Consider the following 41321-nt stretch of genomic DNA (forward strand, 5'->3'; position numbering starts at 1 on the left):
CGCTAATTGTTGGCGTTTCACTAATCTCAGGTGATGTGGTGCTAATTGTTGGTGCAATCGCAGTTTGACTAATCTCAGATGGTATGGTGCTAAATTTTGGTGCGATCGCTTGCTGAATAATCTCAGGTGATGTGGTGCTAATTACTGGTTCTTCACTAATCTCAGGTAATGTGGTGCTAGTTGTTGGTGCGATCGCTTGCTGAATAATCTCAGGTGATGTAGTGCTAATTACTGGTGTTTCAGTAATCTCAGATGATGTGGTGCTAATTGTTGGTGCGATCGCTTGCTGAATAATCTCAGGTGATGTAGTGCTAATTACTGGTGTTTCAGTAATCTCAGATGATGTGGTGCTAATTGTTGGTGCGATCGCTTGCTGAATAATCTCAGATGGTATGGTGCTAAATTTTGGTGCGATCGCTTGCTGAATAATCTCAGGTGATGTGGTGCTAATTACTGGTACTTCACTAATCCCAGGTAATGTGGCGCTAATTGTTGGTGCGATCGCTTGCTGAATAATCTCAGATGGTATGGTGCTAAATTTTGGTGCGATCGCTTGCTGAATAATCTCAGGTGATGTGGTGCTAATTACTGGTACTTCACTAATCTCAGGTAATGTGGTGCTAGTTGTTGGTGCGATCGCTTGTTGAATGATCTCAGATGATGTAGTGCTAATTGTTGGTGCGATCGCTTGTTGAATAATCTCAGGTGATACGGCGCTAATTGTTGGTGTTTCACCAATCTCAGATGGTATAGTGCTAAATTTTGGTGCGATCGCAGTTTGACTAATCTCAGATGGTATGGTGCTAATTACTGGTACTTCATTAATTTCAGGTAATGTGGTGCTAGTTGTTGGTGCGATCGCTTGTTGAATAATCTCAGATGATGTAGTGCTAATTGTTGGTGCGATCGCAGTTTGACTAATCTCAGATGGTATGGTGCTAAATTTTGGTGCGATCGCTTGTTGAATAATCTCAGGTGATGTAGTGCTAATTGTTGGTGTTTCACCAATCTCAGATGGTATGGTACTAAATTTTGGTGCGATCGCGGTTTTACTAATCTCAGGTAGTGCTAAGATGGGATGACTTTCTGTAGACTCGCTGGTAGTTTTCTCGACGTTGCTGTAACGTTGCAGGAAAGTCACATTTGCTGAGACATCTGAAACATTAACCACCATTGGAGACTGTGACTCGGAAGTGACTAACTCTTCATTATTATCAGAGTTTCTGAACAGACTAGGTGTGTCTTCAATAATATTGGCTGAGGTCGGTGTTAACTGAACAGGTACACTGGCTGGAGACTCACTCGTAATACTAGAATCAGTTCCTTGTTCTACTGTTATATTATTAGGCAAAGGAAATTCTACAAAGGAAGTTTCTGCTAATCCACTTGTGCTTTCGTCTAATTTATTTTCTTGTTGTAATGGCGAAATTCTTTCTATCCCATACGAGTCTGCACTTGTCAAAATAGATGTTAACTCAGAATTTACTTGCAGTTCATCTTTAGAAGTCTTCCTGAGCAAAGTCGATTTACTTTCAATACTAGGCGAAGTCGATACCGTTAGATTAGTAACAGAATCACGATCGTTTGTAGTATTTTCTGAAGCAATATTCTGTTGTAAAGTAGGACTTTCAGAATGAATCTCTACCTGTTGAGGTTCATCTGACACTAATAAACTATTTTCATTAAAACTAATAGGAATATTACTTTCATCAACCAATTGCTTAATATTTTTAGCTGCTGATGATTTTACTGCTTTTTTAGTTCTATTTTTTGGTTTTGTCTTTGGTGGTTCTTGAGACTTATTTGTTTTTTTTGATTTAGATTTAGTTTTACTATTTGTTTCTGATAGCGGGTCGTTACTCGTATTGTTCTCAATGCTAGTTGGCATAATCTCTGGAATACTTTTTTTTCCAGGATTACTACTATTAATATTACTATTTTCGGGTTGAATTATTGAGTCAAAAGAATCAAACTCAAATAATGGATACTCACTATTTATATCGTGAGTATCCCAACCTATTAATGGTTGAATCGACGATTCATATTTACGAGACAAGAAAAATCTAGAAGATGTGACTAATGGTGATTGATTTCCTATATAACTGAGAAAATTAGACTCTTTCCTCAATCCTATATTGTGAAGATTAGATAAAGATGATCTTACCCCCAGTGGATGAATATTGTTTCCTAGTACAGGTTGAATAATTTGCATAGTTATGGTTAAAAAATAGCCAATTAGCTAGAAGGAAAATATCCGGTTTTTTTAATCCGTTCTACAGCAGAGCCTCCTCCTGTTGTTTGTCCGACTTGTAAACCTTCATAAGCTAAAGTTAATTCTTCAATTGCAACTGCCTTTCCATCTGCTTGGAGTGTAGGTGTTTTCCAGGTTATAGGAATAGCACCAATCAAAGTCCAACTCATCATTGTGTCACCAGCTTGATTGAAAACTAGAATATTGACATTGCGTCGAAGTGTCACGTTTTTTTCATCAAAAACTTTACTCATCCAGTTCCAAAAACCTTGATGATTGGTAACTCCACGTTTAAGAGTTATATCTGCAAATTCCGTATAACCTAAATAAATTCTTTGCTGGTCGTTGACACCACCTTCATTAAAAACATTTTTCTTAATTTGAACACTTAATCCTGAACATTCAGTAAAGGATGCAGCAATAGAACTGTCTATCTCTACATAGAAACGATTATCAGTGACATAATCTAATTCGTGAGTAATGTTGCCATTATTAGCAACTGTACCAAACACGTTTGAGAGCTTTGAGAGTAATGAAGCCATCACAACCACCTCTGAGAACGATAATTACCGAGCCTTTCTCGCTGCGATCGCAGGTCTTCTAGCAAAAGTTTATACACATGTTGGGTAAGCTCGTTTAAAAGTATTGAGTCGTTGAGGTATTTACCCGCCGCAATAGCTGCTTGTTCAGCATCAGATCCCGCCGAAATCCCGACGTATCCAGCAGTACCGCCAACATCTCCATCGAACACGAAAAAACTTTGTTGCTGATTTGAGTCCATAAATAAAAAAGCTCTCCTATAGTCAAGGCTAAAGCTACTGCATCAGAATCAAAAGTAGCCAAAAGTCTAACTTGGACTTTGCCTAAATTTAGACTTTTGATGAATTAATGTTAAAACTGCGATCGCCTGAGCTTATAGCGTGCGTTAACCAAGTGCGATCGCCACTTTTGTAGGGACTGGGTTTCCCGAAAATTTAGACAGGCGGCTCACTGACCATCGGAGACATCGCTTTACATTGAGTGACTAATGACTAATAACGCTTAGGAACATGGATTAAATAAGATGCAAAACTTTATCCTGTCTCTAGCTTCCCTCTCCTTTATAAGGAGAGGGATTGAGGGTGAGGTAAACCAGGGATATAAATTGTATGTTATTTAATTCTCATTCCTTAAGAAGCCGATCGCTGCTGGTCAATTTGCAGTGGAATATTTTCTAGCACGAGTTGCCAAAAGTGCTTAATGGGGGGAATTTGCAGACGGTCTTGAGTTGTCACCATCACTACCCGACGAGTCAAACCGGAACCGTCTGCCAAACCACTAGTGTTATTGCTAGCTAAAGAACGAATCGCCAGGGTAGGGTCAAGACGAGCTTCCAGTAATGCGGATTGAGGTAGCAAAGCTATCAATTGTCCTTGGCGCACGACTCCCCGAAAGGCATCTAGGGTATTTACCTCTAAAGCCGACTGGAGTTTAGCTTCCATCCGCTCAAATCTATCTTGTATTAAGCGTTGCATCCCATAACCATCTTTAAAAACCACTTGGGGATAACGAATTAACTCCGACCAAGGGACGGATTCATATTGGGCTAGGGGATGATTGGCTGCGGTTAAAATTTCTATAGGTTCATCATAAAGTACTTCTACCACCATTTCTCTACTGGTGGTTAAAAAGCGATTATTCATCACAATTGCTAAATCCACCAATCCATCTTTGAGGACTTTCAGGGCGCGATCGCTTCCTAATGAAGTTACCCGCAGTTGCACATCTGGATAATCATGACAAAATTTTTGCAACACTGGCGGTAAGTAAGATCCGCACAGAGAGTGAATCACCGCAATGCAAAGTTCTGGTTGCTTTCCGGCGATTAAATCGGCTAATTCTTCTGTAGCAGTCTGCCACTCTTGGCAAATTTTGCGGACGCGCGGTAGCAAAAGTTCACCTCCTAGCGTTAGCTTGGCATGACTGGTTCTGTGAAACAGTTCTATCCCCAAATCTGCTTCTAATGATTGGATTTGGCGGCTAATCGTCGATTGGGTAATACCACACGTTCGTGCTGCTTGTTGAAAGCTGCCGGTTTGGGCGATCGCTAAAAAGGCTTGCAACTGCTCTAGGCGCATTTTTATGTAGCCTGAATTACATTTATCGGTTTCATTAAGTTAACGGATTTTTAATAATCATATAAAAACCTCACTCCCAAGCTCTCTTTGTAAGTTCAAAAAGGGGTTGGGGGTGAGGTATAGCTTAACCTAAATCTTATTAAGAAAGAATTCAGGAGTCAGAATGCAATTAGTTGGGGATTTAGACCCGCAAGTTTCTTGTTGGTTGGCCACCAATTTTTCAATTTGGTGTGGTGTTTCACCGTTTATTCAGACGCGACGCTCGTGACGCTCGATGACTCGCTAACGCTGCGCTATCGCTCTTAGCGTCTCCCCTTGGGAGAAGACTCGCTAACGCTACGCTATCGAGTACTCGCTAACGCTGCGCTATCTTATCTGCCAGTCGTACAGAATTCATTCTGAATTCTGACTCCTGACTCCTGAATTCTGTTCGATAAGGCAATACAGTTCAGTTAGCGCCAAAAACCTTAAATACTATTTTCTAATGCGAGAACCTGTTACTTCATCAGGATCGCTATAAGCTCGGACTTTTTCACGATTACGCAGTCCTGCTAAACCAGCTAAACCCAACAAACCTAGCCAACCCCAATCAAAACCGCGATCGCTAGTTCTTTCCGAAGTTGTAACGCCTGTATTCCTGTTAGTACCTGTGGCATCAGTACCTGTAGTTCCAGTACCTGTGGAATCAGTACCCGTAGTTCCACTACCCGTGGTTCCATTACCTGTGGAATCAGTACCCATTGTTCCACTACCCGTGGTTCCATTACCTGTGGAATCAGTACCCATTGTGCCTGTTGTACCAGTGCCTGTGGTTCCAGTACCTGTGGTTCCAGTACCTGTTGTGCCAGTGCCTGTGGTTCCAGTACCTGTTGTGCCAGTACCTGTTGTGCCAGTACCTGTGGTTCCACTACCTGTAGTTCCAGTGCCTGTGGTTCCAGTACCTGTTGTGCCAGTACCTGTGGTTCCAGTACCTGTTGTGCCAGTACCTGTGGTTCCAGTACCTGTGGTTCCAGTACCTGTAGTTCCAGTGCCTGTGGTTCCAGTACCTGTTGTGCCAGTACCTGTGGTTCCAGTACCTGTTGTGCCAGTACCTGTGGTTCCAGTGCCTGTGGTTCCAGTGCCACCACTGGAACCTCCACTTTGGGCAAAAACTGAAGGAGGTAAGGACACAGAAGCGAAACTGATGGCAAAGACAGTAGCTAAAGCAGCTTTAGATAAATTGAAAGGCTTCATGTTTATGGTTCCTTTTATGTTCTAGATTTCTATGCTTGATTGATTTCCAAAACCGATATTCTCTCCTCAATCCACTGTTAAATTAGGTAAATTTTGAAAAGATAGATTGAGGAGTCTTTTACCTAGCTTTTGTTGAAAAAGTTGAAAGTATTTGAAGATACCACAACAACTTATTATTCGTCACATCAAGCAAAATAATTCATAATCAGTAATTACTACTTCAGGGTTATGAATTCACGACCAAAGTCGTTTGTTCACAAGAAAAATGAACAATAATATTTATTTTTAGAATAAAATTATATTCACTTTCATCCCATTTTCATTTAATTACTTATTGTGAATTATTTTGTTACTGTTACATAGCATAGCTGCTAGTTTTTCGCTGGGCTTCTACCATAAGAGTCAAACCACTAGTACCGCAAGGCGGAATTCAAAATTCAAAATGAATAAAGCGCAAGGGTTTCATTGATTTAGAATGGGTGGTTTATTTCCGCCGTGCTGTACTAGTGGCTAGAGACTCTATTAAGAATACTTCATAATATTATTTAACCTGCGAACTTATAACTTCATACTCCAGGTGTGTCTTACTTTAGACTTAAGGAATAGTTTTATTGTCAGTTAAGTAGGAGGGCATAAATAACTAAAGGTTTGTAGTAAGGGCTTGAGTCCTCTCTTCTTTACGAAAAGCTGCGCCAACGAAACACTATGCGATTAAAAGTTGACAGTAAAATTTACCATTCGGCTAAAGCGATCGCTATTCTTTGTTTGAAATCTGCTGGGATTGCATCACTATTTGCTAACTGCTGCAATTGTTGATGTGCAGCTTCCCCATCCAGATTTTTTAGTGCGGCGATCGCATGTAGTCTCACCGATGTATTAGAATCGCCTAACAGCAAGATCAATGGTTCAATTGCTTGGATTTTGCCTAACTGTCCTAAAGATAAGGCGATCGCACTTTTGATGTTAGCAATCTTGATGACTGGATAGTGCGACCGCAGTATTTGCAGTAAGATTTCTGCGGCTGGTGTAGTTAAGTGCGGTTTTTGCACTCTTCCCAAAACTGTGACAATTTCTTGGCAAAGTGTCTCAGAAGTGCTTTGATTGAATACTTGTTGCAAATATTCCAAACTTGATAACGTCCCCACCCAACTTAAAGCGCGGATGGTTTCTAATTGTAGCCTTATCGGTGTCTGGGGTAAAATCAGCAAATCAAATAAATATTTGGCAGCATCATCACTACCCATACGAGAAAGGGTAACTGCGGCTGCACAACTAACATCAAGGTTAAAGTCGTAAAGTTTGGGTTGCAGTTTCGTTACTAAATCTAATGGTTGGTATAAGTTGGGGCGAAAACCTAAACCTAGCACTGCTACACGCCTCACCGTTGCGGCTATATCATCCAAAGCTTTTAATAATACTGGTGGTACACGTTCGTCATGAAAACTGCTGAGGGCTTCAATTGCGGCGGCGCGGATTGTTGCTTGCGGATCTTGCACTACACTTAACAGAGGTATGATGGTTTCTGGTTGCCGAATACAAGAAAGCGATCGCACTGCTAACAATCGTGTATTTTCATCTAACAGAAGTTCAGTTAGTGAAGCAATCGCAACAGTACCCATTTGTCCCAGTGCTGTAGCTGCGATCGCTTTGAGTTCTTCATCGTCATCATTTTTCAACAATTCAACTATTGATGCGATCGCTTGTGGGTGTTTAAATTCGCCCAAAGTCCTTGCCGCATACCAGCGCAATTCTTCTTCTGCGTTTTCATCTTCTAATATTTCAATCAGAGGTGGAATGGCAATATTGCCCAACTGAGTCAACACTTTGGTAATTTCCCACCGTTGTTGAAAATCCCCAATTTCTAACACCGAAAGTGTTAATTTCAGGAGATATTCTCGATTTTTAACCATCTCTGGATGTTCCGAGTCTACCCCTAAAATTAACTGTTGCAAATATTGAATTAGTGATGACCAATCAGCTGCATTATATGCTGCCTCGGCTTGCATCAAAAGCTGGTTGATGTTACTCACGACACTCTGTTTTAATTTTTAATTATGCAAAGCAGTACTAATGGTTTTTGACACTCTCAGCACTAAAAGTGACTGAGATTCTTGAAAAGTAATGAGTAATGAGTAATGAGTAATAAGTAAATACCCATTACTTATTACTTATTACTCATTACTTAGTCACAGCAGTTAAATAAAACTGCCGTTTGCTTCTACTCACGGCTGAAGCCTCTGAGCTTGTCAGCAAATCGTGTTATTTCTTGTCAATGTTGGGTTACGCAAAGCCTCCACCCAACCTACAATTTTTTTGCTTGGTCATCCATTACGAATTACGTTAGCGCAGCGTTAGCGAGTATTCGAGGGTCGCGTCATTACGAATTACGAATTATTTTAAGTTGGCTTGACTACAATCGAATTACCCTCAATTTTGGCGGCGTAGGTTTTCAGGGGGTTTGTTGCTGGGCCTTTTTGCACTTTACCATCGGCTCCATATTCCGAACCATGACAGGGACAAGCGAATTTTTTCGCATCAGCTTTCCATGCTACAGTGCAACCTGCGTGAGTACAGGTAGGGTTAACAGCAGTGAGAGTTCCGGCTTTAGATGTGCCGACTACCAGCACAGGCCCAGCAGGTGAGTTTTTTGCCAGCAATTGACCTGTTTTATCTAAATCTGCCGATGTACCGACTGTTTGCCAATCTTTAGATGCTGGAGTTGTTTGAGAAGAACAAGCTGCGATCGCTACAGGTAAAGAACTCGCAATCAAACCCAAACCTACCCAATTGATAAAATCACGACGTTTCATAGCTTCTGAAATAATATCTAAGTTTTAGCTAAAATCTGCCACTTAATTTTGGATTTTAGATTAATCTATGGCGATCCAAAATTGCTGCGGTCATCTCAAACACCGTTGATTAAGGGTTTTGCATCGCTTTCTGACTTTTATGCAAAAAATACATTAAAATATGTAATTTTTGCAACTTTCTCAAAAAAACGTAACAATTTATACGATTTTAACAAAAATCTCATCTTAAGTTATGAGTATCGAAATTGTTACATGAACATTATCTAAACCAGCTTGACAAATTCCCAAGATGTAAATGGCGACAAGTTTTCCTTAACTAACCACGGATTTGAAGTTTCGCGTTGGAATGCTCTTGAGTAAAAATAATCAGCCGTAATTAAATATTAAGTTTTTATTCCCTATGATAGACATCGCAACTACTACTAGTCTCAATAAGTTCGAGAAATTAAAAGCAGAAAAAGATGGACTCACCATCAAGAATGAGATAGATAAATTTGCCTCCTTGGGTTGGGAGGCAATGAACGAAACAGATCGCGATCATCGACTCAAATGGGTAGGCGTGTTTTTTCGCCCAGTTACCCCAGGCAAGTTTATGATGCGGTTGCGGATGCCTAACGGTATTCTTAGCAGCAGTCAGATGCGTGTTTTGGCTGAAGTGGTGCAGCGTTACGGTGATGATGGTTGCGCTGATATTACCACGAGACAGAATATCCAATTACGGGGGATCAGAATTGAAGATTTACCAGATATCTTTAATAGATTTCACGCAGTTGGTTTAACCAGCATTCAGTCAGGAATGGATAACGTTCGCAATATTACAGGCGATCCTGTGGCGGGGTTGGATGCAGATGAGTTGTACGACACGCGAGAGTTGGTACAACAAATTCAAGATATGCTTACCAACAAAGGCGAAGGGAACCCAGAGTTTAGCAACTTACCACGGAAGTTTAATATTGCGATCGCAGGTGGAAGAGACAATTCAGTTCACGCTGAAATTAACGATTTAGCCTTTGTGCCAGCATTTAAAAATAGTGCTGAGTGCCGAGTGCTGAGTGCTGAGTCTTTTTCCCACTCAGCACTAGCTCAACGCCCCGCTACCGCTAACAGCACTCAAGACTCAGCACTCATTTTCGGGTTTAACGTTTTAGTCGGTGGCTTTTTCTCAGCCAAACGTTGTGAAGCGGCGATTCCTCTAAATGCTTGGGTGGCTCCTGAAGATGTGGTAGCTGTATGTAGAGCCATTTTAGAAGTTTATCGTGACCACGGCTTACGCGCTAATCGCCAAAAATCCCGCTTGATGTGGCTAATCGATGAATGGGGTTTCGATAAATTTCGAGCAGAAGTAGAAAGTCGTTTGGGTAAATCATTAATATCCGCAGCCGCAAAAGACGAAATCGACTGGGAAAAACGCGACCACATTGGGGTATATAAACAAAAACAACCAGGATTAAATTACGCAGGTTTGAACATTCCTGTCGGTCGCTTGGATGCCGAAGGTATGTTTGAAATCGCTCGGATGGCAGAAGTTTACGGCACTGGCGAAATCCGGTTTACAGTTGAGCAAAACATTGTTATTCCCAACATTGCTGACTCGCGTTTAGCAACATTTTTAACAGAAACGTTGCTAGAAAGATTTTCCATTAATCCTGGTTTACTGGCGCGATCGCTAGTATCTTGCACAGGTGCAGAATTTTGCAACTTTGCCCTGATTGAAACCAAAAACCGCGCCCTAGCAATGATTAAAGTCTTAGAAGAAGAGTTAACCTTCACTAAACCAGTGCGAATTCACTGGACAGGTTGCCCCAACTCTTGCGGACAACCCCAAGTTGCAGACATCGGCTTGATGGGAACTAAAACTCGCAAAAATGGCAAAACCCTCGAAGGCGTTGACATATATATGGGTGGCAAAGTCGGCAAAGATGCTCATTTGGGAACTTGCATCATCAAAGGCATACCATGCGAAGACTTGCAACCAATATTGCAAGATTTACTCATCCAAAAGTTTGGAGCAAAACTCAATAAAGAAGCCCTATTAGTTGGTAACTGATTGGGCATTGGGCGTTAGGAGTGCTGAGTTAGAAGTAGAGACGCGATTAATCGCGTCTGTACAAGAGTAAGAGTTAGGAGTTTTGTTTATCTCCTTGTCCCCTTGTCTCCCTTGTCTCCCTCGTCTTCCTCATCTCCGTCACTTCATTTAATTACAAAGATTGGAATGCTTAAAAACTTATTTTCATTTAGCGATCGCTACCGCATCTTACATCAAACTTGGTTTGCTTTCTTTCTCACCTTTGTTTGTTGGTTTAACTTTGCACCCTTTGCTACAACCATTGGCAGAGAGCTACATTTAGCGCCAGAGCAAATTAAAACTTTAGGTATCTGTAACCTCGCCCTCACAATTCCTGCACGGCTAATTATTGGGATGCTTCTGGATCGTTTTGGCCCCAGAATCACCTACTCAATATTGCTGATGTTTACGGTTATTCCTTGTTTGGCGACGGCGCTAGCGCAAGATTTTAATCAACTAGTTATCAGTCGTTTGCTGATGGGAATTGTCGGCTCTGGGTTTGTGGTGGGTATCCGCATGGTGGCAGAATGGTTCCAGCCGAAGGAGATGGGAATTGCTCAAGGCATTTACGGCGGTTGGGGAAACTTTGGAGCTTTTGGTGCAGAATTTGCCTTACCGATGATTGCAGTTTCTACCAGCTTTTTCGCTGGTGGTGCTTCTAACTGGCGGTTTGCGATCGCATTTACAGGAATTATTGCAGCTATCTACGGCGTAATTTATTACAACAGCGTCCAAGATACGCCCGCAGGTAAAGTTTACAAGAAACCTAATAAAAATGGTTCTCTAGAAGTGACCAGTATTAAAAGCTTCTGGGCGATGATTGTCTCGAATTTTGGTTTGATTTTCGCCTTGGGTTTATTAGCTTGGCGCTTGGAACAAAAGAAAATTCACTTCTTAACTTTGAGCCAAATGTATCTTACTTGGTTGCTATTAGCGGGATTATTTGCTTACCAAAGTTACAAAGCTTGGGAAGTAAACCGAGAATTGCTAATTGGTAAGAAAACTTATGCTCCATCTGAACGCTTTCAATTTGGTCAAGTAGCTTTACTTGAATTCACTTACATAACTAGCTTTGGCAGCGAACTTGCAGTTGTTTCCATGCTCCCAGCATTCTTTGAAAAAACTTTTGCTTTAGAGCATGTTATCGCTGGGATGATTGCCGCTAGCTATCCCTTTTTAAATTTGGTTTCTCGTCCCAGTGGTGGCTTAATTTCTGATAAATTTAGCTCCCGAAAGTGGACAATGACAATTATCAGTGCTGGCATTGGTGTTAGTTATTTGATGGCACATTTTATTAATAGTAGCTGGCCGATTCCAGCTGCGATCGCAGTTACAATGTTTGCCGCTTACTTTGCCCAAGCTGGCTGCGGTGCGACTTACAGCATTGTCCCCCTAATTAAGAAAGAAGCTACTGGACAAATTGCCGGAAATGTGGGAGCTTACGGTAATTTTGGCGGCGTAGTTTACCTGACAATTTTTAGCTTAACCGACGCTCCAACCCTGTTTTCTACAATGGGTTTAGCTGCTTTAGTCTGCGCCTTTATGTGTGCCTTTTTCCTCAAAGAACCAAAAGGTTCCTTTGCGGCTGCATCTGAAGGTGAATTAGCAGAAACCCCAGCAAACATATTGTTAACTGAAGAATAATCAACTCAAAGATAAATTAGTGAAATTAACTCTAGCCCTTCTCTCTTGAGTGTAATAAGCTAATCGGCATTTAAGTTGCATAAAAGCAGGGCTGAAGCCCTTACTAAAAGCGAATCATTCTGGAAAAATGAATGACGATTAGCTTACAGACCCTAGCATTGGTGAGTAAGATTCAAAGCCTCTCCTAAAAGGAGCTACGGTGTACACACAAGTCAAATTACCCCCCTTATAAAAAGAAATCTAGTTCCCTCCCCTTTGCAAGGGGAGGGTTAGGGTGGGGTAAAACCTTAGTTAATCAGCTATTTCAGACTTGTGTGTACACCGTAGCCTAAAAGGAGAGAGCAATGGAAGTGAGGTCAAAATGTATTGCTTCCATTCGAGAAAGGCTATATCAAAATTCATGAAAATCTCTTTTTCTTCTCTCTGCGCTCTCTGCGTCTCTGCGGTTCGATAAAAAGCTTTTTGCATAACATACAAATTCCTCAAACACTCGCTACATCTGAGGTTGCCCAATCAAAATAACAAAATGCTACAACTGCCATGAGTGAATTTACTAAAACTCTCTGTCCCTACTGTGGTGTTGGCTGTGGTTTAGAAGTTTCACCTCCAGCGCAACTTGGCAAAGCAACTAATCGAGATGGCCAAGGAAATCCCATTTGGCGGGTGCGGGGCGACAAAGCCCATCCATCTAGTAAGGGAATGGTTTGCGTTAAAGGCGCAACGATCGCAGAATCTTTAGATAAAAATAGATTACATTACCCAATGGTGCGCGACTCATTAGATCAAGAGTTTCGCCGCGTTAGTTGGGATGAAGCTTTCGATTTGATCGCCAAACGCATTCAAACCGTGCTACTCACCCAAGGGTCAGAAGCTTTATGTATGTACGGTTCCGGTCAGTTTCAAACCGAGGATTATTACATAGCCCAGAAACTCATGAAAGGCTGTTTGGGTACTAATAATTTTGATGCCAACTCACGTTTATGTATGTCTAGTGCTGTGTCTGGGTACATTCAAAGCTTTGGCTCAGATGGGCCGCCCTGCTGTTACGATGACCTAGAATTAACTGACTGTGCATTTTTAATTGGTACTAATACGGCTGAATGTCACCCCATCGTTTTCAATCGGCTGGAGAAATATCACAAAAAGAATCGCAAAGTCAAAATGATTGTGGTCGATCCCCGTCGCACACCAACCGCAGAAGCTGCTGATTTGCATTTAGCCATTCGTCCCGGTACAGATATCGACTTATTGAACGGCATCGCCCACTTGTTGATGCGCTGGCACTACATTGATGCGATATTCATAGATGAGTGTACCAGCAACTTTCCGGCTTATGCTGAAATAATTCGCCACTCTCCGCCCGAAGTAGTGGCTCGTCAATGTGGAATCAGTATTGAAGATTTAGAAACAGCAGCACATTACTGGGGTAAATCTGAGCGGGTACTGTCTTTGTGGTCAATGGGTGTAAATCAATCCTCAGAAGGGACGGCTAAGGTTAGAACTATCATTAACCTCCACCTGATGACTGGACAGATTGGCAAACCTGGGGCTGGCCCTTTTTCCCTCACTGGTCAACCCAACGCGATGGGAGGACGGGAAGTTGGAGGTTTGGCCAATTTATTACCAGGTTATCGGACGGTGAAAGATCCCCAGCACCGTGCAGAAATTGAGCAGTTTTGGGGACTCCAACCGGGACAAATTTCGCCCAATCCCGGTTTGACTGCTTGGGATATGATTACTGAGTTAGAAAATGACGCTGTAGAGTTACTGTGGATTGCAGCTACTAATCCAGCTGTGAGTATGCCAGATTTAGAGCGGACTAAAAAGGCGTTGTTGCGATCGCCTTTCACTATTTACCAAGACGCTTATTATCCCACAGAAACCTCTGCCTACGCTCACGTTTTGCTACCAGCAGCCCAGTGGGGTGAAAAAACTGGTGTGATGACAAATTCCGAACGGGTGGTAACTCTGTGTTCAGCCTTCCGCCAACCGCCAAGAGAAGCGAAAGCAGATTGGGAAATTTTTGCAGAAGTTGGACGCAGATTAGGTTTTGAGAAAGAATTCGCCTTTGCTAACTCTGCTGAAGTTTATGCTGAGTTTGTCCAACTAACTAAAAACCGCCCCTGCGAGATGACAGGTATCAGTCACGCGCAATTACAAGCAGAAGGCCCGACTCAATGGCCTCATCCAGAAGAGAGCAGGGGGAGCAGAGGAGCAGGGGAAGCAGGGGGAGAAGCATCTGCAAATTGCTCTGGGAAACGATTATACACCAATCTCCGCTTTCACACTCCTGACGGACGCGCTCGATTTGGGGCATATTATTCCAAGGGATTGGCAGAACCACCAGACCCCGATTATCCGTTTGTGCTAACTAATGGACGACTTTACGGACACTGGCATACGCAGACACGCACCGGTCGAGTTGAAAAAATTTGCAAAATGCATCCCCAACCATTTATCGAAATTCATCCCCGTGATGCTGCTAAGTTAGGTATTGTAGATAACCAGTGTGTAGAAGTGCGATCGCGTCGCGGTCAAGCAAAGTTTCCTGCTAAAGTAACAAAAGCGATCGCACCTGGTACAGTTTTTGTCCCCATGCACTGGGGTTCCCTGTGGGCAGACAATGCCGAAGCTAACGCCCTCACCCATCCAGAATCGTGCCCCGATTCGTTGCAACCAGAATTAAAAGCCTGTGCGGTGCAGTTGATACCAATTTTGGTGGAAGTTCCCATCAAAAATCATCAACTCCAATCCTTACAATGGTAAGCTGCAAAGTGTCGCTCCAAAGCGATAATTTATAACCAGCAATAGGTAATTTCGTCAATAATCAATAGTCAATAGTTATTATCAGTTTTTATGACTCTCTAATTTTGACTGTTGCCAATTACTATATCTAAAGAAGTAAATTGTTAGTAACAAAGAGATTTACTAGACTTAATTTTAGCAATGGATAAATAATAAAAAATAGTTAGAAAACTTACAAAGCATAGCAAGGAATGGCACTAAGTTAAGACACAGCCCTTGCCCTGACTGGTTCCCAGCCTGGAGGCTGGGAGGCTCTGCCTCCAGTGGCTTAATGCTACGGTGTACACAAAAATCGAATTACCCCCCTTAATCCCCCGGATGCATTGGGGGAAGACTGGAAATCTAGTTCCCTCCCCTTTGCAAGGGGAGGGTTAGGGTGGGGTAAAACCTTGGTTAATCAGCTATTTCAGACTTGTGTGTACACCGTAGGTGACTTAATGAGAGGCAGCAGCCCTCTCGTAATACGTTCCCATCCTCCAGGCTGGGAACGAGGTAACACAAGACTTTGGGCTTTTAACAAGCGTGCCATTCGCATCAGCAAGTAATCTTTTTCCAATCCTCTAGATTTATCTATGGGATTTTATTTTAAAATCGGGTGCAGCATTATGAAAAAGTTACTCAGGGAAATTTTAAGAGCTACCAAAGACGAGAACTTCATGCACATCATTGAAAACATAGAAGTGCTAGTTTCTAAAGTTCTATCTATTTTCATGGTAATTGTAATTTTGGTAGCAATTACAGATTTAGGAATATTTATTTTCAAAGAATTATTTACAATCCCTTATGGGAAGTTTAACACAACACTGTATAAGGTTTTTGGTTTATTTTTAAATATTTTAATTGCCTTAGAAATCTTAGAGAATATTACAGCCTATTTACGAAGACACGTTTTTCAAGTTGAATTAGTTATTGTCACTTCTTTAATTGCTGTTGCCAGAAAAATTATTATTCTTGACCTAGAAAAAATTGGAGGTCTTGATATAATCGGTCTAGGTGTAGCTATTCTTTCCTTATCGATTAGTTATTTGATAATTCGTTCCAGTAATTCCAAAGATGCAAGTTAAGATAATTTGTAATTCGTAATTCGTAATGGGGATCTATACCCCGCCACAAAACTTGCCGCTACTCCCGATTGCCCATTCCTCATCCTCACCCATCAACTTTGGGTTTGTCCAACAATGACAGATTTCTTTCAATTTGAAGCAGAATTTGTTGATTCTTTGCGTTGCATCCCTATGCAGGTGCGTTGTAAATTAGATACCTGTGGCATCAAACTAAAATTGTCTGATTGGAATCAAATGGCTACAGATCAGCGTCAAGTTTTAGTCGAATTACCTTGCACTACAGAAACGGAAATTCAGTCTTACCGCGAGTATATCCAGCAATTAATCATACAACGTACAGGTATACCAGCTACAAAATTATCCATCGAACCTCATCCTGCATGGCTAGACTCTGCCATAGTGCCAGCTAGCCTTCAGGAAAAAGCTCAAGAAATAGGTGTAACCCTGACACAGCAAGACTGGACAGCATTAACACCCTTACAGCGTTTTGCCTTGATTAAACTCAGCCATCCAGGACATGAAAACAAAAATTTTAAGAGAGCGATCGCAGAATTTCATCTGCTTTAATTAGTCAATAGTCATTAACAAAACAAATCTGTAGGGTGGATTACACTTTGTTAACTTGCAGCCATCAAATGATACATTAAAACACAATTAGTGTTGTAATGTATCAAAAATTCATGTAGATGTTAACGACTAAAATAACTGATTATAAATTAATATTTACTTTATAACAATTAAAAATAAGGGTAAAAAATATGGCTGCAAAGAAACTTTTGATGCTTGTTGGCGACTATGTAGAAGACTATGAAGTGATGGTGCCTTTTCAGGCATTGCAAATGGTAGGACACACTGTTCATGCAGTTTGCCCCGACAAAAAAGCTGGCGACAAAGTGCGGACAGCAGTTCACGACTTTGAAGGAGATCAGACTTATAGTGAAAAACCCGGACACAATTTCACTTTAAATGCTACGTTTGCAGAAATAGAAGCCTCAACCTACGATGCCTTAGTCATTCCCGGAGGACGCGCACCAGAATATATCCGCTTGAATCAGCAGGTGCTAGAAATCACCCGTCACTTTGCCCAAACGAATAAACCGATTGCTGCCATCTGCCACGGCTTGCAGATATTGGCGGCGGCTGATGTACTGCAAGGTAAGCGATGTACTGGCTACCCCGCTTGTAGCCCAGATATCAAGAGTGCTGGAGGGATCTATGTTAATATCCCTGTCGATCGGGCAATAGTTGATGGTAACTTGGTGACAGCACCAGCTTGGCCGGCTCACCCGCATTGGCTAGCAGAATTCCTCACAGTACTTGGAACTAAGATTGAACACCCAGAACTGACTACAGTTGTTTGAGGCAAGATACCAGAAATCTTTTGGTTAAATCTTCATAACAGTTTCTTTCCCCACTCCCAACACCAAAAGAGCTTTGGCAAAAACAACTGACAACAGACGACTGAAAATTATATATTTTTAAAATGGAACTAAATGCAGTAAAAAATACTATTTTTTAATAAATTGCAGTAGCTTTAATTTGCCGCTACGATGTCAAAAGTAGAGCATCGAGACAAACTGATTTATCCGCCTAAGAAGCCACTTTTAGGACAAACTCTCAGCAGATGGAATACTTCTTTACATGAGGTGAAACAATTTGGAATTTTGCATCAATAATTTTAAATTTCTTAGCAGTAAGTGAAGCTATAGTGGATTTAGCAATGCTGCTGCTAATGTGGCTAAGGTTAGTCCTGCTGCCAAATTATGTGAAGAATTAGTTTAGAAACGCACTTCTTATCGATGACAGGCAAAAACGCAAGACATAATGCATTTCTGCGGCTAGTGTCTGGTAATGGGGCAGCTTTGGGAGCAGAATCTCGCTACTCCCTGCCCCCCAGTAAAGAGATGGTAATTGGACGCGACCCCAGCTGCCAAGTTGTCTTGGATGCCATGACGTACCGAATGGTGTCTCGTCGTCATGCAGTGGTTCGTCCCCTCTCTCTATCCCCAGATAGCAAATTTAGCTGGGTGCTTTGTGACTTGAATAGTGCTAATGGCACTTATTTGAATGGACAACGCTTATATGAATGTCAGGAATTGCACCCAGGCGATCGCATTTCTCTAGGTGCTGATGGGCCACAATACATTTTTGAATACGAGTATACCTCACTGACTCCGGCAACGACAGTCAACCAAATTACACCACTGCCTTCGGCAACAAACTACCACAACCACACGCAATTAAAGCAGCCAGATTCTGTTAGTTTCACCCAACTTTTTCCGATTATTTCCACTGGTAAAGATTTAACTAGTAAAGCTTACCTCGTACCGGGAATACTGACCGTAATTTTTGTGGTGCTGATGTTCGCTACAGTCGGTCGTCCCCAAGCTAATCAAGTGATCGTAGCAAGTTACATCGCCTTCGCTGCCTACTATTTTGTTTACCAACTTTGCGGTAAACAAAAGCCTTGGTGGGTGCTAATGGCTACATCATTGGGGACAATCCTGATTTTGCTCAGTCCGTTGTTGGATCTATTTATTTTCGTATTTCGCGGCATCCTACCTGGAAGCTTGCCCACACCCCAAGAATCTATTACCTTCACAGAGTTACTGGTGCGGATGTTTTTTGGCGCTGGGTTGATGGAGGAATTACTCAAGGCATTACCTGTACTAGGGGCTTTTGCCATCGGGAGAATGTTGTCTTCACCTTGGCGGGAACGCATCGGCATCTGGGAACCTCTAGATGGCATTCTCCTGGGTACAGCTTCTGCTGTGGGCTTCACTCTCTTAGAAACCCTCGGTCAGTATGTACCTGATATAACTCAAAATGTCACGCAACAGGTGGGTATAGGGGCTGCTGGTCAACTGGCAGGTTTACAACTGCTAATTCCGCGAATTTTAGGCTCTGTAGCCGGACACATGGCTTATAGTGGCTACCTGGGTTATTTTATCGGGTTAGCTGTCCTCAAACCTAGTAGAAGTTGGCAAATTCTCTCTATTGGTTATCTGAGTGCCTCTGCACTCCACGCTCTGTGGAATGCTACAGGATCGATCAATGCCTTGCTGTTGGTAGTTGTTGGGGTGTTATCTTATGCATTTTTGATGGCGGCAATTCTCAAAGCACGGGCGCTGTCACCGACGCGATCGCAAAATTTTGCTACCCGATTTCTTGGGCCAAAGTAGGGGAGATTAACAATTCAAAATTCAAAATGACGCTCGCAGACTCGCTAACGCTGCGCTAACAAAATTCAAAATTAAAGACGTTTTCAGACGGGGATTTAAACCCCGACTGAAAATGATGCTACCTGTAGAGGTAGGGGTCTTAAATCCTTGGATTTACGATAAAAAACTCTCAATGCTTGAGTATTTACCTCTTGGGATAGATGGCCTAATTTGAAAATCAGCGTAGTGTAAATTTATTATGGAGTAATTATACCTAGAAAAACAAAAATCATAAAGCTTCTTGCGAAAGTCTTGATTTTTGACTCTTTTTTGCGTAGGGCAACCAACATCTTTGCAAAACACACCTCTAAACAGAGTAAATGCAAAGCGCGGGTTACGCGAACACAATGAACGGATAAGGAAAACTTTTTCTATTCCCTACTCCCCATATTTCTCTACGAGAGGCTGCGTCAACGACTGTGCTACCTCGACAAGCTCGGCACAAGTCAGTACAAGTTCCCCATTCCCGATTCATACTTCAGGCTGAGACTTGTTAAGTTCGGTAAAAGCATAAGAAGCGATCGCTAAACTAACCTTTGCTTTCTCTACTTCTGATAAAGCTGTCCACTCGCTATTTTGCAGATTTCTGAGTGCAGATGCCGCATTTTGTGATTCGCTACTTCGCATGGCGTAAGCAAAAGGACGAGCTAAAACGATCAGATCCTCTGTTCCCCAAGTTGGTAGTACACTCTGAACGCACTCAACTAGTTGCTCGCTAATTAATTGACGAGCCGCGAATATCTCAGCAGCTTTGGTGGCGATGGTATTGAGCAATATTTGGGGTACACAGGCGGAAAAATTAGTACGTAATATTTCTTGAAGGTTAAGTACTACTGCCTGTTGGAGGTGATGATTTTCGTCTGGTGTAGGAGTGATACCAGACCAAAGTGTATCTAGATGTCCGTAAAAATCTTGCGATCGCCTCATCAGTTCTTCATCAAGCAAACCTTCCATTCCAAACTGTTGTTCTAGTTCCTGAAAATAAGCTTCTGATTCATCATCACCCGGATTCCAGGGATAGTTAGCATCCTCTGGTTCTAATAACGCTTCTAATAACTCTAAATCTACTTGAGATGGCAAAGATGAGAAAGTGTCTGAGCCATTAATTTTGTGAGCCATATTTTCTTCCCTCATGATTATTTGGTGGTATTGACAGCTACAACTCCTCAGAAGAGATTTCCGCAAAAAAAGTTGATTTCTTGTGCAAAAAAAACAGATTTTAGAAGTTGATACTTAACACAAAAATCTATTTATGCAATGGCTTTGCTAGGAGTCCTGAATAATAAACTCCCAGGTTTCACCCCTAGCACTTCCAAACTTTAACTGCATTCCCGATTTCAAAGGGACTTCCTCTCGGAGGATTTGTTGCCAACCATTAGGGCCTAAAAACCAGGTTGTCCCGTAGGTGGAAAAATCTTGCAAATAATAAGTTCGCACCAGTGTAGCATCTGTAAGAGTGTTGCGGCAGAAGATTTCGGCGTGGCGTTTGGATACAGATGGTTCGGGGATGACGATATCATTGTCTTTCGTGCGACCGATGCGGGTAACTCCATAACGCAGTACCCAAGTTTTACCTTTGGGAGTGAGCGATCGCAAACTTGCAATTGGAAGCGAGGAACCGACATCAGGAATGGCTGTATCTGGTAGTTCGGTAATACCTTCATCCAGATTCTTAATCAGTTCGCCATTAAAATCTGGATGCAGGTAGAGAACAGGCAAAGTCCAGGCAGGTTGATTAAATTTATACAATGTTAACAACTCTTGCCTTGCCTGTGCTACGGCTTCATCAATTGGCTTGTGCGATCGCAAAGCTTCGGTAAAGGCTTGAATAAAACTGTGGCTTTCGTGGTCAGCAATTTCATCGCGCATCCCCAAAACCGCAGGTACACCGTGACGAATCAGTACTTCTGCTAAACTGCTGGCAGGGATAGCTTGATGATTGATTGCAGCTGGTTGTGCGCCCCAACAGGCGTTGAAAACTGCTAATTTTACACCTGTACGGGTCAAGACTTGCGCCAATTCTATGCCGTTGAGGGGCATATCTTGGCGCAAAAACAGTAACCCTCCGTCTGGATCTGGCAAACCGTGTCCAGCGTAAAAGAAAACATTGTATTCTTTAGTTTCTAATTCATCAATCAACTGTTGTGGAGTTGGTTGGATGAGTTGATTCACTACACAAGGCGCGTATCTTTGGGAATTACCAGGTGTATCTACCAAAGCTTGCTGTAAGATAGCGGCTTCTTGTTCTAGTTGCAGCTTGTCATCATGACCTAAAACCAGCAGAATACTTAAAGCTTGGTCAGTTCGCAAATGCGGTAAAGCGTCAACTTCAGTAGTGGTGCGACTAAATAGCAAATCTTGCGAGAGAGACATCGCCGATTGACCAGGCTCACGCTGCATAATTTCCCAAGGGAAAGCGATCAGATCCGGGTCACGAATTTCTAGTCGAAAACGCAAACGTGTATGCTGACCCATAGCAATACCGCGACTGCGTTCTAAACTACCAAGAATTTGCCCGTCGAATACCCAGCGCCATAAATTCATTCCCAAGTATTGCATCAGACGACTGCTGTAGGGGCCAGTAGTTTGACCCGAAGGCGGTGAAATCCAATCTATGGGGAGTGGGTTGACCTTTTGAGATGTTGAGTTTGGGGGAATATCTAGGTGACTATGACCAGCAAACATCTGCTGCCATTCTTGCCATACTTGGGTCAGTTCAACAGGCCATACACAGTCACGTAAAACGTAGCCACTGGGATAGGGAGCCTTGACCACCCAAATAGCGAAGTTGTCAGTGCCAGTGTTTACGAGACGGGCGATCGCCAAATTCAGGGATGGCATGGATTCATTAAACTAAAAGCTAAAAAAATAATTTCAAGAGAATTCAGAATTCAGAATTCAGAATTCAGAATAAATGAGTGGGAGATTTAAACCCGACATTAATTGTTTTGCACTGAGTTTCGACTGCGCTCAACTACCGCCGATCGTTGTGTTGTATATAAATTCATTCTGAATTCTGACTCCTGACTCCTAAATTCTGTTTTGATAAAAACTCCCCAAGGTGAAAATTTTTTACTCTTTTACCTCGCAAATTTTTTACTCTAGTTGTTACCTGTTATTATTCCAGGTTTTCACAAGTTTATCGAGTATTTGATTAAGTTGGACTGGTATCAGGTGGTTCGGTAACTGGCGGTTGCGTGACAGTTCTACATGGATTTGGTACGTCTGATTGTACAATAATGCCAAAACGGTTGATTTGGGAGGAGTTTAGCAATACTGTTGCGGGCAAAGGTTTTGAATTTGCTGGAACTGAATTAGTTACGGCTGGGGTATTAGAATTAGCTGGAGTTTGTGTATTTTTATTGGCACAGACTCGCATAGACACCAAAAAACTCCCAGAAGCAGGATTTGGATTTGATTTTTTCTCAATAACTTCTAAAAAAGTCCCACGGGGAAGTGATTTGTTGTTTCCCAAGGAGATGTCATTATTAGTTTGAATTACCCAACCAGGAGAAAGATTAGTCAGCGATCGCGGTGTAGGTGTCGCTTCGATGCCAGGGTTTTGAGTTTGTAATGGATTGGAAAAAATTGGAGAAGCACCTGATGGCGATCGCAGTTGCTTAACGAACAATCCTAAAAAACCTGCTGCTAGCACAAATATTAATGGAACTATCCACTGTAGGGGGAACTGGCGAGCTTTAGCAGGTTCGGTGTCTGGAATCACCTGAGTCTTGTGATTTGGGCTGCCTAAAACTGTCGGAGCTGTCGCCTTGGATGTTAAATCAACAGTTTTGGCAGAATAACTTTGGGGAATCACTGCTTGGATAGTAATTTCTGGTTCCCAATATTGGACTTGATAGTGAACTAAAGCGACGGTGACATTATCGTGTCCATTTTTAGTATTAGCAATTTCGACTAATCGATCGGCAACAGTGGCTATATTTGCTTCCCCAACTAGAATCGGCAAAATTTCTGTTTCCCAGTATTCTTCCACGCGATCGAAGTCACTCAAACCATCGGATGTGAGCAGAAAAACAGCATCTTCATCGAGCATAAACCGTCCCGATGTGGGATGCAATGAACTGCTAGACCCCATCCCCAAAGCTTGAACGAGAGAGCCAGCCGCACTCTGTTGTACTGCCTCGCGGTAAATGGCATAACCTAGTCGCACTTCGCGGGAGGCGACATCATCATCGAGGGTAACTTGATAACAGCCGTGGCGTGTAATCCAGTAGGCACGACTATCGCCGACGTGGGTAATGTACATTTCATGAGCAACAGGTAATGCCATGACTAAAGTTGTACCCATGCGCTGACGACCTTGGCGATTTTCACCGTCATTGCGCTGACTGATTTTGTCATTGGCCATTGCCACTGCCTTATCTAGGTCATTTAACAGCAGTTCCGGGTCTATGTGGTCGTAGGGAACCTTTGTTAGTTGCTGTACCTGCTGCTGGATGGTTTCAATGGCTAAATTTGAGGCGACATTGCCACCCTCATGTCCACCAATGCCATCACAGACAATTGCTAAGGCTGTTGGCTGGGGTGGTTTGCTCACCAGAGTTCCACTGGGAGGGCTACAGGCATCTTCGTTCCGTTGGCGACTTGGCCCGGTGTCGGTTTTGGTGATAATCTGGATCGTGGGTGTTTGCGATCGCCCTAACCCAGCCAGTCCCCGATCTAAAACTCCGATTAATTGATCGGTTGAATTAATTTCTCCCTGAATTAAAGCCAGGCTCACGCGATCGACAAATTCTGTTATAGCTGGTTTGGCAGTGCTGACCAACTGTTGCCAAAATCCACCTAATTGGGGTAATTCTGGTGATGTGGCGCTGTCGAAACGCAGTTCTAACAACCGGACTAACGATCCTTCTACCCGTAATACATCAGAGTCAAGTAAGCTAGAGGCGACACCTTCACTCACAAGAGGTTGCCACAGATGAGCTATTTGCCATAACCAATTTAGTTGGCGCATCGATGTTGCATCACGCCAAGCGGTAGTTAATTCGCTGCCCAATTGCACTTGTTGGGTAGTGTCATCTACTAATAATGGCGGTTTTTCTAAGAGTAATATTTCTCGTTCGGAAGACCCGTCAGCAACAAAAAGCACTCCATATACCTGTGGTACGTGTAAACGGTAGGGAATCAGTCTCAGGTAGGCTTTTAGAGGCTGCAAATTATGTAACTCAGGCGTTAGCGATAAGAAACCGGGCTTCGTATCTAAAAGAAGAAATTTATCAAGGATTAAATAGCGATCGGCTAATATTTCTCCAGGGCTACCCACACTTGGGCTATCTACCACAGCCCAGAGATAATTTTTGGGTAGCGGCGTGGAACATCGCTGGCAAAACTTGTGAGTCAGGGGGTTGGCAGCCTGACAATTTTCGTTTGGACAGTGGAGCGTTGCCGCGTCATTTTCCATAGTTTTCGCACCGATCAGCGATTGGCAATTTCTTTAATAGCATTAGTAGGGACAATCTAGACCGCTCATCTTTCTTAAACTTGACATATCCAGACTTTAGATGATGATTTTAGCTGGCGGATATCAGCAGGTGCTAATACAAAACTTATCCAAAAAATACGCTCCTAAGTCAACCCTACAGCCTAATCATAGCTTCTATTGCCCTGTGACTCTCCATCGCCAAAGCAACTAACCCAACCCTGTCACCAAAGCATAACCCAAGCATAACTGCATGATTTGCTTTTGCTAAATTATCCCATCATCAACAAGCAGATCATTTTGCTATTTATTTAGTTTATAAGTAGGATAGCAAGAATTAACTTTAATTAAGAATTAAGAATAGCAAATATTAATTTTGGCAAAAGTACCTGATAAATCCAGTGGCTCTAAAAATCTCTTGAGGACTGGTGTTAGTGGATAGGGAGGGTTGAGCCAGTGCTGAGTTAAGAAGTAGACTTATGAATCGTTCCAATCTAAGCCGAGGCACTTTTAACTCAGCACTCTTGGTACAGAAGGGTTCAGCTAGCCCGCTACTAACTCATTTGCTTATTGTTTATCGTCAATGGCAACTTGAGGGACTCCCATACTGTAGTTGGTAACACGGGCAGAAAGATTGTAGCTGACTTCGCCGAGTTGCAGGAGCGATCGCAGATAATGCTCTAAGTCTGATCCTACACGGCGCAAGTTATAGTCTGTGAGGTCTGCGCCACTAGATGCTTCTACTAGTTCATCAAATTTTCGATAAATTTTTTGCAGTGCATCTTCATTCCAATTAAATTCGTTATCTGGGTCAACATCTAAGGTTAAGACTTGTTGACTAGGAACTAGATCGCCATCCCGGTCAATTTCACCTGCAAAAATGCGGATATGCCGGGTTGTGGACTTGAGCAGCATCGGGTTATCCATAAAAAGGTGTAAGATTTGCGTGAATTACACTGAAATTATTGTAGACGTTATCTTCGAGCTTGAATGCTCTCAATTTCAAAGCTTTGAATGCAGTTTCAAAAGGCTATATTGGATGGGCATAAGTAAAAATATCACCTTTACTGATTAGTTTGCTACTTCTGTTATGAGTTAAAGATATATTTAGTTGCTAGTACTGACAGTAGTCGAATTATTTTTCTGTAAAAATTAATGGGGAGAGTATTTTCATTTGCTGTACTAATCTTAACTACTGCTAAGATTTTGAGACTCAATCAAGCCCAAAAGACAGTAGGGGAAAGCACTTGGCAGGAATAATTTGATCTGTGTACATTTTTTTTAGAGAACAAAAATTTTTACATTAATAATTATGCCGAGCAATTTCTCCTAGATTTTCTATTGCAAAAAACGTACATCAAGTAATTTTACTGAATAGCGCTACATCGACTGCTGGCTTTAATAAACTCAAAAAAATTAAGCGGTTTTACTTACGTATAAACACCAAAATTAGAGTAACAAGTCAAACTGTTGTTGACGTTTACATAAAGTTGATGTAAAAACCTTTAAAAAGGTTGCACAACTTCTTACAGAAACTTTATTGTGTAGAATCTTAAAAACTGAATAATAGTTATGGCTTACCATAAGCTACATCTGGCACAAAAAAGTCAAAATCTAGACACTGAAAATCTAGCTTGAAAATACACCACAGGAGAGTGAAATAGAATACAAAGGTGATTGATGAAGAAAAATTCTTAATTCAAGCACTTTGGATTCAAAAGAGATATAAAGAATTTTGCTGGACATCTACCTCCTTGCCCTCATGACAACCAAGTAAAGGAATCTCAATAGTTATGAACTCCAAAGCATTGCCACGCCAGATAAATAATCTCGAAGTAGGTGTTTATGAGTGCGAAATCCATCTCAAATTCCGGTTGATTGAGGAAAAGAGTCTATTAAGCGATCGCGAACAACTCTTACAGGTGCTACTTGATGCTTTAACTGAAGGTTCCGATGACTTTCTAGAAACGCTACAAGCGTCCGTTAAAGCCCAGGAAGTATCTGAGATTAAAGCTTCACCCCAAATGCGCCGTCAGCTAATGCGCTTGCGTAATGTTGCTGAAAATTATCCCACTTAAAGGTGTAATTTAAGTAGTAAAAAAACGTGAATTGGGCATCAAATCAAATGTTGATCCCACACCCCTGTTGCCATAAAAACTAAGCAGTCAGTAGATTTCATAAAATTTCATAAAATATTGTGATTTCTACTTTGTGAAAGTCTTATTTAGCAGCACAAAGTCCCAGGAACAGTTTCCGCTATTAAAAACTTTGTAGCAAAGGTTACTGGTAGAATCTGAAAGCAAATTCAGCCGGGTGCATTTTACCGAGTTTTTATCAAAACATTGCAGAATAATAAAACCCTGTGTCTTTACAGATGGGGAATTGGACAACCAGGCGCAAATCTAATGAAAACCTAAAAGACCAAAGTAAAAATAGATCACCTTTCTTTTAGCTTTTTGCTGAAGCTAAGTGCCTGATTTGCTGAAATACTTATGTTTTATATATTACTGGTAATAGGTCATGGTTTCGCAGCCAGTTACCTATTACCGATTGCCCAGGAGTAGGGGAGATGAGGAAGTAGGGGAGATGAGGAAGCAGTGGAAGCAGGGGAAGCAGAGAGATAAATAAAACTCCTAACTCCTAACTCCTAACTCCTAACTCAGCACGGGCTAAACCTTAGCTATCCGCTAACAGCACTCCTAATGACAAATGACAAATGACAAATGACCAATGACTATTTAGCAAGACCGTGTTCGAGAGCAAAACGAACTAACTCTGTACGGCTATTGGTGCCGGTTTTACTAAATAAACGGCTGACGTATTTTTCTACATTGCGGACGCTGGTTTCTAAGCGACGGGCGATTTCTTTGTTCATCAACCCTTCAGCGACTAAATTTAAAACACTTTGTTCTCTGGGAGTCAAATCAATTTTAAAAGGGGCTGGCGATTGAGAAATAGCATTTCTTTGAGTTAACAATGCCTTAATTTGGGCAATCTGATTGGCTAGTTCAGCAAGATCGGGGGTTTCGCCGTCTTCTCCCGTACTTGCGGCTTTAGCGGCGCGGCGGGCTAGCAAATTTTCGACTATAGCCACTAACTCATCTGGATCGAAGGGTTTGGGTAGATAGGCATCAACACCAGCATGATAGCCTTGGATGCGATCGCCTGTCATACCTTTAGCAGTTAAAAATACTACCGGTAGAGCTTGGAAACGGGGATCTTCTCGTAGTTGCTTCAGGAACTGATAGCCATCCACTTGAGGCATCATCACATCTGAAATCACTAAGTCAGGTGTATTCAGCTGCATCCATTCCCAACCTTCAAGGGCGTTACTGGCGACTTGAACGCTGAAACCGCTCTCTTGCAAATAATCTTTCACGGCTTCCCGTATCCCTGGTTCATCATCCACCAGTAACAATTGTGCTGACATTTAAAATTCCCTTAAGTTTACCTTTCCAATTTAGCGAAAGTTGGTAGGCATTGAACAACTTGAATTCACCTCTACCGCCCCCAAAGCTTTTAAAGTTGATATCTCTGCCTCCGTCAACCCTTTTACCCTATTAACAAGGAGCGTCATTATGAATATTATCAATTAGGAATTTTTTAATTGAAGAAGAATTCAGAAGTCAGAAGTCAGAATGGGCTAAACGCCCCGCTATCGCTAACAGGAGTCAGAATAAATTAGTGGGGGATTCAAACCCGCCACTAATTGTAGACCGCTAAATTTTCAATGTTTAGGGGGTTTTAAACCCGTTTATTCATTCGCCACTCGCACAGAACTCAATTCTGAATTCTGGCTCCTGACTCCTGAATTCTGTTTTGATAATCCTTACCATTGAGGATTTTGCATAATTAATGCCTCTGCTGCCGAGCTATTTAATGGAACTGAGAAAAAATGTCCTTGGCTATATTTACAGTTTAACTTTCTTAGAAGTACTAGTTGCTCTTTTGTCTCTACCCCTTCGGCAAGCACATCCACACCTAGCTTGTGTGCCAAGGTGACAATTATCTCAATAATTTCTAAATTTTTACTATTTGTGGCCATTGTGCTGATGAAAGAGCGGTCAATTTTCAACACACTAATCGGAAAGTTATAAAGACCACCTAATGAGAAATAGCCCGTACCAAAGTCATCAATTGATAATTCAATGCCCATCTCTCGAAGTTGGAAGATTGCGGTAGTTACCTTATCGCCATTTTCCACAATTGCGTTTTCAGTAATCTCTAGCATTAGACTGCCAGCATCAAGACCAGTTGAGTGCAAAATTTGCCCAATCTGCTCAATCAAATCCGGCTGAGAAAATTGCTTAACGGAGAGATTAATACTAATTTTCTCTAGTAAGTTGGAACGATGGTATACCCGCCAAGCTTGCATCTGGCGGCAAGCTTCATGGAACGCCCATTTGCCAATGGAGAAAATTAGTCCAGTTTCCTCGGCTAGGGGAATAAAATCTGCTGGATTAAGCAGACCGCGCTCTGGATGCTCCCAGCGCAATAGAGCCTCAAAACCTAAAATAGAGCCACTAGTGAGCGAAACAATCGGTTGGTAATAAACCTGAAATTCTTGGCGTTCAATTGCTCGGCGCAAATCAGTCTCTAACCGCAATCTCGCCAGAGCATTAGCATACATATCTGAGTTAAATAGCTCATAACGCGCTCTACCTAGCATCTTGGCTCGGTACATTGCTGTATCGGCATCCCTCAACAGTTCTTCTGGGTGTTGATAGTCTACTGTCGAACTCAAGGCGATGCCAATACTTGCTGTAATGAAGACTTCTTGTCCTTCAAGCTCAATGGGTAAGGCTAGTTCCTGTTGAATCCGTTCAGCCACTGTAATGGCATCTGACACATGATGGATTCCCTCAAGCAGGATTGTAAATTCGTCTCCCCCAAGTCGTGCTGCTGTATCTATGGAGCGTACACATATTTCTAGTCTACTTGCTATTTCAAGTAGAAGTTGGTCTCCATTCAGGTGTCCAAGACTGTCATTAATCACCTTAAAGCGATCTAGGTCGATAAATAGCACAGCATATAGATAATCTGAATGCCGTTTTGAATAATTTATCGCATGTGTTAAACGGTTCATAAATGCAACGCGGTTTGCCAGACCCGTCAGTGCATCGTGAAAGGCAAGGTGCAGTAGTTTTGACTCGACTCGCTTACGCTCTATAATTTCATTTAACAATTTCTGATTTGCTTTTACCAGTTCTGCTGTCCGTTCTACCACCCGTATTTCTAACTCACTGTAAGCTTGGTGCAACATTTCTTCAGCTTGTTTACGTTCAGTGATATTGCACACCACCCAACGCCAACCAAGCTGCTTCCCATCGAAGTCGTAGACTACAGACGCTTTCACACTAGCAGGGAAAGACATTCCTCCCCGTGGCTGTAGATGAATTTCCCAGTTCAGTATCTCCTGCAAATTGTTTATTTGACAGCTAAAGGACTGGCGGTCTTGTTGAGCAATAAAAAGAATTAATGGTTTACCTACTAAATACTTTTGTTGGACACCGAGCAAAGTTGCTGCTACATTGTTAGCCTCTTGAATTGTCCCGTCGGTATTAGTTACCAAGTAACCATCTGGAGCAAATTCAAACAAATCTTGATAACGCTGGCGCTCTTTCTCTACTGCCACTCGTGTTACCTTTAACTCCTCGGAGGCTGTCAATAGTTCTTCCATTATGGTGTTAAGTTCCTCGAAAGCCTCTGTTATTATCTCTTGTTGGGAGTTTGGCTTAGTTCCATCGCATTCTAATATTTCCTCTATCTGTGAATACAATTGCTCTATCTGCTGGCTAAATCCATCGACTTTCATGTTGGTTGGTCAACTCACAAAACTAATGAAGCGTGGCTGTGAATAAAAAGAGCAGGAGAAGCAAACCCCATGATTTTCTCAAAGCTTCACACGCTATTGAGTAGACAAGGAGTAGGTTACTTGCAAGAGTGGACACTCTATAAATAAATATGAAAGAACTTGGTTTTTTGATTCACTAACTTATTTATAGGAATCTGATTTGATTGATGACAAAAATTAGTTATTCTAGTCTGCGTTAGAGGGAACGTCGTAACGTACCAAACCATTCTAAACGGTGCTATATTCTCGGCGCTAACACAACACTAGTTCGCTAAAGTCGGGAAACCTGCTCACACAAGTGACTCCCTTCGTGTCTTTTCAACAATCAAATAAGAACCGTATATATTCAATGATGAGAAAGAAATCAATTTTGTACAGGCTCAAATCAAATTTTCACCCTATTCAGTTGCCACAAACTTGTCCAATAACGACTAATATGCAAAGTTGCAGCAAGCCTTACCTACTGAAATTTTTATTTTATTTTTTTATTAAATACAAGGTATTGAAGTTAATACTCTATAAGTAACACCATATTTGCTTCCCCTGTTTTTGGCAATACTTCTTAAGTAAGATATATTCGCTTTTATGAGCTAAGGAAAGAATAAGGGTGTCAGTCAATGCTTTTGGGCTGACAGGAGCATTTTTGCTTAGGTGTTGCTGAATTCAGGTGTGAAAATGATTTTGCATGATTTCAAAACCTTTGTAGAGACGTTGCAATTGCTAGTCTCTACACCAAGATTTATCGAACAGAATTCAGGAGTCAGGAGCCAGAATCAATTAAGTATGGTTTTACACTATGCTTAATTGTAGACCGCCTATAGAGGCGGGGGTATTAAACCCATTTATTCAGACGCGACGCTCTCTACGAGACGCTAAAAGCGAACGACGACTCGCTAACGCTGCGCTATCCACTTTTTCGTTCAGAATTCAATTCTGAATTCTGGCTTCTGACTCCTGAATTCTGTTTTGATAAATTTAGTTGCTCTGTATCCTTTTCGTTTTCGGTTATTATTGCTTAAACAAAATCTGTAATTACTGAGATAAATAACATTTTTTACACACAAAATCAATTTGCGTTTCAGGCTTCTTAGAGATAAAAACTCTACTAAACCCTTATTTTCTAAGTCATTTATACAGATAGTATAGGCGTATTTATCAAACTTGAGATGTAATATTTACTACTACTTAAAACTAAAGTAGTTCAAATTACCCATGACTACTGAGATTAAGATTTGCTAACGTAGTCTTAACATATTGAAAAATTTGCTGAGAAAGCTGAGAAAGTAGCAGCCGATACTAATCTAATTTTTAGTGTTGGTTCTTTCTCATCCAGAGATGTGGCGTTTTGGTGTGTTAAGAATATATATTTTTCTTTCAGAGGGGGTTATGGTTGTAAATTTGGCCCGTACTACAGCTTCGGCAGAACTTTTAAAGCAAGTATTCCGTAACATTGATGCACATAGTTGTCCAAGGTTATTTAACTTTCACATGCACACTATCTACTCGGATGGAAGGTTGCAGCCGAGTGGATTGATGGAACAGGCGATCGCTATTGGGTTAAAAGGGTTAGCGATCACCGATCATCATGGTATTGTCGGCTATCAAGCGGCACTTGCTTGGTTAGAAGACTGGAAGTGGAATAATCCTGATGCAACGACTCCTCACCTGTGGAGTGGCGTAGAAATCAATGCCAACCTTTTGAATACAGAAGTTCACATTTTGGCTTACTCTTTTGCAACAGACCACCCTAGTATGAAACCCTATCTGCAAAGAAGGCCGACTACAGGGCAAGAATATCAGGCAAGTAACGTGATTGCCGCTATTCATCAAGCTGGGGGATTGGCAGTTCTGGCTCATCCTGCTCGTTACAAGCGATCGCTTTTTGACTTAATTCCAGCTGCGGCTCAAAACGGGATCGATGGCGTGGAAACTTTCTATGCCTACAATAACCCTAACCCTTGGAAACCCAGCACAGTGGAATCGGAACAAGTGCAAAAATTAGCTGATGAATACTTTCTATTCAATACCTGTGGTACTGATACCCACGGTTTGAGTCTTCTACAACGCTTGTAAAGATGAATCCATTTTTTTGAAATCTCCTGGTTCAATCTACCAGGAGGTTATCTTTTTTTTGAGATGTTCAATAGTCAATTTGTTTTATTAAAGTTAATTTCAAGAGATTGAGAAGCAATCATGATTGTTTCTTTGGCAGCTTTTTCCTGACGTTCACTGTAGCGGTCTGTGAGATAATCAACTTTGTCACGCAATAGCAAGGTAAATTTGTAAAGTTCTTCCATAACATCGACAATGCGATCGCGGTATGGTGAATCTTTCATAGTCCCGTCTTCATTAAACTCCTCGTATGCTTTAGCCACTGAAGATTGATTAGGGATAGTGAACATCCGCATCCAGCGTCCAAGAATTCTTAATGTGTTGACGGCATTAAAAGACTGAGATCCACCACTCACTTGCATGACTGCCAAAGTTCTGCCTTGAGTCGGGCGAACGGCTCCAATAGTGAGGGGAATCCAATCGATCTGGTTTTTCATAATGCCGGAAATTTGACCGTGCAACTCTGGGCTAGACCAGACCTGTCCTTCTGACCACAAGCTTAATTGGCGCAACTCCTGCACCTTTGGGTGGGTGTCGGGTACGCTGCCATAAATCGGCAGTTCACGGGGATCGAAAAACTTTACCTCTGCCCCAAATTCTTCAATGATGCGTGCGGCTTCTTCTGCTAATAAGCGACTATAGGAACGCTCACGCAGGGAACCATACAAAAATAAAATTCTGGGGGGATGGTCAAATGTCGTCATGGTAATTCCTAATTCACAGACTCAATTAATTGAGTGACTCGTTCTTTAATCTCATCGCGGACTGTCGGAAAAATTTCGGGTTGTTCTGCTGGATCGTCTAACTGCCAATCTTCAAAGACTTCGCGTGTCACCCACTCCGGCGGCAAATTTATGCCACAGCCACACAAAGAAATCACGACATCAAAATCTTGTGCTTGAAAATCACTCAGGGGTTTGGAGTGTTGATCGGTAATATCGATACCAATTTCTTTCATGGTGGCGATCGCTTCTGGTCTAACCTGACTTGCTTCTAAGCCAGAACTAATTACTTCAATCTTTCCTTTACCAAGAGTTTTGGCAAAACCTTCAGCCATTTGGGAACGGGCAGAATTTTTTTTGCAGACAAACATTACACGTTTCATGGTTCAACTCCTGGGAATAATTTGACTAAATTTAAAAGGTTCTCGGTTCAGATGGCGAAAAATAACGTTTCTCTAACCAGAAAGCAACATTCACCAGACCAATCAATACAGGCACTTCCACCAGAGGCCCGACGACGGCAGCAAAAGCAACACCCGAATTAATGCCAAACACTGCGATCGCAACTGCAATTGCCAGTTCAAAATTATTTCCTGCCGATGTAAACGCCACACTTGCGGCTCTAGAATAGTCTGTTTTAATCCGCCAAGCCATGTAAAAGCTGACGAAAAACATGATGATGAAGTAGACGATCAACGGAATTGCAATTTTGACTACATCCAAGGGAATTTGAACAATTAAATTCCCTTTCAAGCTGAACATCACGACGATTGTAAATAATAGAGCAATCAGCGTGATCGGGCTGATTTTAGGTACAAATTCTTCGTGATACCACTGCTTACTCTTGGCTTTCACTAAGAAGTAACGAGTGAAAAATCCAGCTAAAAAGGGAATACCGAGATAGATAAACACACTTTTGGCAATCTCAGCAATGCTGACATTAACAACACTGCCTTGTAACCCAAATAGTGGCGGTAGTACAGTGATGAAGAACCACGCATAAGGACTATAAAATATGACTTGAAAGATACTGTTAAAGGCAACTAATCCAGCCGTGTATTCTGTATTGCCTCGTGCCAAATCGCTCCACACAACTACCATTGCAATACATCGGGCTAATCCAATCAGGATCAATCCCGTCATGTATTCTGGATAACCGTGTAAGAAGATAGTCGCCAGAGCAAACATCAAAATTGGCCCAATTATCCAATTTTGAACTAGTGAAACACCAAGAATTTTTCCGTTGCGAAATACATCCCCTAATTCTTCATACCGCACCTTGGCTAAGGGCGGATACATCATCAAAATTAACCCAATTGCGATCGGTATATTGGTTGTTCCCACTTGGAACTGGTTAATAAAGGCTTCTACTCCCGGAAAGAAATAGCCCAGACCAACACCGATCGCCATTGCTAAAAAAATCCACAAGGTTAGGAAGCGGTCAATAAAGGAGAGGCGTTTTGAAGTCTTTTTTTTCATTGACCGATATCAAGAACATACCTCTATCATTTCAAAAAAAATTGATTTGTCAATATCTAAAGAGCGAGAAAGAAACAAAACATTATAAAAAAAATTGATGGATTTTTAAGTCTCGCAGGGGGGACGAATCGGTAATATGGGGCTAAATCGGCGGAATTCTGCTAGATACTGCTCTAGGGCAACAAACTGCGGTAGATTGAGGCTGTAGTAAATCCAGCGCCCTTCTTGACGAGCGCGAACTAAACCAGCTTCTTTCAGAGTTTTGAGGTGAAAAGATAGTTTAGACTGAGTGGTTCCCAGGTGGTCGCACAGGTCACACACACATAGTTCTTGAGAGCGCAGCAGTTCTAAGACCTGAATTCGTAGTGGGTCAGACAGGGCATGAAAGCCAGCAGCGATCGCATCTGGAGTGAAGGTGGTATTAGAAGCCATCAACTTTTTTTGAAGTGTTCCTTTATGCTAAAGTCTAAATCATCGGTTAAACAAAACCTTTACCAAGAAGAAAAGTCTGTCTATAGTCCAATACAGTTCAGTTAAGAAATTTGCTCCTTCTCTTTCTTTTCTCTGCGTTCTCTGCGCCTCTGCGGTACCCTGCGGGAAGCCGTTCGCGTAGCGTCTCGTAGAGAAGCGTCTACGTTAAAAAAACGACTTTGGCAAAGACTACTAGCCTTAACCCAAGCCTATTGGTCTATAGTCGATTCTTAGTAGGAATCACAATCATCGAGAAATAGGGTACTTCATCTGGATTAACTTCATCCAGGGGTACGATGCGTTGCTGTGATGTTGATGCCCGCTCAATATATCTTGCCCGTGATGCTAGCCCTAATTTATGCAAGATATCCCGTACTTTGGTAAAATGACGGCCTAGCTTCATAATTGCGGCGGCATCAGTCATCAGCAGATGTGTAGTCAGTTCTTCTGCTGGTAGTGGGGCGGGTAAGACTGTGAGGATATCGGTGTAGTAAGTAAAAGGTACACCCAAAGCTACCGGACAAGCCATTAGCGAGGAAACTCCCGGGACAACTTCTGTTTCGTATTGGTCACATAACCGCGTGAATAGGTACATGAACGAACCATAGAAAAATGGATCGCCCTCACATAGCACCACGACATCTCGACCGGCTGCTAAATGCTCGGCGATTGGTTCAATTTCCTGATCATAAATAGACTTGGCCTTTTCTGGCTCCAAAGCGCGAGGGAGATGAAATAGTACCTCTATTTGATGGCCAGGAAGATATTGTGCCACGATCGCTCTAGCGATACTTTGTTTATCTGTGGCTGATTGATAAGCTACCACAGGAGCCGCACGTAATAAACGCAGTGCTTTCAGAGTCAATAGTTCGGGATCGCCTGGGCCGACACCAATTCCATAAAGACGACCTTTGGATTTCATATTCATTCTTCCTCCCTTGCCAGGGCGTTAACTGCTGCTGCCGCGATCGCACTTCCACCGCGCCGACCGTGTAAGGTTAAAAATGGTACATTCCTGTTGTCTGCTGCTAATGCGGCTTTCGATTCGGCTGCACCAACAAACCCCACTGGAAAGCCTAAGATAATTGCAGGTTTGGGCGTTCCTTCATCGAGCATTTCTAACAGTCGAAACAGGGCTGTGGGTGCATTGCCAATTGCAATTACCGATCCTTCAAGGTGCGATCGCCATAATTCTAAAGCCGCCGCCGACCTTGTAGTACCCATACTCTGAGCAAGTTCTGGCACTTCTGGCTCGTTGAGGGTACAGATAACTTGATTATTTGCAGACAACCGCCGTCTGGTAACGCCATCGGCAACCATCCGGCAATCGCATAGAATTGGCGCTCCTGCTGCCAGTGCTGCCCTTGCGGATTGTACTGCTGTTGGTGAATATCCCAAGTCTGTGATGATATCCGTCATCCCACAGGCATGAATTAGACGCACTGCAACTTTTGCTACATCCGATGGCAGCACATCTAGGTTCGCTTCTGACCGGATAATTGCAAAAGAATTGCGGTAAATTTCGTTGGCATCTCGGATATAGTCGGGCATTCAATTTGGGATTTTAGATTTGGGATTTTGGATTGATTAGTTAGTATAGATACTTCTTTTTCAATAGAAGAATACCTAATTAATTAACCGCAGTAGACGCTTTGCGGCTACTCTACGAGAACGCTAAGAGCGAACCCGCAGGGTGGCACAGAGAACACAGAGTCAGAGAAAGGGAGGAATCATCTGTATTTATCTATGGTTCCATTTTCTAAGTATTTATTAAATAACTGGTGTAATTGTGCGATCGCATAGCGATTAGCAAATTCCCCAAAGGATTGATCGGAATTTAAGCGTTGAATTTTATATACATCTAGCATCCGCTCTATTAATGCAGTTAGTTCGGCAAAAGTTACATATTGATATAGTTCGCGTCCGAATTTGTGCTTGCTGTCACCAACATAAACGTGATAGCCTTCCACAGTTTCATTGTCAGCCTCAATGCTGACACCAAGGAGAGTAATATCACTCTTGCCATGCTGGGCGCAAGATTTTTCGCAGCCAGTGAAGTGGATATTAACTGGGTAATCGATAGTCAGGCGAGTTTTAAGATACTCTGCTAATGCCAACGCATGATTTTTGGTATCTGTAGCAGAAGCGGCGCAACCCTTTTTTCCAGAACAGGCAATTAATGCCCCCTTGATGTTGGTTGCTGAAGAATCTAATCCTAATAAAGTAATTTGACTTTCGACATCAGCAACCCATTGCTGAGGAATATCTGTAAGGAGCAAATTTTGCCAAGGGGTTAACCTGAGAGTTCCACTACCGTATTTTGCTGCTAAATCTGCTAAACCCCGCATCTGTCTACTCTGCAATCGCCCAAGAGGTAAGACGACACCAATGTAAAATAAGCCTTGCTGACGTTGGGGATGGATGCCAATATGCTGATATTTTTTTCCCTTGCCTTGGTCTACGGTGTACACACATCTTGGTAATGAAGCGCAAACCCTGGATTTACCCCCCTTATTCCCCCCTTGCAAAGGGGGGAAATATCCGGTTCCCGGTTCTCCCCCTTGCCAAGGGGGAGTTAGAGGGGGTGAGAAGGACTTGTGTGTGTGTGTACACCGTAGCTTGCCTTCCTGGGGGAGTAGGTCTTTTCTGATTTCACTGTACAAAAGAGAAAAAGGTAAACGCTGTTCAACTTCCTGAAGATAATTTTCACAGCCCAAAGTATTCAATAACTCTAAGAGACGGAGCCGCCGCTTATTGGTAGTATGACTATAAGCTAGATAGACATCCGTTAAAGCTGCCAAGACGGGCAAACATTCCTCTGGTGATAATAAAATTCCTGTATCGCTGGGCGGTTGACCCTTCTCGCCGACACTGAGATAGAGGCGAAAATAAACATTACCATTAACTAAGACAGCAGCAAAGGCGATATCATTTAAGCGATCGCACACCCGAATTATCCCACCACCATCAAAGCAAACGCTAAATTTTGCCGACAGTCCCGAAAGCGCCGGATGTGCAGCAATATAATTATCCCAACCTTCGACAAAAGGGCGAGTGTCGATTAATTCCTGGGGATCGATGCCAGCAGTCGGACTGGTCATAATATTACGGATTTGGTCTACAACTGTATTGTCAGAACCCAATCCCATATTTTGTAGGTACTTCAAAACCTCAGCATTTATCCCCGTGCGGATTTCACGAACTTGTAGGTTAGCTCGATTAGTCACATCTATATAGCCGCCACCATGCTGTTCTGCTATATCTGCGATCGCACAGCACTGCTGACTACTAATAATTCCACCTGGTATTCTAATACGAGATAATATACCATCTGCGGCGGGAGTAGCATAAAACAAGCCAGGACAAGTGGCAAATCCAGAAACCAAATTTAGAACTCCTTCCCCGTGCAACGCAGGGAGTAGACGGTGAGTGTGTCTTGAGGACATCCTGAGAGTTGGCATTCTGACTTGGGTAATCCCATCACAGCTGCGGCACAGTCCCGGAATTTCACCGGAGTTTCCCAACTCCCAGCTTGAGTAATTTAGATTTTGTTTAGGTTATAGATTTAAACCAGACATCATCCAGATAATTATCTTACATTACTATTGCGATAAATTTTACCTGAGCTTATTCACTACCGATCGAAAGATATAGCTCTTGAAGCTAGTGGTCTCTCAAAATTAATGAAACAGACTACTAGTCTATAAATTGAATTTAGTCATGGCTACAGGCAGGGATGCTTGAGCCTTTTTGCTGCAAAACTTGCTTTAGAAAAAGTTAGCCGGTCTAAGTTGAGGTTTTTTCGGACTCATGCTTTTTTGAATTTTGAATTGCTTATACAGGCTGTGGTTTGAGTAAATCTGTTTTGGTAACAAATTCACTGAATGTACTTGCAACCTGCTGCGGTAATGCAATGCCTGGGGTTTGCACTGGTAAGCGGGGAAATAATAATTCTGCGACTCGATAAGCTTCTTCGAGATGGGGATACCCTGAGAAAACGAAAGTATCAATTCCTAAATCGGCATATTCCAGCATTCGCGCTGCAACTGTCTCTGGATCTCCAACTAAGGCAGTCCCAGCACCTCCACGCACTAAGCCAACACCTGCCCATAAGTTGGGGCTAATTTCTAAGTTTTTACGTTCGCGTAGCGTGCCGGAGGCAACCTCGCCATTGTGTAGTTGGGTCATGCGACGTTGTCCTTCTGATTCCGACTCAGCAAACCGCCGATGTGCAGCCGCGATCGCCTCATCATCGACATACTGAATTAGTTCATTGGCCGCATCCCAAGCTTTTTGCGTAGTTTCGCGGACTATAACGTGCATCCGAATCCCAAAGCGTACCGTTCTACCTTGTTCTGCTGCTAATTGGCGTACCTTTGCAATCTTTTGGGCAACTTGATGTGGTGGTTCACCCCAAGTTAAATACACATCAATGTGTTTGGCAGCAACTTGGAGCGCCGCATCTGAAGAACCACCAAAATATAAGGTGGGGTAAGGCTTTTGTACGGGAGGGAATTGGAGTTTTGCGCCTTGAACTTGCAAGTGGCGACCATTAAAGGTTACTTCGTCACCTTGCATGAGCGATCGCCAAATTGTCAAAAACTCATCTGTGAGTTCATAACGCTGATCGTGATCTAAGAAAATCCCATCTTTTGCAAGTTCTTTTGTATCGCCACCAGTGACAACATTCAGAATAATTCGACCATTAGAAATCTGGTCAAAAGTCGCAGCCATCCTAACTGCCAAAGAAGGCGACATAATTGCCGGACGAAAGGCTACGAGAAACCGCAAGCGTTCTGTAACTGAAATTAATGAAGTAGCTACAATCCAAGTATCCTGTTTTTGTCCAGTACCAATCAGCATCCCACCATAACCCAATTTATCAACAGCTTGGGCGATTTGCTGCATATAGGGATAAGTGGCTGGTCGTCTGCCGATTGTAGTACCTAAATAACGCTCATCTCCCTGTGTCGGCAAATACCAAAAAACTTCCATTTTCCTATCTCCTGGCGCTATTTCTGGCTAATGGTTTCCGGTGTTATAGCTGCATATTGTTCGCTAGTCAGCATCGCTTCTTTAATATTAATTGGCTTAGGTATCACTTTTTCTTTGGCAAACAAATCTGCAATCTTCTGTTGATTTTCCATGATTTCTGGCGTAATTGGTCTTAAACCATAAGTTCGCCTTTCAACCATTGTTGTTAAAATATCTTCATCAATTTTCAGATGAGGAATAATAAGTTTCACAACTTCCGCTCGGTTTTTCTCACCCCATTTACCTGTGTTATCTATCTCCTCAAGAACTAATCGCACTAATTTCGGATTTTCTGTGGCAAATTTTCGCGCCGCCATGTAATATCCGCCCTGAGTAGCAATGCCACTAGCATCTCTCAAAACACGAGCATTTGCCTTTTTTTGGGCTACTGCTAAATAAGGGTCCCAAGTTACCCAGGCATCAATTTTTCCTTGAATAAAAGCATCACGGGCTTCTGAAGGAGGGAGGCTAATAGCTTGAATATCACTATATTTCAAACCAGCCTCTTCCAAAGCTTTTATTAATAAGTAATGGGAAGCAGAACCCTTTTGAAAAACTATTTTTTTACCTTTGAGATCGGCTAAATTCCGAATCGGTGAATTATTTTGGACGATAATTCCGCTTCCTTTACCAGTACTGGGTTTATTACTAGCAACATAAACTAAAGATGTACCAGCTGCTTGGGCAAATATCGGCGGAGTCTCGCCTACAGAGCCAATATCAACCCTACCCACATTCATCGCTTCCATCAGTTGTGGCCCGGCGGCAAATTGTGCCCATTCCACGGAAACACCTAAAGGTTTTAGACGCTTTTCGATCAATCCTTTAAGTCTGACAATATCCCCAGAAGTCTGATATCCCATACGGACAGTTTTGGTTTTCAAGCCAGTGGTTTCATTTTCTGCTTTTGGGGTTTGGACTGAGCAACTAATTAAGGTTATTGAGATTGTTAATAATCCAGGTAATAAAAATAGTGAAAAACCTTGGAAAATATTAATT

Annotated in this window: 30 protein-coding genes, 1 pseudogene and 1 riboswitch; of the genes and pseudogenes, 9 read left to right on the forward strand and 22 right to left on the reverse strand. The window is 42.2% G+C overall.

Features of this window, described 5'->3' with window-relative positions:
* The 7 genes and pseudogenes from HWQ37_RS01215 to HWQ37_RS01245 all read right to left on the reverse strand — a co-directional run.
* A pseudogene (locus tag HWQ37_RS01215) lies at window positions 1-2212 on the reverse strand (hypothetical protein); the annotation flags it as partial.
* Window positions 2213-2235: 23 nt separating this feature from the next.
* Window positions 2236-2793, reverse strand: a complete 558-nt coding sequence (locus tag HWQ37_RS01220; RefSeq protein ID WP_292742821.1) for a phage tail protein — start codon at window positions 2791-2793, stop codon at window positions 2236-2238.
* The gene (locus tag HWQ37_RS01225) at window positions 2793-3032 is read right to left on the reverse strand and encodes a hypothetical protein (protein ID WP_292742823.1); all 240 of its coding nucleotides are present in this window, start codon (window positions 3030-3032) and stop codon (window positions 2793-2795) included. Before HWQ37_RS01225 ends, HWQ37_RS01220 begins: the two co-directional genes overlap by 1 nt.
* 388 nt (window positions 3033-3420) lie before the next feature.
* Window positions 3421-4368 (reverse strand): LysR family transcriptional regulator, encoded by a 948-nt coding sequence (locus HWQ37_RS01230; protein WP_292742825.1) that lies wholly within the window; start codon window positions 4366-4368, stop codon window positions 3421-3423.
* Between the two features lie 474 nt (window positions 4369-4842).
* Complete coding sequence (locus HWQ37_RS34795; protein ID WP_465249656.1) at window positions 4843-5601, reverse strand: WGxxGxxG-CTERM domain-containing protein; 759 nt, start codon at window positions 5599-5601, stop codon at window positions 4843-4845.
* A gap of 731 nt (window positions 5602-6332) precedes the next feature.
* The gene (locus tag HWQ37_RS01240) at window positions 6333-7631 is read right to left on the reverse strand and encodes a HEAT repeat domain-containing protein (RefSeq protein WP_292742827.1); all 1299 of its coding nucleotides are present in this window, start codon (window positions 7629-7631) and stop codon (window positions 6333-6335) included.
* A gap of 366 nt (window positions 7632-7997) precedes the next feature.
* Entirely contained in the window at window positions 7998-8411 is a 414-nt protein-coding gene (locus HWQ37_RS01245) for a QcrA and Rieske domain-containing protein (protein WP_292742829.1), read from the reverse strand.
* Between the two features lie 400 nt (window positions 8412-8811).
* Here HWQ37_RS01245 and HWQ37_RS01250 point away from each other — a divergent pair, with 400 nt between their 5' ends.
* The 7 genes from HWQ37_RS01250 (at window position 8812) to HWQ37_RS01280 (ending at window position 19171) form a co-directional block, all read left to right on the forward strand.
* Window positions 8812-10458: a ferredoxin--nitrite reductase gene (locus tag HWQ37_RS01250; protein ID WP_292742831.1), complete on the forward strand. Its 1647-nt coding sequence runs from the start codon at window positions 8812-8814 to the stop codon at window positions 10456-10458.
* Window positions 10459-10623: 165 nt separating this feature from the next.
* On the forward strand, window positions 10624-12120 hold the full coding sequence (locus tag HWQ37_RS01255) for a NarK family nitrate/nitrite MFS transporter (RefSeq protein ID WP_292742833.1): 1497 nt from the start codon (window positions 10624-10626) through the stop codon (window positions 12118-12120).
* 540 nt (window positions 12121-12660) lie between these two features.
* Window positions 12661-14886 (forward strand): molybdopterin oxidoreductase family protein, encoded by a 2226-nt coding sequence (locus HWQ37_RS01260; RefSeq protein WP_292742835.1) that lies wholly within the window; start codon window positions 12661-12663, stop codon window positions 14884-14886.
* A 644-nt stretch (window positions 14887-15530) separates the two neighbouring features.
* Window positions 15531-15989, forward strand: coding sequence for a phosphate-starvation-inducible PsiE family protein (locus HWQ37_RS01265; protein ID WP_292742837.1), 459 nt, complete (start codon window positions 15531-15533; stop codon window positions 15987-15989).
* A 114-nt stretch (window positions 15990-16103) separates the two neighbouring features.
* Complete coding sequence (locus HWQ37_RS01270; protein WP_292742839.1) at window positions 16104-16556, forward strand: nitrate reductase associated protein; 453 nt, start codon at window positions 16104-16106, stop codon at window positions 16554-16556.
* 191 nt (window positions 16557-16747) lie between these two features.
* Window positions 16748-17350 carry a DJ-1/PfpI family protein gene (locus HWQ37_RS01275; protein WP_292742841.1) on the forward strand — a complete coding sequence of 201 codons (603 nt, stop codon included), beginning with the start codon at window positions 16748-16750 and terminating at the stop codon, window positions 17348-17350.
* A 438-nt stretch (window positions 17351-17788) separates the two neighbouring features.
* Complete coding sequence (locus tag HWQ37_RS01280) at window positions 17789-19171, forward strand: PrsW family glutamic-type intramembrane protease (protein ID WP_292742843.1); 1383 nt, start codon at window positions 17789-17791, stop codon at window positions 19169-19171.
* 510 nt (window positions 19172-19681) lie between these two features.
* Here HWQ37_RS01280 and HWQ37_RS01285 read toward each other — a convergent pair.
* The 4 genes from HWQ37_RS01285 to ndhM all read right to left on the reverse strand — a co-directional run bounded on the left by HWQ37_RS01285 (window position 19682) and on the right by ndhM (window position 25577).
* The gene (locus HWQ37_RS01285; protein WP_292742845.1) at window positions 19682-20329 is read right to left on the reverse strand and encodes a hypothetical protein; all 648 of its coding nucleotides are present in this window, start codon (window positions 20327-20329) and stop codon (window positions 19682-19684) included.
* 147 nt (window positions 20330-20476) lie between these two features.
* A complete protein-coding gene (locus tag HWQ37_RS01290) occupies window positions 20477-22051 on the reverse strand; it encodes a CHAT domain-containing protein (RefSeq protein ID WP_292742847.1) in 1575 nt (524 codons plus the stop codon).
* A 313-nt stretch (window positions 22052-22364) separates the two neighbouring features.
* Window positions 22365-24632, reverse strand: coding sequence for a protein phosphatase 2C domain-containing protein (locus tag HWQ37_RS01295; protein WP_292742849.1), 2268 nt, complete (start codon window positions 24630-24632; stop codon window positions 22365-22367).
* A gap of 585 nt (window positions 24633-25217) precedes the next feature.
* Complete coding sequence (gene ndhM / locus HWQ37_RS01300) at window positions 25218-25577, reverse strand: NAD(P)H-quinone oxidoreductase subunit M (RefSeq protein ID WP_094350943.1); 360 nt, start codon at window positions 25575-25577, stop codon at window positions 25218-25220.
* An 866-nt stretch (window positions 25578-26443) separates the two neighbouring features.
* On the opposite strand from ndhM, the gene HWQ37_RS01305 reads away from it, so the two are divergent.
* Window positions 26444-26728, forward strand: coding sequence for an Npun_R1517 family heterocyst differentiation transcriptional regulator (locus HWQ37_RS01305; protein ID WP_292742851.1), 285 nt, complete (start codon window positions 26444-26446; stop codon window positions 26726-26728).
* Window positions 26729-27384: 656 nt separating this feature from the next.
* Here the strand turns inward: HWQ37_RS01305 and HWQ37_RS01310 are convergent.
* Window positions 27385-28080, reverse strand: a complete 696-nt coding sequence (locus HWQ37_RS01310; protein WP_292742853.1) for a response regulator transcription factor — start codon at window positions 28078-28080, stop codon at window positions 27385-27387.
* Window positions 28081-28479: 399 nt separating this feature from the next.
* A complete protein-coding gene (locus HWQ37_RS01315; RefSeq protein WP_292742855.1) occupies window positions 28480-30465 on the reverse strand; it encodes a sensor domain-containing protein in 1986 nt (661 codons plus the stop codon).
* Between the two features lie 1425 nt (window positions 30466-31890).
* Between HWQ37_RS01315 and HWQ37_RS01320 the strand changes: the two genes are divergently transcribed.
* Window positions 31891-32577 carry a PHP domain-containing protein gene (locus tag HWQ37_RS01320; RefSeq protein ID WP_292742857.1) on the forward strand — a complete coding sequence of 229 codons (687 nt, stop codon included), beginning with the start codon at window positions 31891-31893 and terminating at the stop codon, window positions 32575-32577.
* A gap of 74 nt (window positions 32578-32651) precedes the next feature.
* Here the strand turns inward: HWQ37_RS01320 and arsH are convergent, their stop codons facing one another.
* From arsH to HWQ37_RS01365, 9 genes are all read right to left on the reverse strand, one after another.
* Window positions 32652-33320: an arsenical resistance protein ArsH gene (gene arsH / locus HWQ37_RS01325; RefSeq protein WP_292742859.1), complete on the reverse strand. Its 669-nt coding sequence runs from the start codon at window positions 33318-33320 to the stop codon at window positions 32652-32654.
* A gap of 8 nt (window positions 33321-33328) precedes the next feature.
* On the reverse strand, window positions 33329-33721 hold the full coding sequence (gene arsC / locus HWQ37_RS01330) for an arsenate reductase, glutathione/glutaredoxin type (protein WP_292742861.1): 393 nt from the start codon (window positions 33719-33721) through the stop codon (window positions 33329-33331).
* 31 nt (window positions 33722-33752) lie between these two features.
* On the reverse strand, window positions 33753-34817 hold the full coding sequence (arsB, locus tag HWQ37_RS01335; protein WP_292742863.1) for an ACR3 family arsenite efflux transporter: 1065 nt from the start codon (window positions 34815-34817) through the stop codon (window positions 33753-33755).
* A 105-nt stretch (window positions 34818-34922) separates the two neighbouring features.
* On the reverse strand, window positions 34923-35249 hold the full coding sequence (locus tag HWQ37_RS01340) for an ArsR/SmtB family transcription factor (protein ID WP_292742865.1): 327 nt from the start codon (window positions 35247-35249) through the stop codon (window positions 34923-34925).
* 256 nt (window positions 35250-35505) lie between these two features.
* The gene (locus HWQ37_RS01345; RefSeq protein ID WP_292742867.1) at window positions 35506-36210 is read right to left on the reverse strand and encodes a precorrin-2 C(20)-methyltransferase; all 705 of its coding nucleotides are present in this window, start codon (window positions 36208-36210) and stop codon (window positions 35506-35508) included.
* A 2-nt stretch (window positions 36211-36212) separates the two neighbouring features.
* On the reverse strand, window positions 36213-36839 hold the full coding sequence (locus tag HWQ37_RS01350; protein WP_292742869.1) for a precorrin-8X methylmutase: 627 nt from the start codon (window positions 36837-36839) through the stop codon (window positions 36213-36215).
* Between the two features lie 179 nt (window positions 36840-37018).
* Window positions 37019-38734 carry a precorrin-3B synthase gene (gene cobG / locus HWQ37_RS01355; protein WP_292742871.1) on the reverse strand — a complete coding sequence of 572 codons (1716 nt, stop codon included), beginning with the start codon at window positions 38732-38734 and terminating at the stop codon, window positions 37019-37021.
* A gap of 1 nt (window position 38735) precedes the next feature.
* Window positions 38736-38819, reverse strand: a riboswitch (adenosylcobalamin-variant (AdoCbl-variant) riboswitch).
* A 303-nt stretch (window positions 38820-39122) separates the two neighbouring features.
* Window positions 39123-40283, reverse strand: coding sequence for an FMNH2-dependent alkanesulfonate monooxygenase (gene ssuD, locus HWQ37_RS01360; RefSeq protein WP_292742873.1), 1161 nt, complete (start codon window positions 40281-40283; stop codon window positions 39123-39125).
* Between the two features lie 17 nt (window positions 40284-40300).
* Window positions 40301-41320, reverse strand: coding sequence for a sulfonate ABC transporter substrate-binding protein (locus HWQ37_RS01365; protein ID WP_292742875.1), 1020 nt, complete (start codon window positions 41318-41320; stop codon window positions 40301-40303).
* Between the last annotated feature and the right edge of the window lies 1 nt (window position 41321).

It is taken from the genome of Nostoc sp. NMS4, assembly GCF_017115095.1.
In the GTDB taxonomy this organism is placed as follows: Bacteria; Cyanobacteriota; Cyanobacteriia; order Cyanobacteriales; family Nostocaceae; genus Nostoc.

Coding starts and splice junctions, on each gene's coding strand:
- HWQ37_RS34795 (WP_465249656.1), bottom strand. CDS start 5,601: ATGAAGCCTTTCAATTTATCTAAAGCTGCTTTAGCTACTGTCTTTGCC.
- HWQ37_RS01250 (WP_292742831.1), top strand. CDS start 8,812: ATGATAGACATCGCAACTACTACTAGTCTCAATAAGTTCGAGAAATTA.
- HWQ37_RS01280 (WP_292742843.1), top strand. CDS start 17,789: ATGACAGGCAAAAACGCAAGACATAATGCATTTCTGCGGCTAGTGTCT.
- HWQ37_RS01220 (WP_292742821.1), bottom strand. CDS start 2,793: ATGGCTTCATTACTCTCAAAGCTCTCAAACGTGTTTGGTACAGTTGCT.
- HWQ37_RS01340 (WP_292742865.1), bottom strand. CDS start 35,249: ATGGCTTCTAATACCACCTTCACTCCAGATGCGATCGCTGCTGGCTTT.
- HWQ37_RS01255 (WP_292742833.1), top strand. CDS start 10,624: ATGCTTAAAAACTTATTTTCATTTAGCGATCGCTACCGCATCTTACAT.
- arsH (WP_292742859.1), bottom strand. CDS start 33,320: ATGACGACATTTGACCATCCCCCCAGAATTTTATTTTTGTATGGTTCC.
- arsB (WP_292742863.1), bottom strand. CDS start 34,817: ATGAAAAAAAAGACTTCAAAACGCCTCTCCTTTATTGACCGCTTCCTA.
- HWQ37_RS01320 (WP_292742857.1), top strand. CDS start 31,891: ATGGTTGTAAATTTGGCCCGTACTACAGCTTCGGCAGAACTTTTAAAG.
- HWQ37_RS01275 (WP_292742841.1), top strand. CDS start 16,748: ATGGCTGCAAAGAAACTTTTGATGCTTGTTGGCGACTATGTAGAAGAC.
- ndhM (WP_094350943.1), bottom strand. CDS start 25,577: ATGGATAACCCGATGCTGCTCAAGTCCACAACCCGGCATATCCGCATT.
- HWQ37_RS01350 (WP_292742869.1), bottom strand. CDS start 36,839: ATGCCCGACTATATCCGAGATGCCAACGAAATTTACCGCAATTCTTTT.
- HWQ37_RS01315 (WP_292742855.1), bottom strand. CDS start 30,465: ATGAAAGTCGATGGATTTAGCCAGCAGATAGAGCAATTGTATTCACAG.
- HWQ37_RS01225 (WP_292742823.1), bottom strand. CDS start 3,032: ATGGACTCAAATCAGCAACAAAGTTTTTTCGTGTTCGATGGAGATGTT.
- HWQ37_RS01290 (WP_292742847.1), bottom strand. CDS start 22,051: ATGCCATCCCTGAATTTGGCGATCGCCCGTCTCGTAAACACTGGCACT.
- arsC (WP_292742861.1), bottom strand. CDS start 33,721: ATGAAACGTGTAATGTTTGTCTGCAAAAAAAATTCTGCCCGTTCCCAA.
- HWQ37_RS01260 (WP_292742835.1), top strand. CDS start 12,661: ATGAGTGAATTTACTAAAACTCTCTGTCCCTACTGTGGTGTTGGCTGT.
- HWQ37_RS01230 (WP_292742825.1), bottom strand. CDS start 4,368: ATGCGCCTAGAGCAGTTGCAAGCCTTTTTAGCGATCGCCCAAACCGGC.
- HWQ37_RS01295 (WP_292742849.1), bottom strand. CDS start 24,632: ATGGAAAATGACGCGGCAACGCTCCACTGTCCAAACGAAAATTGTCAG.
- HWQ37_RS01270 (WP_292742839.1), top strand. CDS start 16,104: ATGACAGATTTCTTTCAATTTGAAGCAGAATTTGTTGATTCTTTGCGT.
- ssuD (WP_292742873.1), bottom strand. CDS start 40,283: ATGGAAGTTTTTTGGTATTTGCCGACACAGGGAGATGAGCGTTATTTA.
- HWQ37_RS01245 (WP_292742829.1), bottom strand. CDS start 8,411: ATGAAACGTCGTGATTTTATCAATTGGGTAGGTTTGGGTTTGATTGCG.
- HWQ37_RS01265 (WP_292742837.1), top strand. CDS start 15,531: ATGAAAAAGTTACTCAGGGAAATTTTAAGAGCTACCAAAGACGAGAAC.
- cobG (WP_292742871.1), bottom strand. CDS start 38,734: ATGTCCTCAAGACACACTCACCGTCTACTCCCTGCGTTGCACGGGGAA.
- HWQ37_RS01285 (WP_292742845.1), bottom strand. CDS start 20,329: ATGGCTCACAAAATTAATGGCTCAGACACTTTCTCATCTTTGCCATCT.
- HWQ37_RS01345 (WP_292742867.1), bottom strand. CDS start 36,210: ATGAAATCCAAAGGTCGTCTTTATGGAATTGGTGTCGGCCCAGGCGAT.
- HWQ37_RS01305 (WP_292742851.1), top strand. CDS start 26,444: ATGAACTCCAAAGCATTGCCACGCCAGATAAATAATCTCGAAGTAGGT.
- HWQ37_RS01310 (WP_292742853.1), bottom strand. CDS start 28,080: ATGTCAGCACAATTGTTACTGGTGGATGATGAACCAGGGATACGGGAA.